Source organism: Methanosarcina sp., assembly GCF_028693135.1.
GTDB lineage: Archaea > Halobacteriota > Methanosarcinia > Methanosarcinales > Methanosarcinaceae > Methanosarcina.
The window spans coordinates 1-57,198 of sequence record NZ_JAQUVZ010000021.1 but is presented as its reverse complement, the minus strand read 5'-3'; the positions used below and the strand labels follow the sequence as shown (position 1 = coordinate 57,198).

Here is a 57,198-nt window from a genome sequence, read left to right as displayed (position 1 = left end):
AATCTCGTATCAATAGCCATTCCTCCATTTTCAACATTATCTACAATCCTCGAACTTTTCTCAAGGATTGTGAATTGGAAGGTTTTAAACCGCCGAAATTGGAAGATTCTTAACCGCCATTGACATAATGTGACACTGTCAAGCGAAATATAGTTTCTATACAAGTTTTATATTCGTATGATTATATAAATATAATTGTCTTATATTAGATATAGACAAAGTGATCTTTAATTGATTTTTGATTTAAATGCTTAAGTTCTAAAATAAAATTTTTTCAACAAACAAAGGGGGACAAAATATGGGTGGATGTGATTCGATAACGTATCACGGCGTTACACAAAATGTATTTAATTGTTTGAAAAAGAAACTTGAAAATGTAGGGGTAAAAGTACCTGCAGGAAACGAAGGTGACATTGAAGGATATGGAGTTAAAGGGCACTTCAAATGGGATGGAACGACAAATCTCACTATCACTGTTACAAGTAAACCATTGATTCTCCCCTGTGGGATGATAACAGATAAGCTTAATGACGCTATGCATAACTGTGGTGGAGCTAATTAATAACCAGTAATAGGGGAATAAGAAAAATTTTGCAACTGGCTATTCTACCGATATATGGTATAGCCTTTAAAATAAGGATTTAAATCTTAGAGCCTATCCGAAAAGTGTTGTAACCTGCTATAGGTTTTATACCTGGCAATATGTACAACGTAGCAGACACACGGGTATTCGCCAATTTTGAGTATTATTCCTCTGCGTAATCTGTTATGCTTGCTTTAACCATATATTAAGTGCCCTTATCGGCAGGTTCGGTTAATTTTTCAAAAAAGCAAATGGAACCCTCTATCAAACCTTTAGATAACCGTTCTCCCTGATGACAAGCAGAAATCCAAAATCTTTTTCTATCCATCCTTTTTATAGCATTGCTTTTTTCATATGTTTTTTTCCGTATTTTTTCATATACAAACTATAAGTACTATAGCCACTATGATGAAGGATATGGCTGAAACTACCACTATACAAATAACAAAACAAACACGTGACCAGCTACGTGCTATCGGATCTATGGGAGACGATTACAATAATGTCATCGAGAAGCTGATCATAGAGCATAACAAAAATCGGCTCGCAGAATATGGTCAAAAAATAGTAAATGAAAAGAAAGAAAAGTTTGTGAGCATAGATGAGCTTTGATGTCCTGGTGCTTCCGGAATTATTTGACAGGATTCCCTCAGAGCTAAAACAACACATTAAATCAGCAATTAAAGAACTTAACGATCCTTTTCCCGGAAGTGGAGGAAACAAAAAAGAAATTAAGGGTGCTGGAAAAGTTTCATACCGCCTCAGAGTAGGAAACGTTCGCATTTTCTACAACGTAGATAAAGACGAAAAGAAAGTTTATGTTTTCGATATTCTCACAACTGAACAGGCGCACAAGAAGTATGGAAGATTGTGAGCTGCGGCGGCTTTTATAAACAAGTTGAAATAAAAATCAAAGGGCATCCTCTATCAAATCTAATTAACCGCTCAAGGAGAATGTACCCTTCAGCCAGATGTTATGTGTCTTTTTATGTTTTTTCTCTTTTAGATATCAGGTTCAAGGCTATCACGAAGCTGGAAATGAATATTATAGCGAGTACTACCGTATTTGTGGGGCCGCTTATACCTGAAAAATTATTGACAAAAGGGCTGGTAATAGAATAAGCAGCATTGCTGGCAGAATACATGTTCCTTGCATGCAGCCCATAGTAAGCCGACTCCAGAAGTACTGCTATAAGTGAGATTAAAACTGCTATCAAAAAACTGCGGATTATAATGTCAAGTTTCATTTTCAATCATCTTTTATAACTGCATCCTGAGATATAAACAAATTTATTTCAGTCGAATATCCTGTGGATTTTTCGGTGGGTTTCTGTGGATGTTTCTGTGGGGACAAAAAACGGGCTTGAAATTATTGGATCTGAATATTAACCTGTACAGCGTCATTTATCGTATCTTGTCGTTCTTTCCACGCTCAACACAGGAGAGCAGTCTTACAAAAAAATCAAAGTTGCGCTGGCGCACTCCTCTGCAAGCAACGGGGTATGTTTGCGCCACCGCTCCAAATTTCGTTAAAGTAGACAATAACCCTAAAATATTTAGTTTGAGTAGAACTTAACAACCAAAAAATGGAATTAATAAATCATATTATCATTAACGTTTACCGGGGAAGTTTTCCATCCCCGCGGTAAGCTAGTGTCGTGGCAAATTAATTACTGGGCGTTAATATTTAGACAATACCTTATCCGTAGTCCCTTTCTTAATTCTGAGGACTCAGAACTAAATTTCCTAGACACTAGCGGGGCATTCAACTGATTAAAAAATATTCAAATTTGTCTTTATGTCCCATCTGTGTCGTTTATTTCTGTATTATTCTCTGCTTTTTGATCATCCTCGGAGATTATAGCATCCTCTAAACTATTTATGGATTTATTTTCATACACTGATTTCAAATATTCAATAAATGTAGACGTATTGTTTCCGGAGGAATTGTTCTCTCCTTTATTTCCCGTTGAATGGGTATAATATATGGAAAAATAAGATATAATCAGAACCAGAGCGACAGCGCAAAAAACGGTTTTGAAATTCCTGTTTCTTTTCCTTTTTTTCATCCATTTTTTTGAATCCAGGTATTCTGAACCCTGGATTTTATCCAGATTTTCAGCTTCTTCTTCGCTTAGCTTTGAAATAAAGTCATTGTTGCCTTTTTGATCAACCAGGTCTTCGATCAGAGTTTTGAGAAGGATTTTTCCCTCGGCTTTTGGCTTTGAAGGTGCTTCACTGGCAATAAATTTTACAAAATTAATCTTGTCTGAATATTCTAAGAGTTTTAGTGCTTGTTTAATTCCTTTCTCAAAAGAATTGTACCTGGAATCTCTTCTGGAATTCTGTGTCCAGTCGTTATCTAAATAATTTAAAGGTAAATTCTCCCGTGAAGTCTTCTTAAAGAGCAAATTGAACAAATCTTTGTTATGTTCTTTATATATGGTTAGTACAAGATTCACGATGAGGTCTTCAATATATAGATTTCTTGAGAGTAATATTTTGTAAAGATCTTTCCTGCATTCTGACGCTTCAATTTTGCTATAGATATTTATGAGAACTTTTCTAATATTGGGATCGTTTACATCAGTGGTTTTTTGGACCAATCCCTGAAATATTTCAACTTTCTCCAGATCATCAAAGTTGTCTAAAATAGAATTAGAAGAACTGCAATAATAGAATGGGTCACTTAAGATTTTTTTCACAATAAGGCTTACGGAATCTGACCTGGTTTTACTTCCTTTTGAAGAAGAAGTTTTACCTTTAAAGAGTTCTTCACCCAACTCTTTATAAAAATTCCATGATCCTGATTTAGAAAATTCTCGAAACGTTCCGTTTTCTCCGATCTCAAAATCCGGATTTGGTTTGATGAGACTAACAGAAACATCAGCTTCTGAAGGATATTGAGAAACATCAAAAACAAATGTAAATCTGTACCTTAATATGGTAATTAATTTAAGGATAAGGGAAAGTCCACTACTGAGTTCTGAAATCTTGACAGAGACTTTTTTGCGAGAACGAATCTTGCCTGCTGTGTATTCTAAAACTTCTTTTTCTATAGGGGCCCCTTTAATAGTTTTAAAGTCCCCTTCCTCCCAAAATCCAACTAGCTTATATTTCTTCACGTCGAGATTCTCTACCTCAAATTTAACCCTCTCATAGAACTGCTTTAATAACTGAATATCAGAATCAATCTCATCCTTTAACGGTAAATTTTTGTAGACCTGGATGAATACGACTCTTTCTTCTCTTCCATTCTCAGCCTTTACACTCAAACTGCATCCAAAAATGAGTTCATTCTCTTTTGATTCCAGGTAAAATGCACTTCTTTTTGTATCAAGCTGCGTTGCCAGTTCAGTATATTGTTCAAAAAGTGTATTACCTTTTAATAGATGGCCCGTTGAATTATAGATTCCATAATCTGAGTTCTGGCTTGCATTGGAGAGGTGGAAAAAAGCAAAGCTCTCTGGAGTTTTATCACGACGATTAGAAGCTGAATTTCCCAATTTCTCCAACCCTCCATGGATTTATTTTTGGATATTCCCGCTGAATTTCCGGATTCTCACTTTCTATAGTGAGAGGTTTCAGGGTTGCATCCACACTGACCGTGTACATGTAGATCGGCATTTGATATGCCATATTTACAATTTCCTTGAATGTGGTAATCTCGCAGAACAGATCATATATTTCATGCTCTATATCCCTGGCTTCTTTTGAATCCTCCATAATCTTGGAAAGATCCTTAAACATGTCAGTCTTGGTCACCACAATCGCATACGATTTCTCATTCCCGAATATATTGATGATATTTGAGTAGTGGCCGAAGAGTTGTGTCAAATTTGTTTTGCCGCCATTATGGTAGTCAACGATATGATCTCCATCTACCAGAAAAATGATTTTCCCTGCACTTTCAAATCTTTTATATACATGGGCAAAAGTGACTTTCTCTACAGCCTCTGCAAATTCATTTTTATGATTATCTCGCAGGTTTTTTATAAAATCTATATTTCCCATATTCTGTTCCAGTGTGGGAACGTCTATATTGAAACGTTCGTTGAGTTCTTCAATTATTGTCCCATATTGCGCGGGGTCAAAATTTTTTGTATGTTCTCCCCCGTAGTCGACAAATGTCATTCCTACAGGTTTAACTCCTTTTTTGCCTGATAACAAATATATTGCAAGATCTGTCCGGAGGTTGCTTCTTGGAAGTTCTCCCTTCTCCATATCTGCAAGCATATTTTCAATCTTTAAACTTTCTTTGTTTTTTTCCGACACGATAATTTCTTTTCTCTGGCCCCCCAGAACAGTTACAAACTGATTGTAGAATGCAAGCAGTAACAATGTTTTTCCGGACCGTGAAGGCCCATACACAAATACATCATAAGCCTTTATACCGCGAATGGTCTTCGTCAGAAGGAAAGAAAATGTAAATAAAGTTCCTAGCAAAATCATAAATTCAAAAATCTCGCTTGACCCACTTGACATGAAATCCGGTTCTTGAGAAGACCACATAATCTTAACCAGAGCCAGGATTAGATACAATGAGGTAAATACAACAAAAATCTTGATGAATCGACGTAAATACATCGCAAGCCTGTCAAAGCGATTATTATAATAGGAATAAAAGCTTAAGCATCCACCTTCCAGCATTCCAAGCACAAATCCGTCAAGACGTAATAACCCGCTTACGTAAAAGACGTACACAAACGGCAAGAACACTGCAAGTAAGAAAATTCCCCCGATTCTGGAGCGAAACTCGAGAATCATCCCAATTGCACTGGAAATAAAGGATGCAACGAAAAAGCTGAAAATGAGTTTTATGTACCATGCCGTATCTGATAGCCAGTAGGGCATACTCATATGTAAAAAAATAAGGGAAAGGAGAACCCCCAATAAAACCAGAATGATTTCAAAAATCGTATGAGTTCTACTTATTTTCAAGCTTCAGGGCCTCCTTTAATGACTTCGTTTTATAAAGGCTCTTGATCTCCTGGGGAATTTCCTCTATCCTTTCACTGTTTGCAATCTTTCCGGCTGCTTCCGAGCTTAAGAGGACATTTCGAGTTATGTACTCTCCATCCTGAAGTTTCAGGACATGATGCAGTATATTTTCCTTATTCCTTGCATAAATTTCCCAGTAACCTCCTCCGGCTACCAGGGGATAAATGTTGTCAAGAAAACTTGATGCGGCAAAAAAGGTCAGAGCAATCTCCCAGGGTTTTGTATGTCCATGGGGAGTTAGCAGGGAATCATTAGGTTTTTTCAAAGACAGGCTCTGATTGATATCTTTACTGATCATGCTTTTCATGAGCTCGGAACGTACATATCCGGAAGTGGATGATACAACTAAAGCAGCTTTCCCAAAAGTCCACCTTTCAGTCTCGCCTATTGAAATTTTTAAAGAATTTACTCCAAGTTTCCTGCTTTCAAACAGGTCCTGATATGTTGATTTTGCGAGGTTTATGAGTTTATCAAGTTCTAATTTCCCGTTTGTGTCCATGTCAAGATTGCCCATATCAGGAATGGCATTCGTATCAGACCTGCCTTCCACAAGAGACAGGATCTGGGGGTTGACACTTCCAAATTTAGTTTTGTATATGCCTTTTTTCGTCCGTTTTCCGGCTTCTATTTTTTTATTGATTATCTCAAAATGTTCATGGAAATATTCATAATGCAGATTGAAATTTTTTCGGCTTGAAAATGTTTCCGTGTTGGTGGCATCGACTTTAACAAGCATATCATACTGCAGTTGCTTTTCTTCTATTTCTCGATTTATATCTTTAATGTATTTATTTAACTCTTCCATACTATTGAAGTAATTAGCAGCTTCTAAATGGAGTTCTGTCAGATTTTCTCGCAAAAACTGCCTGATTTTTACCCTGTCATCGGATGCAAATATTTGATCCAGCCTCTCACTGTCTATATTATTTGTATTTAAATCTGCAAATATAGAATTACAGATCCTTTCTCGAAGTACTTCAACTTTTTTAATTAAATCAATGGTTAAAAAATTATCAGGTATGATTATATTAAAGGGTGTATCGATACGAATCGCCCAGTATTTCATATTTGATTTGATATAATCTTCTTCTTTCCCGGCATGCTCTTTATATTTTTTTATTAGTTGCTTTCTCTTCCCCAGTATAAGTGCACGCAAGCCGCCCTTTTCAACTTCTTTTACCTTATATTTATAAAAATAATAATTGGTAACGGAATCAATAAACCTGCTTAAGCTTTCAAGATCACATTCGTTCTCTTTTGAGATAGCCTCAATTTCCATTCTAATATCTTTAGTGCCAGCAGACAAAAACCAGCTATTTTTATCGTTCCCTCTAACTTTCCCGGTACTCAATTTCTCTATATATCGATCTAATATTTCTTTCAATTTTTGTTCATTATCCGGGAGGTATTTAATATTCCGGTTGAGTTTTGCATAGGACTCAAGGTCAAGATCAATATCATTTAATTTATCTTTGATCTTTTTGTCGACCTCGATGGGCAAAGAATTTAGCTCGGCCATTTTCTGCTCGGTCGGCTTCAGCTTCGTGTTCAGAGTTTGGATTTCCTGACTCTTGGCGTTCAGGGCTCCAAGAAGAGGAGGGATATCCTTTTTCCCTTTCAGGATATTAATCATTACAGACCTGCAATCTTCATTCTCAACCGCTGCAACCCGCTTGAATAAACTTGCATTTTTTTCTAGAGTCTCAAGGGCTTCTGGAATCAAACGGAATAATTTTTTATCGATTTCATCTTTGAGTTTCTCTTGCGCAACGCCTTGAGCAAAATTATTAACTCGTGAAATATAGGATGTCAGGTCGTTATAGGTTCCGATCTTTTCAAATTGAATCTCTGAAATGTTATATTTAATAAATTCCTCTATTTGTTCCACGCTGTGATAATTAAGCAGTTTTGCGATGTTGTTTGTCCACACTTTTTCAATATTTCTATACTCAGTTTTTATGAACTCAAAGACTTCCATCGTTGGAGTGGCTTCTCCACTGATGTTGAACTTAATAAGGAGACCTTCAATAATCTCGTTTACATTTTTCCTGACAGCATCGATTTCTTCCAGTTCATGAATAATCTGGCTGTACTGTTCCTTTAATTCCCTGAGCTCTTCTACGGGGTATTCGATCACATGCGAATCGGCAAATATAAAAGAAGAATAGGATTTTCTTGCGTCACTAAGGTTAAGGTCACTTCTCTCTATATGGAAGAAGTTAGTGAGAATCTGCGGGAAGACAGAATCAAATTCATCTACTTCTTCCAGTTCATACTGTCCGTTGGTATACTCCGTGGGACCCAGAGATGTAAATATTACATGATCGAAAAGTCTCTCATCGTGAGACACGTTTAAGTATTCAAGCTCGGTAAGGGAAATGGCAGCATTAAGCTGTTCTTTTTCTCCTTCTTTTGTCGTTGGAAGTACTACAAAGAGATAGATAGCATCATCTCGTTTTTCCTTGATATATCTTGCAAGGTCTATGAACATGCCTGAGCCAGTACCTCCCCCGATCCCGACAATGATGGCAGTGACTCCAGGATTCGAAAAGGTAGGGAACCCATTTGCCTGTCCTTCACTCAAAACTTTATACAGAATAGCTTTTGAAACAGCTCTTCTGCGATGCACACCACCCCCGAAATCATCCATGATGAAGTGATCAATACGTTTCAGGTCCTGGAAAGTAACTCCATCGTTTTCGGGATCATTCAACCACCATGTTTTGATCGAGCGGGATCTTTTTATGCTTGCTGAAACTTCAGAGCTGGTTAAATCGGATACATGTGTAATATTTGCAAGGTTTGGTAGATAGTAGGACTTAAATTCGATATTTCCCGCTCCCTCCAGATTATCTACTTTCTCCATAATTTTTGTTTCCCACCAATGATCTTCTGCAGATTCATTGGCGTCCGTATCCATCGTATAAATCTTAAGCCTATTTACATCATTGGAGTAGTAGTGGAGTAACCAATCGTAATCGCATATTTCACGAGCAAGTTTTTTTCCGCATCCTCCCAGACCCACAATTGTCAGGTTTGGAGGGTACTTAAAAGATTGACTCGAGTCATCTACCTTTTTCATTCGGTATCTTCTCCTAGATCGATATCATCCTTAGAATTAAATCTCACACCAATTAAAAAACCGACTATAAGGCCTATGATTGCACCTGGAATAAGCCACCAGTATGAAGGCCATTTATCATTTTCAGTCAAATAATCAGCAAGTGTTTTTGACTCCTTAACAAGCCCTTTATCATGCAGGTCCTGCAGATATTTCTTAAAAAAAGGATCTTCGATTTGATTTATCTGTTCTCTGAATGAATCAACTTCCGGGATTGAAATTTCAAAGGGACGTGTTTCCACGCTTTCAATCAGATTTCCTTTACTATTTGTAAGTGTTATTCTGTCATAAGCGTAGCCCGTACTTTGTTTATATGTTATAAGTGTTACTCCATCATACTGTTTTTTATTAGTGATTTGTGGGATTTGTCCATTAATAGTAACAATAATTGATGTTGTGCTTTCATTAACTGGAAAATCAAATTTGTTAGCATCACTTGTAAAGTTCAAATTTGTGAAATTATATAAAGGGGAATCATCAACTTTAACCAGATCAGTGTCAAAAGAGATATAATCTGCAGCTGGTGGGATATTATTTATTGTTAATGTGTAACTTATTACCTGTCCCTCTAAAACTTTGTCCTGTGTTTGACCATTGATCTCAATGTTTGTTGCTGATGCCGTACTTGCAAGAAGTAAAAGTAAGAACAGTGATAAAAATAAGTAGTTTACACCCTTGAATGATTTCATTTTTTTATTACACCACCGCTTTAACATTATTTAACGATACCCTCTTTGTAAAATAGTTTATACTACAGGATGATTTTTAATTAAACAGCCACTTTAATGCCATTTAACTATACCATTATTCATAACTATACCATTATTCATTTATTCATTTATAGTCGACGTAGAAAATATTTACACATATAAACAAGAACGATAACTGTAAGTTAAACATTGAGAAGTACAATTAATTTTTGAGTTGAATATAATTTCTCAGTCGGCCATAATTCAAGCGAAAAGATAAAACACTGAAAGCACGGAAAACACGGACTGAAGGAAACACGGGCACAGAGATTTCCGTACTCTCCGTGGTTATGGAGTCTGGATTGAGTTTTTCCATGCCCATCGGTATTTTTGATTTTAGAGTTTGAATCATAGTGTTTAACAGTGTATTTAATTTGTGTGTTGACTATAAATAGTTTACACTATTGAAGGACTTTTTACTACCCCACTGCTTTAACATTATTTAACTATACCAGCATTAATTTGTATTGGATTTCACCCGACATTCCGCAGATGTTCTCAAGAAAAGAACATTTCTCTTACTATCTTTTTTGGCATTAATCAAAAATCCGTAATTATCTTTATCTCAGAGGGTCCTCAAAAAATTCATCAAAATTTTTTATGTTTCTTACAGATACATTTTTTGCGTTTAATTAACAGGTGAGATTTTGCAGTCCTCATTTGCACCAGAAACTCGAGTTGAAGCCAGAGTTTCGCTTCAGTTGTGGTTTAAACAAAGTGTTGAACTGTTCACTTTAAATGAAAAAACAATAAATTGATCTCTCATGAAAATCCACGTTCTCCAGCACTCCGCCCTTAACACCCTAGGCACAATTGAAGAATATGCCCGAACTAAAAACTACCCCCTTGAGTCAACCCGCTTTTACAAAACCAAAAACCCGCCAGTTCTCGACTCATTTGACCTTCTAATCATCATGGGCGGCCCTATGGGAATCTACGACTACGCCGAAAACCCCTGGCTGAGAGCCGAAAAAGCCTTCATCAAACAGGCAATCGAATCAGAAAAGCCTGTGCTCGGGATCTGCCTCGGCGCTCAATTGCTTGCTGACGTCCTCGGCGCCCGCGTTTATGATAATGGGCACAGAGAAATGGGCTGGTATCCTGTAAAGGCGGTCCGGATGGAGGAAAATAAACCTGGATTTCTCAAAGGGCTGCCGGAAGAAATCACAGTTTTCAACTGGCATTCCCGGACCTTTGACCTTCCTGCTGGAGCTGGGCATCTTTTCCGGAGCGAGGGATGCAAAAATCAGGGTTTTATATTCAACGGCAGGGTTGTCGCGCTTCAATTTCACCCGGAAGTGCATGAAGAAAGGGTTGAATCCATGATCGGTCGTTTTGGGGGCGAATTCGGAAATGGACCGTTCATCCAGAGAAAGGAAGAGATGGTTGGACAGGAGAAGTATCTGGCCAGTACGAAAGAATTTATGTTCACGGTGCTGGACAGATTCGAAAAAATTACGCATTCTTAAAAGATGTCTTTAAAAGGATCTTTCATCCCTGAGACCAGAGTTGCAATATCTTTCAGGGCAAGGCTCTTCTTAAATCCTGTGGGGAGAGCAATGTATTTTGGGCTCCAGACCGGATTGAATTTCTCTTTATAAGCCCGCAGGCCTTTGTAGTTATAAATATAGTCCCCGTTGGCAAAGATTAAAGCCCCTACTTTGTGCCAGAGAGGGGCAAACTGCCTATTTTCAAGCCCTGAAAGGGGAGCCATTCCGAGGGAAAAATGTTTGAATCTGTTCTCTTTTCCCCAGAGTATGAGTTTGACAAAAAGGTAGTCCATTGCTGGAGCACTGGAGTTGTGGCGCATCAGGTCGATACTGAACTCTTCTGTGCCTGCTCCTGTCCATATGTTTGCAAAAGCCACGATTTCTTCTTCGTTCCTGACAATGGCAAGCGGAAAATTGCTGAGGTATTTTTCGTCAAAAAACCCGACTGAGAACCCCTTTTCTTTTCCGGTTTTCATTTCCAGCCAGGTATCTGAGACCTGTTTAAGTTCGGAGATGAGGGCAATTACCCCTTCTGGCTGGATAATTTCAAACCAGTACCCTTTTTTTTCTACATTTTTCACTGCATAGCGGAAATCTTTGCCTGTACTTCCTTCCAGCGTAAAGGACTCCAGAGGGACTTTTGCTTCTTCCCCTATTTTGATCAGGGTCAGGCCCAGGTCGAGATAAATGGGAATATATTTTTCGCTTACCTCGTAAAAGACGGCTCTGCCCTGGTGCAGCTTACTCATTTCATAAAAGTCCCAGATCAGCTCTTTTATCTGGCCGCTCTTCCCGACAGGGTCTCCCATAGCAATCCAGCTCTTTCCCGAAACTCCGTACATCAAAAAAGCCTTTTTCTCATCATCAAAAAGCAGGTATTTGTCTCCGGTAAGGGCAAGGTTCCCCCAGGTTTCCGGACTTTCTCCAAGAATCATTTTTGCAAGTTCAAGCTCTTCAGGTCCGGGAAGGTGGATATCCCTGGAAAAGGGGCTTAGCATTTTCATGACTCCAAGGACCAGCAGCAGGAAGAAGATTCCAACGACAGCTCTTAAAAAGCTCGATGCCTGGGAATTTACCCCGAACTGCCACCAGAGTTCATTTGAATACTCCACATTCCGGTATGAAAAAAATCCGAGCCAGATGAAGCTTACCAGCACCAGAATTATGGCAATTATATTTTCTCTGCTAAAGGACTGGTGCAAAAGCGAGGACTTCCTGTAAAAATGCTTCCTTGAGGGGAACAAAAGGACAGACAGGGCAAAAAGCACTGCAGCCACATGGTAATCAAAATCCTTCAGGAGGGCAACGACCCCGCCCAGTAAAAGGACTATGAGGGAGAGCACATAAGCCCCGTCAATCCTCTTCCAGAGCCCGTTTGCCAGAAGCAGGAGCAATACCCCGATTATGCTTCCAAACAGCCTGGAAGCTTCAATGAGAGGGAGAGGAACGATGTATGTGAGTTCACGCAGGTATTGAGGGTTTGAAGGCAGGGCTCCGGAAAAAAGGAGGGAAATTCCTCCCAGAAAGATCAGGATCGAAAAGACCTGGGGGGTTACCTCCGAGAAGCTGGAATAAGTAGCCTTTCCGGCTTTTTTCAGGAATTCTTTTCTTCCTTCAAATTCATGGAATATCAGAGCCAGGAACCCGAGCAGGAAAGGAAGGAAATAATAAACTGCTCTGAAGATCAAAAGAGAACTTAGTATCTCAACCGTGGCGAAATAAGGTCCCAGCATAAACAGCATCGTGGTCTCGAAAACGACAAGTCCCCCGGGAACCGTGCTTATCATCCCTATCAACTGTGCCAGCACAAAAAATACAAGCACATGAAGCAGGGTGAGCTGCGGGTTTGAGGGTAGGAGGAAGTAGATTATGCTTCCTGAAAGCAGGTAGTTCGTTGAGGATAAAGCAAGCTGCAGGAAAGCAATTTTTGGCTCGGGGACCCTGATTCGGGATCCCATTATCTCTATGTCCCGTTTTCGGAATGATAAAAAGAAATAGGCAGCAAGAAGCAGCAGTAAAAGAATCCCAATAATCTCCAGTGAAACCGGAGCCGCGACCGTAACCAGGACCTCAGGGGTGTAGTCCGGCAGCTTTACAGGATAAAAGGTAAAAAGCAGACCTGTAATAAAACAAAATCCGATCCAGAAAGTGGAGATGCAAAAAACTATAATTTCCCAGATCTCAAGGAAAGTCAACCCGTACATTGAATACAGCCTGTAGCGCAGGGAGCTGCCTGTCAGGAAATTAAAACCCGTGCTGTAACTGATGGACGTGCTAATAAAGGAAGATCTGACAACCTGTTTATAGGAAAGGGGATGGTTAATATGGCGGGTTGCAAGGTAATCATAGCCCGTTAGAACAGCATAGCTCAAAATAGTAAAAAATACGGCAATTCCTATATGGCTCAGGGGAACGCTGGCGATACTTTTCAGAATATAACTCGAACGCAGATGGTGCAACTGCTGGTCAAGAGTCCATAAAGCCAGGGCAAATATGATGCCTGGTAAGAGGTAACTGACTATTTTAAGGGCTTTTTCCCGTATACTGCCGTTTTGTTTCATCAGGATCGAGTATCTTTTTGCATTATGGGATCAGAGTTCAGTATTTAAGTTAAAGAGAGCTCATGATTAAAGTTTTTAATGTTGAACTATTCTTTTAAAGTTAATATATTTTTTGTCAGTGATCAGTCCGGGGTTTAATGTAATTGAGTCCTCAGAGTTTATTATTCAGGAATGAATGTGCCCACAATACTCAGGAAAACGAAAATTGTTCCTGTGATTAACAGAATTACCTGCCACCAGATGAGAGGTTTTTCGGGAAGTCCAGGGAATTTTTGTTCCCAATAGGCATTCGTGGTGTTTAGAATAGGGATGAACGCGTGGAAGGATAGGAAAGAAATCAACCAGATCGGGCTTTCAGACATACCACCAGTAAAGTTCATTCCTATCCAAAAAAATACAAGTAGTGTCACCGAGTAACTTACCTGATAACCTTCTTCTTTCAGCATACAAGAATATCTGTTGAATAAAGACCAGAGAAAAAAAGTTGAAAAAATAGTTCTCCAGAAAGGAGAAACTTCCAGGTTATCTTTTTCCTTAAAGAATTTCCAGCTTTTGTAGTTCCAGTACAGCTCATACAATCCAAAAGATGCTACAGAGAAAAGTGCAAATTTCCATACGGGAATCACCCTAGAATAGTTATCATCATCAGGCATCAGTACCCCTCATTTTATTTCCTGTACCGCATTTATGGCAAGCTTTAGCCCTTGAGAGATATGGCTCTTTAAAGAATATTATCCGGGGTATACAAAGTGGCCAGACTATATAAATTTTTGTCATGAGTTGTGAAACAGTTAACCTGTGAAACAGATAGGACCCACCCGCTTCATCGGATAAAACATGAAAAGTAAGTCTGCAACGGGGCGAAAAATAAGTCCGGATAAAAAGCTCAGTAAACTCCCGGTTTATGCATAATTTACAGGTTTACTTACGGGATGGTGGGGGGATTTCTGCCCCTTCGTCAAAACCGCAGGCACATAAAATGCCATTGAAGGGGTTGAATCACAAGGTTTCCACTTTTTCAGCGTGCCTGAAAGTAACAAACCCTTTACTCTCCTCACTCCCTGCCTTTACATTGTTTCTGGACACCGACACTACATGTTTTGTATCTGCTGGTTGTCTGGTCCCGACCTTTCCGTTGTTCCTGAGGAATTCAAATTCCTTTGAAAGCATAACCAGCACCACTACCATCATAATATATTCTGTGGCCGGCGCTGCAGACCAGACACCATCGAGCCACATGACTGGCTTCGTCCCGCCGGCCCACCGTATGGGTCAGTAGCTGGTGTGAGGTCACCTGGGAAGCCTCATCTCCTTTGACAACAGCAACTGTTGCTCCCGGGGTATTTGTTCGCTCATTTCCTCAAGGATGGATGCTTCAAGTTCCACGAAGTCAGAAGCCCGGAGTTCCTGTGCTTTTTCTTTCAGGACTTTTTCCGTCCTTTAAATTTCTCCACCTTCTATTCCCCCGGTTTCCAGAAAGACCTTCCCTAAACCCCCTTCAACCTCAATATCCAGAGTAGCATCCGAACTTCCGTAAGCCTCATTTACGTAGGCTTCTCCATCTTTTTTCAGGTCGCCTGTCCTGATTTCCCCGACACCTCCTTTAACTTTTATGCGCACTCCTGTCGTTTCCGGAAGCCGCAGGGTGAGGGACCCGACACCTCCTTTAATCCTGGCATCCAGGTCATGTTCCCAGTCTCCCCTGAGATCCACAACAGCATCTCCAACCCCCATTTCCAGGGATAAATTGGTCAGGGCCCGGCTACCGGAAAGGTTCATCTGAACATTCCCTGCCCCCATTTGAAGTTCCATTCCGGCCAGATTCAGGCTGCCAAGCTCAAGGTTTCCTTTACCAGCACCAAATTCTATACCCAACAGAAGCGGCACATCATTATTGAAGCGGAGCTTCCATTCATTCCGGAACTTGCCTCTGTTGATGCTTCCGGAGACGTCACTCTGGCGGACAACAAGCCTGCCGTTCTCATCGGCAACTTCATACTCGACCTCAGGTTTTAGGGGATCAGCGTTATAAGTAAAAGTTGAGGTCAGAAGCTGTTCTGAGCCTCCGGAAAGCTCCAAGTCCCCGGCTCCCATTCTTATCAGGGCATGGACCGATTTGGCGTTTCCTACATCTGTAGAATGGGACTCAGTACGCAGTTCTCCGGGCTCGGTGCAGCCGGAAATCAGGACCAGAACTGTCATAAAAGCAAATATACATAAAAATTTGAAAATTCTCATAAATCTCGACTATCCCTTTTTTAATTGATTACGTAACCTTGTCGTGCCCGCAAGTTACTGAAAATAGTGAGCACAATAATCTCTCTGCATTTTCCTCAAATGCAGGGGAATTACTCGTTTTTTCAGAATAGATCAATAACTCACGGACACTACCTACCCTCTTAAGATTAAGATTTGTGAGGAAATAAGTTGTAACTTCTTTTGAATGGGTTCCTGCAATCTCGAGCTATCTATAAACTGTTTCTTTACTATGTCCAGTAGCTCTTGCAACTCCACGAATACTTCCTTTTTCGGGAATCATTGCTAATGTCCTCAGAAATTCGTCATCAGGAGTATTGAGTCCGAAAAATACTGTACCTTTTGTTTTACTCAAGCAATGCTTACAGATTTTACATTTAAGAAGTGCATGGTTATTTTTACCGTATCTCTCTTTAAAAACTATATTCCCTTGATTTTTAACTCCAGAATCAGCACAATCTTTGTTCCAGCAAAAATATTGTGAAAAATCGATTTCAGAAGTGATTCCAATGCCTCCAAATAATAGATTCAATATTATATAAAATCAAGTCAATTATTTGGGGAGACGACCAAATAATCATCAAAGACAATATCGTTAACCAAATACTTGAAATTATATTTTTTTTATTCCTCAGTAAACTCCCGATTTATGCATAACTTACAGGTTTACTTTACGGGATGGTAAGGGGGATTTCTGCCCCTTTGTCAAGACCGCAGCACATAAAATGCCATTGAAGGGGTGAATCATGAGGTTTCTACTTTATCAGCGTGCCTGAAAGTAACAAACCCTTTACTCTCTTCACTCCCTGCTTTTACATTGTTTCTGGACACCGACACTACATGTTTTGTATCTACTGGTTGCTTGATGACTGTCTTTCCGTTGTTACTGAGGAATTTAAATTCCTTAGAAAGCATAACCAGCACCACTACCATCATAATATATTCCGTAGCCGGAGCTGCAGACCAGACACCATCGAGCCCGAAGAACCTGGGAAGGATGAACAGCAGGGGAAAGAGAAAAATGAAGATCTTTCCTAGATGGATAAAGAGGGCTGCTCTGACCCTGTTTATTGACTGATAATAGATGGCCGTGAGAAGCACTGTGCCTTCAACAAGCAAAGAGAACATAATAATGTTCATTCCTCTAAGCGTAACTACCAGAAGTTCGGAGTCTTCCCTGTTGAAAATATGTACTAAGTTCTCGGAAAAGAAGTAGATTAACAGAAATCCTAAAGCTCCGACAAGGATACACGAAAACATTGTCAGTTTCAGAGTCTTCGAAACTCTTTCATAGTAGCCAGCCCCGTAATTGAAACCGATAATTGGCTGTACACCAAGGGCTATTCCTTCAAAGAGCATGTAGAAGATTGAAAAGACAAACCCTATGATCCCGTAGGCTGAGACCGCAAGCTCTGAACCGTATATGAGCAGCATGTAATTATGCACAAAGAGCACAAGAGCCAGGGAAATCTGCATTACAAAGGACGGAAGGCCTGCTCTGAGGATCTGGAACAGGATTCCTATTTTGAATCTCATGGATTTAACCCGGAGTTTCAACTTTGCCTCGCTGCCGAAAAGGTAATACATGAGCATCAATGCAGACAGAGCAAAGGCAGTTACTGTTGCAATGGCAGCACCGGACATTCCCATTCCCATACGCATGACAAAGAGGTAGTCAAGCACAACGTTTACAACTATTCCGGCAACCATTATGTTCATACATAGCTTTGGTTTTCCGTCATTCCTTACGAGAGGTTCGAGGGCAATATTAAGGATCATGAAGACAGAACCCAGGAAGATTATCTGCAGATATTCGTGAGCAAGGCTAAGGGCAGTCCCACTGGCTCCAAGGAGATTTATTGAGGTTTTACAAAAAATCAGCCCGCCTATGGTAAAAATGGCTCCTGCAAGAAGGCATAAAGGAAAAGCATTGTTCACTATATCCAGTGCTCCCTTTGCATTGCCTTTTCCAAGTTCCAGAGCTGTAAGGCTGGACGAGCCTATCCCTATAATTATGCCAGCTCCAATTATAACCAGATAAGGGGGATATGTAAGGGTAATGCCTGCAAGTCCCTGGCTTCCAACCGCATTTCCTATGAAGAAGCCGTCGATTATTCCCTGGATTCCTGCAACGACAACCCCCACAACTGCCGGAAAAGCAAACTTCAAGAATAGATTCAAAATGTTCCCGGACCTCATCTCTTCGTCACTTACCATATCCGGGCCTCCGCAAGCTGCAAAGCCGCTATTTTGGGAGCATGCAGCCGGATTCCCGGTCCTTTCGGAGAAAGAAAAGCCCAGGCTTTTCTTACGAAAGACCTGTTCAAAGCAAGATAGGTGACATTATACTTTTTCAGGGCGTTGTATTCTTTTAAAAAATTTGTTGTGTGTTGGTTAACTTTTGTAAATGGTTGCTATAAAGACATTTTTTGTTCCAGATGAAGCTTTGGAAAATATGCAAATCGAAGGTGTAGCTGCTTTGTTGCAGAATTAATTTTTCTGCCTGCGCTGAACTGATAATTGCATATATTCTGAGGGTTGATTATTCGTAGGGTTGTTTTGCATTACATCTCTGCAACACAATTCAATTTTTTACAAAACTTCATCATTTATTAACCGCCAAAAGCGGATTAAATCGAAATAGATAATTCTGGATAAAGACTCCTAAATAGGAATTCCGGATAGGAAATCCTGAATAGAAAGTTCATGTAAAAATTTCTAATAGAAATCTTATGGAAATATAAATAAAGCAAATTAGCCAGTAATCTTATTTTTAGACAAGCGGGTCTGTATTTATGCGCTAATACCTATTTATGCCATATTTATACATTCATATTCTCTCCTATTTTACCAGGTTACTTATTATGAGACCAAAAACAAATTTCGGCCTCTATCTGAAAAACGATGTGCAAAAAAATATGAGAAACTAATGAGAAACTATATACTTCTCAGAAAGTTTAGAAATATTTTAAACTTGATACAGACAATATTTCATTATAAGGTTTTTAAGTATATTACATATATTTATTTTACATACATATAAGGGTTCTGTCAAAATATGACAATTCTCTAAAAGTGTGAGAGTGTGAGAGGTATATTTAGGAAGTTCAAACCAATAATGTGTTTGAATTCTCAGGATCCTGGGCAAGGTAAGAAACTGTCCTGAAGTTGGTTCAGGAAGGATCAAAAAATAGTTTTGATAGAACAGACTTTCAGCTTATCCTAAATAGAAAATTAGAACAGCAATATTTATACTGAGAGGCGGAGTTTAATCAAAAGTGATGAGTCTTAAAAACCTGTTAACCTTAGAAAACCTGTTTAATATGAAAAACTTGTTTCGTCTGAAAAGCTCGTTTAGTCCGAAAAACTCGTTTAGTATGAAAAACTCGTTTCTCCTGAAGAGCCTATTCCCAACGGTATTATTTCTTATATTTCTTGCAGGTTCCGGGTGTACAGGTGTTCAACAAGAAGACTCGACTCAACAATTAATGGCTTCAAACTTTTCCCTCGACTCCTCTCCTGTAAAGTATGTTTCTGTTAACGGAATCGAACTCGGATACAGGGAGTTCGGGTCAGGAGAGCCCCTTCTGTTGATTATGGGTTTTGGGGGAACCATGGGTGCATGGAACGAAACTTTTGTATGGGAGCTGGCTCAGGATTACAGGGTAATCGTATTCGATAACAGAGGAGTAGGGTACTCTTCAGATGACGAGGAAAATTATTCTCTTGAACTTTTTGCCAGTGATACAGCCGGCCTTCTCGAGGCTCTCGGGATTCCAAAAGCCAGTGTTTTCGGAACATCAATGGGTGCATCCATTGCTCAGGAACTGGCTCTCAATTATCCGGAAAAAGTTGATAAACTTGTCTTCTCGTCAGCAGTTTACAGCGTTGATGCCCCTGAAGCCGGTTATCTCAAAAGTATGCTTCAGTCCGTTGCAAACAATTCAGGAATCAGCCCCGCAATCCGGAAACAGGCAGATGCAAACCTGAAATGGAACGGCACCTACGAACGCCTGCCGGAAATAAGGAGTGAAACCCTGCTTCTGGTTGGTACGGAAGATGAGTACACTCCTCCGGGAATTACTCTTGCAATGGCAGAAAAGCTTCCTGAAGTACAGATTATTATATTCGAGGATGGAGAGCACTCCGGAGAACGCTATTTCCCGGAAAAATATGCAGAGGCGACCCTGGACTTCCTTAAGAAAGAAGGTCCTGAAAATAGTTGAAATCTGCTCCTGCTTCTGATAGGATTAAGGTTCAGGATTGCCGGATTCATTACCAAAGCCCCAGTTTCGTCATATGTTTCTGGCTTTAAGGATACTGACTTTAAGGTTAATAGCTTTAAGGATACTGGCTTTAAGGTTAATGGCTTTAAGGATACTGACTTTAAAGTTAATGGCTTTAAGGATACTGGCTTTAAGGATACTGGCTTTAAGTTTCTTCCTTTTCTTCCTTTTCGACTGTAAGCGGGACTATTTTTTTGGAAATGCTTGAACCATTTATGCATGTGTAGGAAATTTTTCTGTATTTCAAAGGTAATTCAAATGTAAAAGTCGAGCCTTTTCCAGTTTCGCTCTCAACCCAGACCTTGCCCCCGTGGAGTTCTACGAACTTCCGGACCAGAGCCAGCCCAAGCCCTGTGCCCTCATACTGACGGCTGATACTGGAATCGACCTGCATGAAGGGCTGGAAAAGGAGTTTCTGGTCTTTTTCTGAAATTCCTATCCCCGTATCCGAAATACTTACCCTGACAGAATCTCCTGCTTTTGCGGCCAAAACCTCTACTGATCCACCTTTTGGTGTAAATTTTATGGCATTGCTCATAAGGTTGTAGATGACCTGCTTAAAACGTATCCTGTCAGCATAGATTGAAAGCTCAGGCACCAGATCATATTTTATTGTGATGTCCTTTTTCAGGGCAAGATCTGAGGTTACAGCCCTGGTGTAGCTAAATGCTTCGGAAACTGAAAACATCTCCATATCCAGTTCCATCTTGCCGGCTTCAATTTTGGAAAGGTCAAGAATGTTATTTATGAGGGCGAGGAGATGTTTTCCACTGTTAGCTATGTTGTTGAGAAACTTTTTATTCTGTTCATTGAATTCCCCGCTCATTCCGCCGAGCATCACATCCGAAAATCCGATGATTGCTGAAAGAGGAGTACGCAGTTCATGGCTCATAGTCGTCAGGAACTCGCTCTTGGCACGGTTGGCACTTTCAGCAGCAAGCTTTGCCTGCAATAGTTCCTGTTCGGCTTTTTTGCGTTCGGATAGGTCGATGAAGCTCTCTATAAGGTATTCTTTCCCTCCTATTTTTACAGGGACCACACTTTTCAGGACAGATAAATGTTCACCTCTTCCATTTCTGAGCATTAATCTCTCAGACCTGTCGACAGTCTCCCCCAGGTCAGTTATCGGACACTTATTTTTCTCAGCAGGACAGACGAATTGATGACAGACATTTCCTACGAGTTCATCTTTCGGAAGCCCTATCATTTCTTCAGCTGCCGGATTTACTTCCACAATTTCGTGTGTGGAAACTTCTACCAGTAAAATCCCGCAAAGGGCATTGTCAATTATTTTATTCAACCTCTCCTGGCTTTCATGCTCCATTTTTTCGGCTCTTTTACGTGAAGTTATATCTCTAACAACAAACTGGACTTCTCTGTCCTCAAGGCTCAAGGAAGAGGAATTAACCTCCACATCAATAATAGCCCCGTTCTGTTTCTGAAATTTCATTTCAAAACGGGAAGTCCCATTTGCAAGAGTGGCTTTCAGGGCTTCCCGGACTGTCAGTAGATATTCTTTGGGCACCAGTGTCCCCAATGAGACGTCTACAAGGTTCCCGTTGCCCAGCCCGAGAGCAATGCGGCCTTTTTTATTAAGGTCCAGGACTTTTTCCTCATTAAGAATAGCGATTACATCATTTGACTCTTCAAACAGAGCCCTGTATCTTTTATCTTTCTCTCTGATGTTCTCTTCTGCCTGCTCCTGAAGCACCAGAGCATTTTCAAGTTCCATCCAGCGCCGCAGGGAGAAAATTCCGAAAGCAAAGGTAAGATAAATCAAAAGAGTAAGCATCCCACCAATTTCACGGTTACTGTATTCTTCAACAAATAAAATGATGGATTCAAAAATACCAAAGTAGGAGGCAAATGATGTGAAGAAAAGGCCCACGACTAAAATAATTAACAAATCATCCGATTTTTTCCCAAACGTATTTCTGAAAAAATCTGTCATTGTATTTTCCCCGTAGAATAAAAATAATACCCTTCTCTCTGTTTTTACTTGTGACAGGCATAAAGCCCCTTGCTTTAGCTTGCGGGATGAATGGCGTAAACTTCTCTCATTTTCGCTATCTTCTAACCTTGAAATACTTTCCAGTCCCATATTACGTACTGAATTCCTAAGCAATAACCAAGCCAAGGAAACCAGAAATATTTGTATTAAATAATTTTCACCTCTGGGACAGAGGGTAGAGCCTGTGGACTTGTGAACGGTAGTTCGAGGTATGAAGCAGGAAGCCTCACAGCTTTAGCGGGGGGTAGTTCACTTCATACGATGAGCTCTATTATGAGTGATTTGAATTTCTGAATGTCGATGGGCTTGGAAACATAACCACTAAACCCTGCTTTCAGAAACTTTTCCTCATCGCCGCGCATTGCATGGGCTGTAAGGGCAATAACCGGGATCTCACGTGTGACAGGATCTCCTTTCAATATTTTTAGTACTTCAGTTCCATCAATCCGGGGCAACTGTATATCTAATAATATAATGTTTAAGCTATTTTTTTTACTGAGTTCAATAGCCATGGCACCATCAACAGCTTCTATTGGGTCGTATCCAAATGAAACCAATAGGGTCCTGACAAGTTCCATAATTAAAGGATCATCTTCCACGACAAGTACGCTCTTCATGGGCAAATACATCTAAACCACTTTAATCCCCATTACTTTCTTAGCCTTGAATGCATGATCACATTGATTGGAAATAGCACTTCCTAAAATAAAGAACTTTACCAATAATACTAAGAGTTATTGGTATATCTATTTTATTTATTTAATTAAGTTTCAGTGTGAAACTGACATCATAAAATCGCAAAGTTGGGGGATAACATCAAAAAAGGCACCCACCAGAATAAACCTGATAAAACAGGCTAAGAGATCATAAAAACAGGCTAAGAGGAGCTGACCTACTCTGTTGACATTACGGACTTTACCATCCATTTTTTATGCGAGAAGCGCCTTTACGGTTTAAATAGGCTCGGAACTGATTTACATAAATCTTTTTCTCAACAGTTCCCGTCACTTTTCAGATATCAAAATTTTCCATTCACCCGAAATTACAGTTACCTGAAGAAAATACAGTTCCCTGAAGAAATTACAGTTACCTGAAGAAATTACAGTTACCTGAAGAAAATACATCTGATCTAACCTGAAGAAAATACCCCTGATCGAATATGTCTGACAAAAATATATCTTGCAATCCCCCGGAAATCCTTTCCCCGGTCGGCGACAACGAAGCTCTGCTTGGTGCAATCAAGGGAGGAGCAGATGCCGTTTATCTTGGAGTTGGCGAATTCAATGCCCGCCAGGGAGCCAAAAACTTCACCATTGATGACCTGGAAGCTGCTGTTGACCTGGCTCACTCACACGGAGTCCTTGTTTACCTTGCCCTGAACATCCCCATAAAACAAAAAGAACTGCAGCATGCCCTTGAGATAGTGGACCGCGCATACGCATCCGGAATCGATGCTATTATTCTACAGGACCTCGGGCTTCTCAGGCTTTTAAGGGAGATCTATCCGGACCTGGACCTTCACGCAAGCACGCAGATGACTATCCACAATAAAAATGGAGTGGATTTTGCAGCAGGGCTGGGTGCAAAAAGAGTGATCGTTTCCAGGGAACTTACCACAGCCGAGGTAAAGGATATTGTGGACCACTCTAAAGTGGGTATCGAGATCTTCGTCCATGGAGCCCTCTGCTATTCTTACTCAGGAAAATGCCTTTTCAGCAGTTTTTTGCACGACAGGAGCGCAAACAGGGGAGCCTGTGCTCAGCCCTGCCGGCGCAGATACAATTTTCTGGTAGACGGCCGGGAAATTGATGAAAGGCATATAGGGGGAAGTTACCCCATAAGCTGTGCCGAACTTTCCACGCTCACAGGGCTTGAGGATATCGTAAAAACCGGGGTTGTTAGCCTCAAAATCGAAGGCAGGATGAAAAAGCCCGAGTATGTGACTGCAAGTGCCGCTGCCTACAAAGCTGCAGTTGAAGGCATCTGCAGGGCCGGAGAAAATCCAACAAAGGAAGAGCTTGAAGCAAGGGAAGCAAAGCTTGCCAAACTTTTTTACAGAGGCTTTACGCGGGGCTTCATCCTCGGGGAAAAAGGCGTGTCTCATCCCAAATATAGCTCAAACTACGGAGCCTTCCTCGGAAAAGTCCTGGACCTTTCCCGTTCAAAAGGGAACACAAAACTTACAGTCCGGCTTGAAGAAGATATCCAGGTAAAAGACGGAATAAGCCTCTTCACGCGGGAAAGGATGCTCGGCTCTGCAGTAACAGGGATTATAACGATTACAGGCGAGCAAGTAAAAAGCGCAAAAAAAGACGAAAAAGTAGGGCTTGAGATCAGCTCAAAGACAGGCAGAGCTGTCCAGCGGGGGGACGAACTCTACCTCACAACAGATACGCAGCTCCTTGATACCCTTCAGAAAACAAAACTAGAAGCTCTCCCCGTAAGCCTGAAGGCAAGAGCCAGAAAAGGGGAGCATTTTAAGGTTGAGATCAGGGCAGAAAGCGGAAAAAGCGCAGAAAGCGGAAAAAGCGCAGAAAGTGGAAACAGCCCAGAAAGTGGAAACAGCCCAGAAAGCGAAGAAAGCAGCAGAACAGAAGAAGCTGCATATGCAGAATTTGTAGACGACTATATCGTCCAGGAAGCCGAAAGAGCCCCAACCACTGAAGAGCAGATAAGAAAGGCGATGGAAAGTCTTGGAGACACTCCTTTCGAAGCCGCCTCCATTGAGATCGAAGCTGACGAGAACATCTTTATCCCGGTCTGTGTGCTGAAGAATGCAAGGCGAAAGGCTGCAGAGCTCCTGCTGAAAAAAACCCTGACGGAAAATAAAAAAGAGCAAAAACACCCTGACCTTGCAAATTTCAACCACCTGTGCACCCACCTGTGCGCTGTAGAAAACGGTGCCGAAAATGAGAATGAAGTTAGCGAAAATGAAGGCAGCAAGAATGAAGTTAGCAAGAATGAAGTTAGCAAGAATGAAGTTAGCAAGAATGAAGGCAGCATAAGCAGGACCAGGGCAAGAGATACAGCTTCAAAGAAACTCCTCCTGAGCGTTGAAGTGCAGGGAATTTCTTATCTCTTACAGGCAGCCGAATCTGGAGCAGATATCGCCTATGTTCCGGTATCATTGTTCGAGGAGCTGATGTCTCCCAAAAACGCGGAGAAGCTTGAGGACCTGAAAACAGAAAGAATTGAACTTGTATTCAGGATTCCAAGGATAACCCATGACAGTGAACTGGCCGAATTAAAACCCCTGCTGGAACAAATAAGGGATGCCGGCTTCAGTGTGGCATGTTCTAGCCTGGGAACCGCACAGCTTGCAAAAGAGCTTTCCATACCTTTTGTCGCCCAGAAGGACTTCAATATATTCAATGCTTTTACTGCGAGCACTTTCTACCAGGCAGGAGCGTACAGGGCAACCCTTTCAAGCGAACTGAACCTGAGCGAAATAAAACATGTCTGTGAAGCTCTTCAGGCATGTGGGGATTCAGGCCAGACCGAAATTCTGGTTTATGGGCGAGAAGTGATGTTGATTACGGAAAATGACCTCTTAAAACCCCTTGTTGACCGGAAAATCGTAAGAGAAGAAAGTGAAGTGCTTCTTGTTGACCAGAGTGGCTCCGAATTTCCCGTCCAGCGCCTTGGCACCCGGACCCTTATCTATAATTCAAAGGTGCTTGACATGCTGAAATACGTTCCGAAAATGAAAGGGTACGGCGTGGACGTGCTCAGGCTTGACCTTTCGTTCAACACTACTGCCGAGATAGAAGAGATCTTAGAGGCATATAAAGAGGCAATTGCAGGAAAAGAGGCAAAGCTGAAACCTATAAGAGGGATTGAATATACGACAGGGCATTACTTTAAGGGCGTTTGAGCGCCCGAGTTGCGCCACCCGAGTTGCGCCTCGGGAGTACGCGGTCCTTTTCGCTGCGCTCAAGAGGACTTATTTATGGGTTATAGTAGTGAGGCTTCGCTCGCTCAAGAACAGGGAAAGGAGAGAAATCCTAATAGAAAAAGCCTATAAGAATTGCGGAAAAACCTTCTTTACTAAGAACTCGAAAAAAGAAACCTGTTTGCTAGTTGCAGGACAACTATCTCAACGAAAAAGAAAAAAAGTTCTGAATAAACAATAATCAGGAAAACCCTTTTCAAACGTAGGAGAAAACGTTATTTAATCCAAATATTAGTCCGATGCAAATCAACACCTGTTTATCCGAAGGCTCGAATATTACAACAAAGCTTTTATGTTTCAATGTCAGATTCATAGTAACACCTTTTTTCTTTAAAGTGTTTGGAGGAGTCCGGGATACTCCCTCAAACACTTTAACATGTGACATCTTTTCAAGTATTTAAAAGTTAGTCTGAAAAATGAGGATAAAAAGAACATATTTCTTGATTTAAAGGATTAAAATACCTCCGTTAAAAAAACACAAAATTTTTGAACCTGTATAAATGTAACGATGGTGTGTTTAACATAATCCAGCAAACATACTTTAAAAAGAATCAAATTGAAGATAATGTCACAACTTCAGTAATTTTAACAGTCTGCTTTAAACCTACTTTTCTAAACTAATTCATTCCGGGGACTATAGGAATACGGGAGTTTCCGCCGATTAAGCCATTCTAAAATGAAAAATTACCTCGGATAGATTCCCTAAGACAAATTCCAATCAATTTTTCTGAATTTCTGAGTATAGGTACAAAACATGCATAGTACGAAAATATAAAATGAGAAGTAACACGTTCATCTAATGGATGAATTCTTTTTTGCACCATTATATTAAAACGATTAGAAATTAAAAACGAGAAATTTATTGGATTTTGTTGACTCAATGAATAAAACCGATGTCGGATAAATGCAGCTATGTGTTTTAGTAAATATCTATTCCATAGACTTTAGACATAATTCTAAAATCGTTATCATTTGACTTAATATTGTAAATTCATACATTTTACCTTCGATTACTCACTATCAAATGCAAAAAAATTATCTGATACACATAGTCTCTTTTTTATACTGTTCTTGATATCGAAAAACAGTCGTAGTTTTGAATTTTATAAAAATCGTTAATATTGAACTTACTAAAAGTGTCAAAGTGAAATAATTTCAGGATAAAACAAAAAGAAAAATGCATTTGATTGAAAAATGAAGGGATTTCCATCTAACTTGAAGAGGATACCTTTTTTGCCAGGGTATAACTTCCAGTATTTGATGAAACAGGGTAAAATAGAAAATTATTTGTAATACCTGACAAATATGTATAAGAGAATGCTTATATACTTATAATTAAGAGGTAAATTAATGCAAGGTCATATAAAAAGCATGGCTGAAGTTCTCAAAGCCCTTGGTGATGAGAAAAGACTAAAAATAGTAAAAATATTTGCTTCTAATAATAATGAAACCTTTTGTGTTTCTGATGTGGCTAAACAACTTGGCATTTCTCAACCTGCCGTGTCCCAGCATATAAAGGTTTTAAAGAATATTGGAATACTTGAAGAAAATCGAAGAGGTTTTAGAGTCTTCTATAAAATTAATTCCGATGTGTTAGCTGAATATAGAAAGGACATAGATGAACTATTTAAGACAGCCTTTGAGAGATGCCAATATAATTTCTCCTGTGACAAATGTCCTTATAATAATAATAATAATAAGCATCAGTAAGCTGATATTGTGTCTTGATTATAAGTATTCGAATGTTAGTGAATATATATAGCGTCGTGACTATAAGTAGTTGCTTATAGACTTATAGAGAATGGGAAATACAATTATATGAACTGATTCGCAAATATCGCAGGCGCGCGGGTGGCTCAGCATTCCTATCGCGCTTTTAAGATAAACAAAAAGGAGATTTACAAGATGTTGTTTTCAATCGTCATTCATCAGATGATCCTTTTCTTCAGTATTCTTCTAGTCGGAAATGTGGCGGCTAGGCAGGGTGTTATCCAGGAAAATTATCTACCGGATCTTGCCAAACTGGTTTCAAAGATCCTTCTGCCTGTGCTGATCTTTTATATGACCTATGCCGGAACGACAAGGCAGATGATCTGGGAGAATGCCACAATGATCGGTCTTGCAGCTCTGTTTTATGTGATCATTTCAGCCGTTACCTGGATTATAGCAAAAGGGCTTTGCCCGACCGGCGACAAAGCAAAGGTTTTTCAGTTTGCGTTCATTTTCGGAAACACCGGATTTGTCGGTGTACCGCTGCTTATAGCTCTATTTCCGAAGGACGGCATTTTGTATCTAGCGTTGTTCAGTATTGTCGATCAACTCCTGTTCTGGACTTATGGGGTGTATCTTGCAACTGCATCCGATAAAAAAGCGAAAATAACATTAAAGAGCTTTGTGAACCCCAACATCGTTGCGATCGCTTTGGCACTCATCTTCATTATGATCGGTGTCAAGCTGCCGACGGTCGTCGATGACACACTTCAGACGATTAAAAACGCGGTTGGCGCTATGGCCATGATCTATCTGGGCGCCTTGATCTTCTACTCCGACTGGAAGACCGCATTCAAAACAAAAGATCTGTATTTCGGCATTGTTGTTAAAATGATTATTTTGCCGATCCTTTTGGGCAAGCTCCTGTTGATGACGGATCTGCCGAATAACATGATCTGGTCAATGATCATCCTGATGTCCCTGCCGACGATGACGGTCGTACCAATGATCGCAAAGCTATACGGACACGAAGGTGCCTACGCCGCTGGGATAACGGCTGCAACGCTGGCTGTAAGTATAGTGACGATTCCCTTGGTGGTGTTTTTCACAACGTGACTTACGGAAAAGTAGATCCTTCTATGCTTGCTACATTTGCCTTAAATTTGGTGATGAAATGAACAGTGCGCAATTAAATGAGAATAATACTTCTGAGGATCTCCATAAGCAAAATCATAAACATGGGTTTTTCTCTCATTTTCACGGGCACAGCCATACTCATGGAAAGATGGATCCCCCTACACTTGCTACGAGTAAAGGGCTCCGGGTTCTTAAATGGTCATTTATAGGAATGATGATAACAGCGATTCTGCAATTTATCATTGTTTTTATGTCTGGAAGTGTTGCCCTTCTTGCGGACACAATTCATAATTTCGGGGACGCTGCAACTGCAATCCCCCTTGCAATAGCTTTTATCTTGACAAGAAGGAAGCCAAGCAAAAGCTTTTCCTACGGATATGGCAGAATGGAAGATATTGCAGGTGTGATTATCGTTCTCCTGATCTTGTTCAGTGCAATTGTAGCAGGATATGAATCTATTAACAGGCTTTTTAATCCCCAGCCAATAAAGCATTTATATGCTGTAGCTGCTGCCGGAATTATTGGCTGCATTGGAAATGAAATAGTGGCACAGGTGAGGATAAAAGTTGGAAATGAAATTGGCAGTGCAGCCCTAATTGCTGATGGTTACCATGCTAGAGTTGATGGCTTGACCAGTCTTGCAGTACTTATAGGAGCAATAGGAGTATGGTTAGGTATCCAATAATTGATCCCCTTATTGGTCTGCTGATTACAATAACTATTCTGAAAATAGTTATTGATACAAGTAAAGTTCGCTGGATAGGTCATAGGCTTCATGCAGAGATCAACGTTGCTGTTTCATCTTCTCTTTCAGTTGAAGAGGGACACGAAATTGCCAATGCAATAAGAGAAAAGCTTCTGAAGAATTTGCCACATATTTCAGGCACTACTATTCACGTAGATCCCAGCACAGCTCCAGGCGAATGCTTCCACTTTGTGCCAGTTTTACAAAAGGCAGTTACTAATAAAAGAACCTGATTTGCATAAGAAATGAAGGTTTATGAGAAAGTATTGAGGTGCAGAGAATTATTTTTTCTTTGCACCAATTATGTAAGTGTATTTGGAAAATGTTATAAAAAATACAATAAGTTATATGTGCTCTATGGATTCTATGAGATCTACAAGCTTCATATACCATGCTGCTGCAGTGTTTACTCTAAATTTTAGCTATAATCTTGTTCATAAAACCGATAACAGAAGAACTATTTTAATGTATATTCTTTTTTCCTTAACTTCCTTAAGTTGTGCGATTCATTTTTTACTGCTTTTCAAGCCTTTTTTCTTCATTCTATTATTGTCCACTTCTTGCTTCTTTTTGTGCAGGGTCGCCAAACAGGCTGGTGGAGGCTTTCCATACTATATCGATTCAAAAAAGGTTCCAGAGGTCAAGGGAAGTTTCACCCTCAACCCAGAGCCTTTCTGATTTTTCCCATTTTGGTAAGGGTCGAGCATACGAGCTGTGAAACCTCCTCATCCATACAGTTTCCTGCGGTCCCTGCTTGCAGGAGTTCAGGCTGCATCATCTCAAGCAGGATGCGGTATGAAGGCTCGGGCCGGACTTTAAGGCTGAAGGTGTCGCGTAAGACATCGAGATCTCTCTGGATTTCCTTCAGGCAGGCTCCGGAGAGGAAGCGGGAGGCTACATTGAGGTCCAGGTATCCGGATGCGAAACTCAGGTCGCTCGCAAGGGAAGGGAAATATTTTGTAAGCAGCCTTTCACAGACCTCATCGCCAAGTTTTTCCCGGGCTTCTTTGAGAGCAGTACCTGTACCTATGAATTCGGGAGGCAGGCCTATGGAGTAGAGAGCACCGGTAAACTTGATCGCTCGCGGGAGATGCAGGGCTTCTGCAGGCATGCTGGCTTTTAGCTCTTTTCCGATGTCGCTGCGGCAGAGCTGGACAATTCCGGAAATGTCAGGAGCGTTCCTTGAATAGCCGCCTTTTCCTTTGTGCATCAGGCGGTCCCGCTGCTGGGGGAGAAGACCTGCAAGCCTGTCTATAGCGGGCGCCAGTTCCCTGAGGACCCGGGCGTATCTTGCCCCGAATATCCCTATGAGGTTTACAAGCTCTTCTTTTTCTTCAGGAGAAAAGAGGTTCGGAGCTTCCGGAAGCCTTGCCTCCGCAAGACGGACCAGGGCCTGAGCATCCCCCTTTTCATGGCTGTACCTGAGAGCCGACTGCAGGGTAACAGTCCCGACTCCCCGGTATTCCTTAAAAAAGTTTTCCGCGTTTTTCAGGTCCAGGTGCCCTCTGAAAGGTAGCGTTCCAGCTCCGAATATGATGCCTGTTTCTATATCGAGTTCTGAATCCAGTTCGGAAAGCCCGCTTATGGCGTATTTGCATGAGAGGGTGCTTGCCACATGCCCGAAAGACAGGGCAGAGTCGGATTTGCCTAAAAATACCCTGAATTTCTCCGGAGCTGTCCCGAACCGCTCTTTCCAGGCAAGGAGCGTACTTTCTGCAAGTTCTTTTGCGTGCAGCAGGGCAGGAGCATCCTCTATAAGGGGAATTATCCTCGGGACTTCCATTGAAAACCCGAATTCTTTTTTTGCAAGCTCGCTTACGTCTGCCATATGCTGCTGGGCTTCAATGATTTCCCTGACCGTGCCTGTCATCGGATGCACGAATTCATTGATTGCCTGGACATCCGAATATTCAAGGGCACCGTGGTTGGCTTCGGCGATGGACATCATTACCATAAGCTGCCTGAAGCGGTTTTCCTGAACTGCACTTGGAGCCCGCGGAGTGATAAAAAAATCTTTTCCGGGCACAAGGTCTGTTTCTTCTATGAATTTTGATACGATCTGGACATTCTGATGATAGGGAGTTGCCTTTCCCTCATAATCCGGCATATATTCGTCACAGCCGAATACCACCGCAGCTTCAACTGCTTCCCCGGGCTCTTCCTGCGTGGAGATGTACCTGGATGCAGAATCCGGGTGCTGGGTACACATTACTTTTGGAAACGTAGTTTTTCTGCTCATGAAACTGAACCCTCACTGCTCAATAGGGTAAATTTTAGATTTTTGCATATTTTTGTCGGTTGCCAGATTAATTGTCATATTGGACTTATTGGACTTAGTGGCCATATTGTTAACCACAAAATAAAATCAAAATGATATCGGAAAAGAACGTTTACTCATAAATAAATGTTTTCGTTGACAATAAGTTGACATTGAGGTATCGAATTTGAAACTGGTTGTCATATATGCATTGACTTCACATAAGAATTAGTACATAAAAGATACTGGTATGTAATAGATACTTTTCTGAACATGTGCTTCATGAACCAAAGAAAATCACCGGAAAGGAAGTATAGTTAGGCAGAAAGTATCGGAAAGGTTAGGCAGAAAGTATCAAAAAGAAGTATCAGAAAGAAGGTATCGGAAAGATACTGCAAAACAACATTTGAGGTAGAAAAATGTACTGTGACCAGTGCCCTGAAGTCTTAAGCGGAAAAGGCTGTACAAAAAACGGACCCTGCAAAAAGCAGAGAGAGGAGCTCTCAAGAACCGAAAACCAGAGCAAAGAATGTGGATTAAGTTTTTCGACCCGGTTAAAAAGCATGATGGGCATTTTCAAGAAAAAACATTAAAAAGGAATTGTAAGGGAAATAAGTCAAGTAAATAAGTCTTCAGCAGCCGTTCTGCTGACAAACCTTTTCTTTTCAGTCTCTTTTTCTCTTCAATCTTTTTTTCTCTTCAGTCTCTTTTTCTCTTCAGGCTTTTTTTCTCTCCGGATTTTTTCTCTTCAATCTTTTTTCTCTTCAATCTTTTTTTTCTCTCCGGATTTTTTTCCTTCAGGTTCTTTTCAAACCTTTCTCAGGCTTTTTTTAAGTTTTTCCCCTTTTACCGGTGCTTTTCCGCTTTCCATTCTTGATACGCTTTTTCTATGGTATCGGCTTCGATACTGATACCCACTTCGAAACTGTTTGCTATATATGATTTGATATCACATAAAAACTGGTATCATAATGATAGCGGTATTTATAATATACCGTAGTTGAGAGCGGCAAAATATATCGAAAAACCGCAGAAAATATTGGAAAGGAAGGGAAAATAGGAAATTAACTGTATCAGCAGATTTGAGGTGAAAAAAAATATGTTCTGTAATCAATGTGAAGAAGCACTTTCCGGAAAAGGCTGTACGAAAAACGGGGTATGCGGAAAGAAGGGAGAAGTTGCAGACTCTCAGGACAGATTACTCTATGTCCTCAAAAGTATTGCATATTATAACCAGAAAGCAAGGGCTGCAGGCCTTAATGAAGAAACAACCGACAGGTTTGTGCTTGACAGCTTCTTTTCCACTCTTACAAACACCAATTTTGACGGGAAACAGATCGAATCCTTCATTCAGAAAGGATTTGAGATCCGGGACTCTATTAAGGCAAAACTGCCCACTGAGCAGGCCTCCTCAGAAAAAGCCCTGCCTGCCGTGGCTACAGTAACTCCTGAAAACATAGAAAGTCTGGATGTTGCTGTCCATTCAACGCAGAACGAAGACGTCAGGTCTCTTCGTGAACTTTTGATCTATGGGATGAAGGGGCTGGCTGCTTATGCCCACCATGCCTATATCCTCGGGTATAAAGACGAAGTAATCTTCGATTTCATAGAAAAGGGACTGGTTTCTACAACAGACGACAGTGTGGAAGTAGAAGCTCTCATAGGTCTTGTTCTGGAATGCGGGCAGAAAGGCGTCTCAACCCTCGCCCTGCTTGATAAAGCAAATACCGAAACTTACGGGAATCCCGAGCCTACTGCAGTTAATATCGGTGTAAGAGGCAGTCCTGGTATCCTTATCAGCGGGCATGACCTGTGGGACCTGGAACAGCTCCTTGAGCAGACAAAGGGTACAGGAATCGATGTCTACACTCATGGAGAGATGCTGCCTGCAAATTCATATCCTGCCTTTAAGAAGTACGGTAATTTCGCAGGCAACTACGGAAACGCCTGGTGGAAGCAGAATGAGGAGTTTGAAAAGTTCAACGGCCCGATCCTCATGACGACCAACTGTATCGTTTCCCCCAGGGATTCATACAGGAACCGGATCTACACTACAGGGGTTGTGGGCTTTGAAGGACTCCCCCACATAGATGAAAAAGAAGACGGCAAAAAGGACTTCTCCGCCCTCATCGAACAGGCAAAAATGAGCAAATCCCCTGAACAACTGGAAAGCGGGACAATTGTCGGAGGTTTTGCTCACGAAGCAACCCTCGCTGTTGCGGATAAAATCATAGACGCAGTAAAAACCGGGAAGATCAGCAGGTTCATGGTCATGGCAGGCTGTGACGGCAGGCACAAAGAAAGAGCCTACTACACTGATTTTGCAAAAGCCCTTCCAAAAGACACTGTCATCCTGACCGCAGGCTGTGCCAAATACAGGTACAACAAACTCGACCTTGGCGACATTGGAGGAATCCCGAGAGTTATCGATGCCGGACAGTGCAATGACTGTTATTCGCTTGTGGTAATAGCTCAGAAGCTTGCAGAAGCCTTCGGGCTTGAGGACATAAACGACCTGCCGATTTCCTACAACATAGCCTGGTACGAACAAAAAGCCGTGCTTGTCCTACTTGCCCTCCTGAGCCTGGGAGTAAAAAACATCACCCTCGGCCCGACGCTTCCGGCCTGTGTCTCTCCGAACGTCCTTAAAGTGCTGGTAGATAATTTCAACATCAGGCCTAACACAACCGTTGAAGAAGACCTGAAAGTGCTTCTGGGGTAAGCTTCCGGGTTAAAAGTGATTTATAACTTGGGGACATATACCACATGAGAATTAATTCAAAAATTAAACAGTTTAAAAATTAATTTGAAAAGTAAGATGTTTTTTAATTACATCTTACTTATTTTTTGAATATAGATGGAAGCAGTTGACTCCTACAGAATGGCCCTGCAAAAAAAGCATAATAAATTAGTACTTACGCACTTGAGAGATAAAATCAAGTACATCAGACGTTGAAGCTAGATCCATATTTTGCACATTTGATGGTTTAATGTTATTGATTTTCAGTTCAACCGCGTAAGTCCTATAAATAAAAGAGAAATAAAAACCGAAATTTCGTCATTTTCTCTTTAAGACTTCCGCACCTGGAGAGTAAAATCAGGCACATGCGGACTCATCAATATTATTCTGATTTATACAGTTAAGTCTGTTCAGCTTACGGTTTTCAGTTCAACTGCGTAAGTATTAATCTTTTTTCTCCTTTTTTGTTTGAAAGCCGCTCTCCTTCGTCGAGCGTGACAAGAACGACGCGATGAAGCGAATAAGGTTGTACGGATCAGAAATATTGTAATAGAGTCCTCCTGAGCAAAGCTCACTACTAAAAACCAAAAAGTAGTCCTCTTGAGCGCAGCGAAAAGGACCGCGTACTGTTGCACTTACAGTGCAACTCCCAGAAAATCTCCGATTTCCTGAGATCCCAAAGCGCAATTCGGGCAACGAAAAGGATCTTGATATTTTCGAAAATACAAGAGAATATTATCTATTAGAACATTATCTGCTAATTACTTGTTATAAATTTATCTGCTGACGAAGATTTAATTGAGTTACGTTTTAGGGCGAGATTGCATTAAAGTGAGGAGAAATCATTCAAATAATTCTCCAACCCCTGACCAATTGTAAGAGTTCGTGGATATTTACCTGAGAAATATCTTTTACCAGGATTAAGAGCTTGAAATAAATACCCCCGTCTAGCGGAAAACTCCCTGGATTTCATCTATCGTTATGAGTTAATCTGACCAGGATTATGTGCGTGAACCTGGTGGCGACTTCCATCATCGAGTACACACATAAAGGGCATAAAGGGCATTACACCTCTTCAGGTTCAGGCATGAAAGGACGCGATAATATGATCAAAAAAAAGGAAGACACAGGCAAAGAGGAAAAGCTGCATTCTGCAGAAGAAACCGCCGTTAATGAACAGCCTTCCCCGGATGCAGACTCGAATCAAATCCCAAAAGAAGATTTTCCCATCGTGGGCATCGGCGCATCGGCTGGTGGGCTGGCTGCATTCGAAGCCTTCTTTTCAGCTATGCCCAACGACACCAATCCCGGTATGGCGTTTGTCCTGGTGCAGCACCTGGACCCGAACCACAAGAGTCTCCTCACCGACCTGATCGGACGCTATACACGGATGCCGGTTTACGAGATTAAGGACGGGATGGTTGTCCAGCCTGACTGCGTCTACGTCATCCCGCCTAACCACGACATGATTTTTCAGGATGGTAAATTGCAGTTGCTGGAACCGTCTGAGCCTCGCGGCCATCGCCTACCGATTGATATATTCTTCCGTTCCCTGGCTCAGAGCAAGCAAGAGCTGGCAATTGGCATCGTACTCTCGGGTACCGGCAGCGACGGCGCACTGGGAGTGCGGGCTATCAAGGCAGAGGGCGGCATGGTGATGACACAGACTCCAGAATCCAGCGAGTACGACGGCATGCCGCGCAGCGCCATTGCCACAAACCTGGTAGACTACACCCTGACGCCGGTTGAGATGCCTGACCAGCTCGTTACCTATGTCACCCAGGCTTTTGGAAAAAGACCTTACCCGATCCCCAGGACCGAAGGCACGATGAAAAAGATATTCAGTCTGCTGCGCACCCAGACCGGTCACGACTTTTCTCATTACAAGCAGAACACCATCAACCGCCGCATCGAGCGGCGCATGGCCGTCCAGAATATCCAGAGTATGGACGAGTATGTGCGTTATTTAGAACAAAAACCTGCCGAAGTGGAGGCACTCTTTTCCGACCTTTTAATCGGCGTCACAAGTTTCTTCCGCAACCCCACAGCATTCGAGACACTCCAGAAAAAACTAATCCCGGATCTCTTCACCAACAAGCGCACTGACTCAGCGATACGGATCTGGGTGGCCGGCTGCTCCACAGGTGAGGAGGCTTATTCCATAGGCATCCTGCTCCAGGAGCAGATGGAAATGTTGAAGAAAAATTTCAAGGTACAAATCTTCGCGACCGATATTGACAGCCGGGCTATCGGAGAGGCTCGCAGCGGCGTCTATCCAGAAAGCGTCTCCATCGATATCTCCCCGGAAAGGCTGGAGCGCTTCTTTACCCAGGATTCAGGCGGCAACTACCGCATCCGGAAAAGTATCCGTGACATGGTAGTCTTTTCCGAGCAGGACATTATCAAAGACCCGCCATTCTCTAAACTTGACCTGCTCAGTTGTCGCAACGTGCTAATCTATATGGACAGGGAACTGCAGAAGAAGCTCATCCCTCTCTTCAACTATGCATTGAACCCGGGAGGATTTCTTTTCCTTGGCCCCTCCGAGACTCTGGGCGAGTTCGATAACCTTTTTGACACACTGGACCGCAAGTCGAAGATCTATCTCAAAAAGGATGCTAACAGTGGACGCCCTCCCATAGGGATATTTAGCTCACCTGGACTGGAACGCAGGGAGAGGGAAGCAAAAAGACTAGTCGACAAGGCTCTTATAGAAAGCAAACCTCAAATGCGCGAACTGACCGAACAGACTATACTGCAAAATTACGCCCCGGTCAGTGTGCTCGTCAACCAGCAAGGCGACATCCTCTATCTTCATGGTCGGACCGGCATGTACCTGGAACCGGCTCCGGGTGAGGCTGGTATGAATATCCTTAAGATGGCTCGCGAAGGATTGCGGCAGGAGTTGGCTACGGGCCTGTACAAAGTCGCAGTCAATAAAGAACCGGTATTTCACCCCGGGCTGCGGGTCAAAACCAACGGTGACTTCACTACAGTCAATCTAACGTTACGACCTGTGGCATCAGACCCTGACGCCGCCGCCGGGCCAGACCTGTTTCTGGTCACTTTTGAGAAACCGCCGGAGGGGGAGCAGAGCAAAACCGAAAAGGCAACCGCCATAGGTGCCGGTGAAGGAGCCTTTGAGAGCGCAAGGGGAGATGACACGCGCATCCTAGAGCTGAAGCGGGAACTGCAGGTTAAGGAAGAACATCTCAAAGCTTCCAATGAAGAACTGGAAACCTCCAATGAAGAACTCAAATCCTCCAACGAAGAGATGCAGTCAATTAACGAGGAATTGCAATCTACCAACGAAGAGCTGGAGACTTCCAAGGAAGAACTGCAGTCAGTCAACGAGGAATTGGCTACGGTCAATACCGAACTTCAGAACAAGGTGACTGATCTGTCGCAGGCAATTAACGACATGAACAACCTTTTGAGCGGCACGGGTATAGGTACTATTTTTGTGGACCATCAACTGCGGATCCTGCGCTTTACTCCTGTAGTTACACAGATTATCAATCTGATCCCGACTGATGTGGGACGGCCTGTTGGGCATATCGTCTCGAACCTGTTGGGTTACGACCGTCTTGTAATAGATATAAAGGAGGTGCTGGACAGCCTTATACCCAAGGATATTGAAGTCCAGACCCAGGATGGCCTGTGGTACCTGCTGCGCATCCGGCCCTATCGCACCCTTGAAAACGTTATCAAGGGGGCGGTGATCACCTTTACTGATATTACCGAGATGAAACGGGCAAGGGATATCCTGAAAGAATCCGAGGTCATGCGTCGCCTTGCCGTGGTAGTACAGGACGCGAGCGATGCTATAACGTTGCAGGATATGGAGGGCCACATCCTGGCCTGGAATCCGAGGGCTGAGAAGATGTACGGCTGGAGTGAAGCCGAGGCACTGAAGATGAACATTAGCAGCCTGATCCCGGCGAGCCGGAAAGAAAAAGAGCTGGTCACACTGAAGAAGCTTAGCCACTCTGAAGTTATGGAACCTTACCGCACCCAGCGGCTTACCAGAGATGGCCGGATAATGGATGTGTGGCTGACCGCCACCTCACTGGTGAATAAAGACAATGAGATATATGCCATTGCGACTACGGAGAGGGAGATCAAATCAGAAAACAGGGAGAAGGAAAAAAAGGAATAAAAAACCTATAAGAGCCATAACTGATCTCAGTATTATACTGGTTCCTGTATGGCCTCCTGATTAATCAGGATCCGGTTTACATCTGCAGTTATGACAAAGACAATACTCCTTTCGTTGCGCCTTCTTGCGTAATTTTTAAGCTTGCGCCTTGAAACCCCTGATAAACGGATATATTACTTTTTTTTTGAATATAATACTTTAAATGAGTCTTCTACTCATTTAACACATTATTTAGGGTTAATATATGAAACAAAAGTTTAAAAAAAATTATTTTGTTATATAAATCCTTTTAGACCCTTTTTTCCATAAATAAACTTGTTTTTCAGGTAAGAAAATTCCTTAACCGACGCCAATGGGGAATACTTATGAGATACTATACATGGGGGAATTATTGATCAAATTTGAAAAAACAAACACATTACCCATGTTCTGGAAAAATGTAGAGAGGTTTTTATGCTTGAGATTTTCAGTAACTTCTTTTCAAACCTCGAAGTTTAAGGTGCTTTATAAGTATTAAAATACGTTATTTAGGGATAAAAATAATATTAAAAACTTATAAACTCTTATATTATTAATTAAACCATTTAAAACTCTTATTTTGTTAATTAAATCGTTTTAATCTACTTTCCTATTATAAGTATGTTTATATTTAAGCTAACTAATTTTAGAATCGTCAAGCTGCGGCTAGTCGGTAAGACAGCTAGTCGGCAAGATAATTAAAATAAAAGATAATTTAAGCAACCGGCAGATAGCCGGAAAGACAATATAAATGACAAAACCGATGCTTTCACATTCTGGAGGATTTATCGGTATTGATTTTATTAAATTAGGGGTTAAATAAAGTTAGGGAGTTACTCGAATGTCGAAAATGAAAAAGATACTCGGTATTTTGTTAGCGGTTTGTTTTTTACTGTCAGTAACCGCTGCATCAGCAAGCGCATGTGACACCAATAATTGCAAGGAAAAGAAAGTAGTATATAAGTTTAAAGATGTAAAGAAATATAAAGAAGAAGTTAAGCATAAAGAAGTGTATAAGCATAAAGAAGTAAAGAAAATCTGGAAGAAAGGTTGCTATGAGAAGAAACCAGTAAAGTGTTTCCAGAAGATGAAAGTTGGAATGATGTACATGCAGGTTGTTGTCTATAAATATATCATGATATGGATGCCTGGCTGCTGGAAAATCTGCTAAAACACACATAATTAAAACTTAATGGGATAGGAATTACGCATATAAAGAGCAAACTGAATACTGCGTAAGTCCTACTCATTCTGACTTTTTCTCCAACTAATATTGGCATATTTTTCAATGATTCCTATTTTTGAGATACTTTTTCATTGGTCCTCGGTTAAGGAACTTTCTTGCCTGGAGGCTATCGATTTTATATCAAAAGTCTGCTTCAAATTTTGTCCAATTCATCTAAAGTTGACAACCTATCGACAACCTGCTCTATCCCTTGCTCTATCAAAATATTGAACCCCTTTTGCAGGTTATTAAACCTCTTTTGTAGGCATTAAACCTCTTTTGTGGGGATGGATGCAATTTATCATGATTCTTCACTTAGTCTAATTTTTGATGTTTTTGATTGATTTTGGATTGATTGCAGTCAATGTGACCTACTCCTGGCTACTCGGAACTTCCGGGTTCATACCTCGGAGCAAACCCCGCAAGTCCCCCGGCCCTTCCTTATGATCCGTAAGTGGGATTAATGGTAAATGTTGATCCCAAATATATTCTCTCTTTATAGGGCGAGGATGAGCTAATCCCCGACAATTTCAGCGGGACACAGGGATACACCCAGCAACTCCTTCGTTTTTAGTAATTGCTCCTTCTGCAGATTATGTATCAATCGTGATTTAATGCTTCAAAAAATATTCTAAGATTGGGATTACTCCTGGTAACTATAGAGGCCTCTATTTCAAGATGAAATAAGCAGGAGTCTCGTCACTTCAGTGGCGGGGAGTTAACTGATTCTACAATTGTAGTCAGTTGACTGATGGAATTATCTCCGTTTCTCATCTATTAGAACCACAATATTTTCACGTCCGTTCTTGAACTTCTTAATCAGTCCTCTCTTTTCCAGTTCAGAAAGCATAAGGCTAACTTTTACTTCGGAATACTCCAACCTGCTGCGCAGATCTTTCTGGGTAATCTGACCTTTATGGCTTCGAATTACGTCCATGATTCTCCGCAGATCTGTAGAAATAGGGAGTTTTTTCAAAGCAGCAGCTTCAGTTTCGGAATAATCTGCAGGCTCTGTTATTGGTTCTGCTATTGGTTCTGTTGTGGAGACAGTTTCTTCAAGGTTTCCAAATCCCGGTCTCACTCCCGAACCAATGCTTTTACCGAGGACTTTTTCCAGAAGCCCGGGTATATTGAACTTTTCTTCCTGAAACTTATTTTTGTCTATATTTTTATACTTTCGGGAAAGTTTAAGTGTATAGCCTCCGCCGAGCAGAAGAGAAAGCGTAAGGGCTATTAGCAAGTAACTTATAGCTGAAGAGCCAATCCTGGTTTGTTCGGAGGGATTCACATTATTGGGATTATTTATTTTAGCTGAGATCGTTTCTGTTGCCGGATATTTGGAAACGGGATAAAGCAGGAGATCGAACACGTAATTTCCTTCCCCTTCTATCGTGAAAGTTGCTTCTTTTGAATAGGTGAGAGTGTTGTTCTGGTAATACCTGGCTGTAATAGTATAGTCTCCGGGCACCAGTTCAAAGGAATACTTGCCGTTTTTTGCTACTATGGATTGGGGGGGATTGGAATTTATATCAATCAAAGTATCGTTCAGGGGTTCAAAGGTATCCCATACATATGTTACCCCGTGGACGGTTGCAGTGGTGTTGCTGTCTGCTAAGAAAGGTACATCTAAAGCGAGTGAAGCAGATGCCCCTAAAGTGAGTGAAGCAGATGCCCCTAAAGTGAATAACGCAGCAGTGCAAATAATGCAGAACCTTAGATTCATTTCTACCAGTAACTCCAGTATTGCAAGTTGAGTTTGTGGGGATCAGCTGCTAAAAATTGTGAGCATAAAATATCTCTACATTTTCCCGAACATAGGAGATATGTTCGTTTTTTCAAATAGGATCAATTACTTTCCCCCATGATCCAATTTGGATTTTTTATTAACAAGCACGTTTCAAAATTGCTCCGGATAAAATCAAATAGTATATAATTTTGAAGCAGGCTCATTGAGATCGTTTTTCATGCCTATCGACTCTTTCATAAACTCTCAGCAGGAAACCCGTTAAATCTTTAGATGTAGCGGGTAGTTGACTTTAGTTTATAGTCTCTCCAAATCCCCATTTGATATGTACTGTTTATTTTGGTTTATCAAAATCCATTCCAGTATTAAGTATTGATGGTTATGCAATCTCTTTTATAATCACAACCCCCTGTGATTATTCAAACCATGTACTCCAACTGACCCGGCATCAAATTATAAACCCGCTTCATCACTCATGCAAGTTAATTGCCATTTCTACTTTAACGAATAAAATCAAATTGACAACGGATACCGATCACAATTGAATAAGTATAATGTGATATTGCAGATAAATATTTCGTTTATTATTTAGTACTATTTAAAATAATGTGGGGATACTGAATTAAAACGTATAGAATTAAAATATAGATCATGTATTAAAAAAATCTAACTTTTTGTATAAATACACATAAAAACTTGCAAAATCCTGATTGTAAAAAAAGATGTGATAAAAGAAATGTAATAAAAGGATTAAAATACGAAAACAAATGCCCGATTCTGAAGGTATCGAAAAGAATTCGCAAACAAGATCACTAAAAATAGGGATCTATATGGAAAATCGTCTATTTTAGTGATCCCAGTGTAATCTTAGGGGTTAAAATCTTCTAATTTTAATTTTCAGGGCTTTTTACCACAGGCTGGAAGACCCTTTCCTCGACAGTTCCAGCTTTGCCGGAAATGGCAGAGAGGAGGAATTTACTTCTTTAAGCATGAGTATCTACTTTTACTGTAGCCATTGAGATATCCGCCTTTGTAGCCTTTGTTATAGTTTTCTTTGTAGTATTCGTTCCAGCTGTATTTGTTGAAAGGAGTAGGAAGTTTCTGGAGAATTTCTTTGATTCCGTATTTCTCGCAGTCTTTTTGGCCTTGTATTTTGCCGTCTTTGTAGCCGTCTTTGTAGCCTTCCTTGTGGCCTTCTTTGTAGCCTTCCTTGTGGCCTTCTTTGTGGCCTTCTTTGTGACCTTCTTTGTTCTTGCCATACTTACTACTGTCAGCTGCACTTACTGATGACGCAGCTGTCACTGACAATACAAAACAAAGTACCAGCAAAATAGCAAGAGTCTTTTTTATTCTATCAAATTTCTTATTTCCCATAAATTATACCCCTAATTTTGTTCAATTGAATGAAAATAAGTTATATTTAGATTTAGAGGATAGTTGACTTCCACTAGACCCTTTGTCCCTGGAAAAACCGGTTCCAATTGTTTTGCCGGCTATCCATCGTTTGGTAGTTATAATATTAACCAGTTTAAATATAAATATTCTTATTTAAAAAGAAGTAAATAAGATTTGATTAAAAAAAGAAGTATTTCCAAACTTTTAATTTAAAATATAACCCCAAATATTGCATTTAATGCTTAACAGGCCCTTTAAAAATCTTATCTCCTGGTATTATACACAATAATGGCTTTTCGCTGGTTTGTGTGGATTGAAAATAATTTTCCGGTTGAAAAGTGACCACACAAAATAGATAAACGTCAATCTTGGGAGCTATACACGGATGCCGGTTTACCAGAAAAAGGACCGGAGGGCTGTCAAGCCTGACTGCGTCTACATCATCACGCCTAACCAGAACATGATTTTTCAGGTTGTGGTACACTGCAGTTGCGGGTTATCAAAACGGAGGGCGGCAATAAGAATGCTGCATTATATGTAGAGCCGAATGTAAGCGATTTAGCGGATCCCAAAAACTATTTTTATTATTAGTCATCAGATTTATTCAGGATTGCTTTCATGATAAGATGCTTGATAGATCAGTGAACTACCCCCACCTGCCTGCTGATGAAGGGGAGGAAGGGGACTTCTCGCTGTGCCTCTGCGCTCCCAAAGTTAAACAACATGTTATTTAGAGGCGATACAGATTTTGTCGTTGTCTTCCATCCTGATAGAATCGGAAAAGTTGACTGACACGGTGACTCCTTTTCCCATTTGTACGATCTTCATTTTTTTATTAATCTACTTCAATCCCACTATTTTTTACATATGCCTTTGCCTTTGAGTTGATTTACTCCGTACCTTTTCGGAGGTGCCGGGTTCTACATAAATAATTTAAAAAGATAATATTTGTTTCGTCGAAAACATTATGAATATATTAATTTTTCGATATGGAATCAAGATTCATATATTAACCATAAATACCCACTCAAAAGTCAAAAAATTTCATTTATATGGCTGGCACATTTATATCTGTCAAATAAATTATGTTTCAACTTTTATAAAAATACACTGTGGCATACTATCGGCGTTAATTGACCTACTCGAGGCCTTAATGAAAATAAGCCAGGATAATCTGGAAGAAGAAATACGGAATTCATTCCACTAAATACAACTGTATTTTGCCTTACTCTCCCTATTATATACCTCTTTACAAATATTGATTAATGCCAATATATTTATATACTACATGCAATCAATTCCTAATTAATTGCAAGAAGTTTCATTGTAAATTTTTTCTATTTCTAGGGAGGAATTTGAATAAACATATTACGAATTATAATGCTAACTACTCTCATAATCACACTAAGCTCCTGTGTAGGGGCTGCAACTGATATTCATGCTAATTCTACAACTTCAATACAGACTGCAGTGAACAGTGCAAACTCAGGCGATGTAATTATCGTCGCACCCGGAACTTATACGGAAAACATTGTTATAACCAAAAATGACCTGGTAATCAGGTCCGAATCCGGGAACCCTGCGAATACGATAATTGCTGCGAACGACATAAACGCATCTGTAATCACTATAAAGGATACAAAAAACGTAACAATTAAAGGGTTCAATATTACCGGAGCAGGAACTCATTATTCAGGAATCTATGTGCTCAGAAGTCTCAACTGTATCATTGAGAACAACATCTTATACAACAATAACCTTGGCGTATATCTTAAGACTTCAGATAATACTGTGGTCCGCAATAACACAGCCAGCAAGAGTCTCCTTATAGGTGAGGGTATAGGACTTAATATTGAACAATCCAATTACACCAATGTTTTGAGCAATACGGTTTCAAACCAGAGGAATGGGATTTCTATTCTTGGTTCCCAGGAAAACACCCTCTCAGAAAACACTGTAAACCAGAGTGCTGTTAACGGTATTATTCTGGATGGCACAATCAGTACTACTCTCAAAAACAACAATGTAAATTCAAACGTGAACTTTGGGATCTATCTGTCAGATTCAGGCAGCAATAGCCTGATAAGTAACAAAGTGTTCAACAGTTCCAACGGTATCAACCTGGTATTTTCCTCCGGGAATACAATTCAGGAGAACACAATATCGGATGAAACTATAGATTTGAACACTCACTCTATTTTCCTGAATAATTCTAACAATAATAACCTGCAAAGCAATACCGTTTCAGACAGTGACTACGGAATAGCTATGCGGTATTCCAACAACAACAACCTGGTCAACAATACCGCAAACAATAATAACAGAGGCATTTACTTAACCTTGACATCCAGCATGAACACGCTTTCCGAAAATAAGGCAAATTCAAATTTAATGAACGGCATAATTCTGAGTAACTGCAACAACAACAACCTGGTCGGCAATACAGCAACGTTGAACACTTTTAGTGGTATTAACCTCGCGAATGCTAACAACAATAACCTGACCAATAACACCGTGTCCTTAAACCGCAGAGGTATCTCCATAACCACATCATCAAGTGGAAACGTGCTTTCAGGTAATAAGGTAAATTCTAACAGCGGTACTGGTATTCTTCTGGATAATTCTGGAGATAACAACCTGACCGGAAACACAGCAGGCTCAAACACAGGTGACGGTATTTATCTTCTGAGTTCAGATAATAACAAACTGGACAGTAATACAGTACCCTCGAATAATGTAGGCATTTACATGGTGACATCCAATGGAACCACTATTTCAAAGAATACGGTTTCGAACAGCGCTGAGTATGGAATGCTGCTCTCGCTTTCCGACAGTAACACCATCTCCAGAAATAGTGTTTCTAACAGCAACCGTGGTATCTATCTCAACTCCTCCAAAAACAACAATGTTTCAAGCAACAATGTAGCTTTGAGCAGTAATTACGGCCTATATTTGTGTGCCCAGAGCACCAGTAATCTTATTTTCGACAACTACCTGAATAATACAATAAATGTGAATAGTAAAAACACTGGATGTGTCTGGAACAAAACAAAAACTTCAGGTACAAGCATTGTGGGAGGCCCAAATATTGGAGGTAATTACTGGGCAAATCCCCTGGGAATAGGCTTCTCCCAAATTACACCTGATGCAAACGAGGATGGAATTGCTGATTTGTCATATGCTGGAACGAACTTTATCGACTATCTCCCTCTTGTAGCTGTCTATGTACCAGAGCCTGTGTTTCCTGTAGCAGACTTCAGCACAAACGTCACCAGCGGGAATGCTCCTCTTGCAGTCCTCTTTACTGACAACTCTCAAAACGCAACATCGAGAAACTGGAACTTTGGAGACGGAGCTAATTCAACTGAGCAAAATCCAAAGCATACTTATCTCTCAGCAGGAAACTATACCGTTAACCTTACAGTAAGCAACCTGAACGGCACGGATTCAAAAACTGATGTTATAACTGTGCTGGAAGAAGTAATTGATGTACTGCCTGTAGCAGACTTCGACGCCAACGTTACCAGCGGGAATGCTCCTCTTGCAGTCCTCTTTACTGACAACTCTCAAAACGCAACATCGAGAAACTGGAACTTTGGGGACGGAGATAGTTCAATTGAGCAGAATCCAAAGCATACTTATCTCTCAGCAGGAAACTATACCGTTAACCTTACAGTAAGCAACCTGAACGGCACGGATTCAAAAACTGCTGTTATAACTGTGCTGGAAGAAGAGGAAGAAGAAATTGATGTATTGCCTGTAGCAAACTTCAGCACAAACGTCACCAGTGGCTATGCTCCCCTTTCAGTCCTCTTTACTGACCTTTCAGAAAACGCAACCTCGAGGAGCTGGGATGTTAACAATGACGGCATCGAAGACTCAAACGAGGCAAGTTTTGTTTATACATACACTTCTACAGGGACTTACACAGCTAAACTGACTGCGAATAATGCAAAAGGCCCGGCTACAAAAACTATTCTGATATATGTAGACAGAAAGAGCAGCGGCGGAAGCAGCGGCGGCGGTGGCGGCTCTCCTGAATCTTCCAGAAATATTGAGGTAAAGGAACTTTCACAGGTTTTCATTTCAAACGGAAAAGCTGTAAAGTTTGATTTCACGAAAGCAGCAACCTGTGTTGTTTATGTGGGCTTTGATGCTAAGAAAACCGTGGGAAAAACCATAACCACTGCTGAACAATTAAAAAATAAGTCCTCACTGGTTTCCGAACTGCCTTCGGGTGAGGTCTATAAGTCCTTTAACCTGTGGGTTGGAAACGGTGGGTATGCAACTGAAAAGAACATCGAAAACCCGGTTATCTGCTTCAAGGTTGAAAAGACCTGGATACAGGATCAAAATATAGACCAGTCTTCCATTGTCCTGAACAGATACAACGATGAGAAATGGGAACAGCTTCCAGTCAGCCTGGTAAACGAAGACGACAAATACCTGTATTTCACAGCCAAAACCCCGGGATTCTCTCCATTTGCAATAACAGGAAAGGCAAATGCCTCTGAAGGAACTGCAACTGAAATACAGCCTGTAGATGAATCTGATAACTCTGAAGAAAACACGGAGGATACCGGATCAGAAACGAATCAGGAACCTGAACAGGAAACAAGTAAAACCCCGGGCTTTGAAATTGTTTACGGTGTGGCAGGTTTGCTTGCAGTATTCCTGTATAAAAGGAAATAAAACAGCCGATGAAAGCAAAAAATAGTACATTTGAGTGCAAAATAAAATGATGGAGGTTTGAGACCTTCATCCTATTTTTTTATTTTTCTTTTTTATTTTTCCCTTTACTCTTTTTCATAAGATCTTAAGCTTTTGAATTTTAACCTTAAGCTTTTGAATTTTAAAGTCCTTTCCTGAAGTGAACTACCCCATGCTAAAGCTGTGAGGCTTCCTGCTTCATACCTCTAACTACCGTTCACAGGTCCACAGGCTCTACCCTCTGTCCCAGAGGTGAAAAATTATTTAATACAAATATTTCTGGTTTCCTTGGCTTGGTTATCGCTTAGGAATTCAGTACGTAATATGGGACTGGAAAGTATTTCAAGGTTAGAGATAGCGAAAATGAGAGAAGTTTACGCCATTCATCCCGCAAGCTAAAGCAAGGGACTTTCTGCCTGTCACAAGTAAAGAAATCGTTAGTTCACTGGATACCATAAGATATAGATTCCTCTATTTAATATAAAAAAATTCATTCATAACGCCTATTATTCAAACTTACTTATAAAAAAAATAATCTAAATACTGGATATAAAAATTCATTAGTTAACTGTAGATGACGCTTTTGTTTTGAGGATGAATAATATATTCTTACATTTTGGAGGACAGTTGATTTTTGAGGGGTTTGGAGATGTGCAACTTCAACAGAGTGAATGTGAATATATTTTTATCGGCAGTTATTGACCCATATTATGCATATAAATATAAGTGCATGGCACTTCATAAAACAAACAGAATTAATTTTAACAAATGTGACTTTTAGTTTTATTCGCCTACCAGTCTTTGAGTAGTTTAATAAATTCCCACCAATATTTTAATCAATATATTTATATTGTTAAACGTTTAATTTCTATTTTATTATTCAAAGTATAGAAATTATTTTATTAATATGTTGGGGACTATTAAATGCACAGATTAACCACCTTACTGTTGGGTGTGATGATATTATTTGCATTTTCGGGTATAGGGTCAGGGTCCGCTAATGAGATTTTTGTCGAGCCAGGAGACTCGATACAGACTGCAGTAAGCGGTGCAAGCCCGGGAGATGTAATAATTGTAAAACCCGGAACCTATATTGAAAATATCAGAATCACTACAACACCGGATCTGGTAATCAGGTCCGAAACAGGAAAACCTGAAGACACAATAATTACAGCTAAAAGTTCAAGTACAAATGTATTTTACACTGAAGTAAATAATACAACAATTAGTGGATTTAAAATTACGGGAGTAGATTCAACCAGTGCAGCAGGAGTCTATCTGGTTAGATGCAGTAATTGCATAATCACTAATAACGATCTTTCAGACAACTACGTTGGGGTATATTTGAGGTACTCGGACTACAACAGGCTCCTCAATAATACCGTCTTCGGAAAAAATAGAGGATTTTATTTGCAGGACTCCAACTACAATACATTATCTGGGAACAGGGCAAATTCGAGTGATAAATATGGAATACACCTCTTACGCTCTCAGAGAAATACACTTTCAAACAATACTGCAAATTTAAACAATTACGGTATTGTACTGGAGAGCTTAAGCAGTTATAACAACCTTACCGGCAACACTGTTAATTCGAACAGTGCCTACGGCATATATCTGACGAACTCCGATAATTGCTTGCTTACCGGCAATACAGCAACCAACGACAGTAGAGGCATTTACCTTATAACATCACACAAGAACACAATTTCAGATAATACGGTCTCGGAAAATAATAACTACGGGATTTTGATCTCTCTTTCTAACTACAATATTATCTCTGGAAATACAGCTAATAAAACCTTCAGGGGTATTCATCTTGACTCCTCTGATGGGAACACAGTCTCAGGCAATACTGTTGCCTCAAATAATGTTTCCGGCTTATTCATGTGTGCTGGAAGTGACAGTAACCGAGTTTTCAACAACTATCTCAATAATACCTATAATGCAGATATTTACAACAAAAAAAATACCTGGAACACAACGAAAACTACAGGTACAAACATTGTAAGAGGAATCTATATTGGCGGTAATTTCTGGGCAAATCCTGCGGGGACGGGTTTTTCCCAGACAGCACAGGATGCAAATGGAGGCGGCATTTCAGATACTGAATATGCTGGAACGAACTTTACCGACTATCTGCCCCTTTTACCCAAATCCACCCCGCAGCAGTCTATACTTCCTGTTGCAAACTTCAACAGTAATGTTACCAGCGGGAATGCTCCTCTTACCGTCCAGTTTACAGACACCTCTCAATACGCAACCGGATGGAACTGGGACTTCGAAAGTGACGGGAAAATAGATTCAAGCATTCAGAATCCGGTCAGTGTGTATACAGCCCCTGGAACCTATACAGTTGGCCTGACTGCGATCAATCCAAATGGTACGAATTCGAAGTCTGCAACAATAACCGTTTATGCCCCATATCAACCAATTCCTCCAGTTTCAGATTTTTCTGCTAACATTACCAGCGGCTATGCCCCTCTTTCCGTCCAGTTCACAGACTTCTCACAAAACGCAGATTCATGGAGCTGGGACTTTGATAATGACGGAACCCCTGACTCAGGTCTTCAAAACCCTGTTCATGTGTACGAAGTTCCAAACAGCTATACTGTCAACATGAGCGTGAGCAACGAGAACGGCACGAATTCAAAAACTGCTACAATTGTCGTTAGGGAAGCGGAAAGCGTGAATAAAAGGCTTCCTGTAGTAGACTTCAGTGCCAATGTTACAAGCGGCTATGCTCCCCTTTCCGTCCTGTTCACTGACCTTTCACAAAACGCAACCGGAATAGGTTGGGACTTTGACAATGACGGACTGGCTGACGTGAGTTCTGGAACCGTAATCTACGTGTACACCTCTCCAGGAATATATACAGTTACCCTAACTGCGGCTAACGAAAACGGTACTACTTCAAAAACTGCGATCATAAATGTAGAGAAAAAGAGCAGCGGCGGAAGCAGCAGTGGGAGTAGCAGTGGTGGTGGTGGGGGCTCTCCTGAACCTGCAAAAAACGTTGAGGTTAAAGAACTCTCACAGGTCTTCATTACAAACGGAAAAGCTGTAAAGTTTGACTTCGTGAAGAACGCAACCTGTGTTGTTTATGTGGATTTCGATGCTAAGAAAACCGTAGGCAAAACCACAACGATTGTTGAGGAGTTAAAAAATAAGTCCTCACTGGTTTCCGAACTGCCTTCCGGGGAGGTCTATAAATCCTTTAACATATGGGTCGGAAACGGTGTATATGCAACTGAAAAGAACATCGAAAACCCTGCCCTCTGTTTCAAGGTTGAAAAGGCCTGGATACAGGACAAAAAGATAGACCAGGCTTCGATTACCCTGGACAGATACAGTAGCAAAACATGGGAACAGCTACCAGTCAGCCTGGTAAGTGAAGATGAAAAATATCTGTATTTCACAGCTGATCTCCCCGGTTTCTCTTCCTTTGCAATAACAGGGGAAGTCGACGCGCTTCCTGAAGAAGGTATAACCGAAATAGCTGAGCAAGAAACTGGTTCCATTGAAGATGAAGGTATGGAAAGTACAGGGTTTAAAGTTGGAGAAGGAACTGAACAGGAAGAAAAAGTGAGGGCTCCGGGATTTGAAATGATTTACGGAGTCTTCTGCTTGCTTGCCATATTCCTGTATCAAGAAACCAGAAAATAACCAGAAAATAACCAGAAAATAACCAGAAAATAGCCAGAAAATAACCAGAAAATAGCCAGAAAATAACCAGAAAATAACCAGAAAATAAGCAGCAAGCGAAAAACGAAGCGTCATAAAGAGAAAACCTCATCTGAGAGAAGCATCATAAAGTGAAATCCTCATAAGGAGGGACCCCGATAAAGCCCTGGGAAGCCTTTGAAAAATACGCAGAAGAATACGATGCCTGGTATGACAGATATAAACCTGCATATGAATCCGAGCTTCTCGCCCTCAAATTATTCCTCCCCGAAAACCTGGAAAAATTGAAGGTTCTGGAAATCGGAGCTGGGACCGGGAGGTTTTCATCTCCTCTTGGAATCGGGTTCGGGCTTGAACCTTCAACGGCTATGGCAAAAATCGCAAAAAAAAAGGGCGTTCAAATGGTGCTCGGAGTTGCCGAGTCCCTGCCCTTCAAAAAACGGGGTTTTGACCTTATTTTGATTGTTGCTGCACTTTCTCTTTTCAAGGAGCCTTTACAGGCACTCCGTGAGGCTGCAGGAGTCCTTAAGCCAGGCGGGCAAATTGTAATCGGTATGCTTGACAGAAACAGCCTTCATGGAGATTTTTATGAATCAGGGAAAAAGGAAGGCAGGTTTTCTTCAGAGGCGAAATTTCTCTCAACTACAGAAGTGTCAGGCTGGCTTATAGAGCTCGGATTCGAAAAAATTAAGATCTGCCAGACCCTTTTCAAGCAGCCTGAGAAAATAGAGCTTATAGAACTTCCACAAAAAGGGTCCGGAACAGGGAGTTTTGCTGTGATCTCAGCCTGGAGACCAGGTTCTTCACGATAAATTAAGGAATGATTCAGTATAGTATCAAGGATTTTTGTTGCCAAGAATGATTATTTGGGAAATGGAACTATAGAGCAATTCCCAAAATGAAAATTTGAAGTTATATTTTTATCATCCCTAAGTTTCCAGTGTAACGAATACTTACGTTTTCATTCGTATAACATTATGCCAGTCTTAAAAGAGTTTTATCTAAACAATAATAAATCTATTGTTTTCTAAATATACATTTCAATTGTGTATAAATAAATAATATATATTTAAGAATTCTAAATAAATCCATTCATCTTCGCCTAAGAGCCTATCCGAAAAGTCAGTAATGCATGTTGAAAAGTTACAATATGTCTATAATGTCAGAGTATCCGTCCCGGTTTTTCATATTGCATTGTAAAAGTTACAGTAGGTAACCACTTTTCGGACAGGCTCTAAGTAAGGAATCATGATAAATTGCTCTATTTCGATAACATTTCTCAAAAACAGATATTGATGCGAAATTGGAACAGGAAATCGATTTTAGTATTGATGCTTGAAGCTTTGGAATGATTTTTGTTCTAAAATCGATAGCATACATACAAGAAAATTCCTTCACCGATGGCCAATGTAAATAAATCACAAATTATTACTTACTTATAATATAAATTCTCAAGTCAGACGAATTAAGGTATAAGTACTGCATGTGAAACTCCTTTTCAGAATCAAGAGGCATTCTACAATTCACGTTCACCAAAATGATGTATCCCTATTCGGGAATGCGAAAAACAAACTGAAGTACCTACATTAGGGGCTATTGAGATTGGAAATTCAGACGTTAGAAATGCTTCTTTCCTAAATATGGGGGAAGTTAAGAATAATAATTAGAATAACTATATATTTTTAGGAGGTTCCATGGCAAGCATACTGGTAGTAGAAGATAATCCTATGAATCTGGAATTGGTGACATGTCTTCTGGAATCAAATGGAATTGAAGTCACACAAGCTGTAGATGGGTTAGAAGCACTGGACATGATCAAGAACTCTCTCTTTGACCTCGTATTACTGGACATCCAGTTGCCCGGAATGGGGGGGCTGGAAGTCTTAAAATATATCAAGGAGAATCCAGCATCGCAGCAAATAGGGGTTGTGGCTTTAACTGCACAAGCGTTGGTAGGCGACGAACAGCGTTTCATTGATGCAGGCTGCATCGGGTATATTTCCAAACCTATAGATGTGTTTCAGTTCATGGATCAGCTGAATGCTTTTTTTGGCAATGGGAAGGCGTAATCCATGAAGATACGCGATAAGACACTGGTAATTCTCGGAATAACCTTCATTTTTCTATTTGTATTCCTGATGGTGGCTAGCGAGCAGATAATAGGAAACAGCTTTGAACACCTGGAAAAGGACGAAGTATCCAGGAATGTGGGAAGGGCAACAGCTGCAATGGATGCTAAGTTAGCGGTATTGAATATGACTACCTATGATTACGCTTTATGGGACAAGACTGCTCTTTTTGTCCAGGGGCAAGATGAAGGTTACGTCGACGAGACCCTTTCCCCTGAGATAATATCCAATCTTGATGCCAGTATGGTATTATTTTATGACTCCACAGACAAACTCTACTATGCTGTGGCAGTAGACTCGGGTACTACTGAACGCACAAACATCTCGACCACGGTGCTTGATTACATCGCTGCAAATGAACGTATTTTCTCTCACACTGCACCCGACAGCCAGGTATCTGGAATCATCAATTCTCCTGAAGGGCCATTACTGATTGCTTCTCATCCTATCACGCAGAGTTCTGGAGAGGGACCCATAGCAGGCACCCTCATCTTCGCAAAGTTTATAGATGCTGAATTGATAAAAAAGCTTTCCGGAACAACTAGTCTCTCCCTGAGTGCAGAAGTCTTCAATCAAGAGCGTGCAGCATCATATGCCAGTGCAGCAGCATCGACTCCAAAAGATGATAATAGCCTTAATATAAATTATGTGAGTGAGGCTTCGGTTATAGGAACAACTGTACTGAACGATATAAATGGAGAGCCTGTATTGTTCCTGGACGTTGAGATGCCGAGGGATATCTATCAACATGGTCGGTCTGCCATAAAATACATGCTTGTTGCAATTCTAGGCATGGGAGTGGTATTTGAACTTGTCCTTTCTTTTTCACTTGAAAAATCGGTTTTATCTCGCATATCCTTGCTGAACACTAACCTGACCGAGATCACTAAAAAAGGATCACTTTCATCCCGCATAAACATGGAAGGTAAGGACGAAATTTACGATCTTGCAGGGAACATAAACTACATGCTCAAAACCCTGGACGAAAATAAGAAAGCCCTTGAGTCCCATGTCCTTGAGACCCTCAAAATAATTGAATCCAGCCTTGATTCCATGGATGCAGGCATAATGATTGTTGGTATGGATAGGTGCATCATGAACAATAAATTCATTGCAATGTGGGACATAAGCGCAGATTTGATCTCACAGAACAGTGAGGCAAAAGTTATCGAGCATGTAATTGCACAGGCAGGTGATGGCAGAGGAGGCACTGCAGAGATTAAGAACCTACAAAACGCCTCAGATAGAGATCGAGTAACAGTGTACCTTAAAAATGAGGTTATCTATGACTGGTGCACCGGACCATTACACCGCAATGGAAAGGTGATTGGTACTGTTTACTGTACAAATGATGTTACGGATAGCGTGAAACTTCAAAGGGTTGAAGAGGAAAACAGGCAGAGGCTGGAGACCGTACTTTCAAGCATCATTAGCGGTGTTGTTCTCATAGATGCTGAAACATCCACAATCGCTGATGTAAACCCCATTGCTGAGGAAATGATCGGCCTCCCCCAGGAGAAAATCATTGGTAAGTCCTGCCATCATTTCATCTGTCCTGCAGATGAAGGAAAATGCCCTATCCTTGATTCAGGATTTAAAGTTGATCGCTCTGAACGTGTGTTGCTCAATAAGGATGGAAACAGGGTTCCCATCCTGAAATCCGTGGTGCCTATAACAATTTCAGGTAAAAAATACTTAGTAGAGAGTTTTGTGGACCTGACCAAAATAAAGCAAGCAGAGGACAGCTTGATCCAGGCCAGGATTACAGCAGAGACTGCAAATCGTGCCAAAAGCGAATTCCTTGCAACTATGAGTCATGAACTGCGGACGCCATTGAATTCCGTCATAGGTTTCTCTGACCTGATGATTGCAGGCAATGTTGGAGAGCTGTCTCAGCAGCAGAAAAAGTTCCTGGGCAACATATCCACGAGTGGGAAACATCTGCTTTCTCTCATAAACAACATACTCGACATATCCAAGATCGAAGCGGGTAAGATGGAGTTGAATTATGAGACCTTTGCTGTTAAAGAAACGTTTACTGAAGTAAAACAGCTGACATCACCCCTTATTGAGAAAAAAGGGCTTAAAATGGAGTTCTGCATAGACGAGAAACTTGTAAATATAAATGCTGATAAAATAAGGTTCAAACAGATTCTTTTCAATCTTGCAAGCAATGCCATTAAGTTCACACCCGCGGGTGGAAAGATGACCATCTCCTCAAACATGTGCGGAGAAATGGCACAGTTCACCGTCAGAGATACGGGTATAGGGATAGCTGAAGAGAACAGGCACAAGCTATTCAAGCCATTCACACAGCTCGATTCTGCTACAAACCGCATGTACGAAGGGACAGGGCTTGGGCTTTCCCTCGTTAAAAGTTTTGTAGAGCTGCATAAGGGGAAGATATGGTTTGAAAGTGAAGTTGGGAAAGGCACAGCTTTTACTTTTGAGATCCCTTTAATAGCCGGCTTAAATAAGGAAGGCACTGCAGAAGTGATAACGGAGGATATTGAAAATGTCCCAACAGAGGATATTGAAAATGTCCCTGAACCCATTATCCATATCCCGCAAATAATCGAACCACTGAATAGCAGCAGGGATGAGCCACTGATACTTGTGGTGGAAGACGACGATGCTTCAAGGGAGTTGCTGGAGGTCACCCTGACGCAGGAAGGTTACCGTGTGGTATCTGTTCCCAATGGAAAAGAGGCCCTTGAACTTGCCAATAAGATGAAACCATTTGCAATTACTCTGGACATTATGATGCCTGGAATGAACGGCTGGGACGTCCTGAAGCATTTGAAACTGAAGGAACAAACCCATGATATTCCAGTAATAATCACTTCCATGCTGGATGAAAGGGAGCTGGGTGTCATATGGGGAGCTGTGGAACACTTCATCAAACCTATTCAAAAGGATACATTACTTTCTACACTGGAGAATATCAAAGAAAAGGTGGCAAAATCGTCTCTCAATGTGCTGGTGGTGGATGACGAAAAAAGTGCAGTGGAACTGGTAGCTGCGATGTTAGATGAAAAGGAGTTCTGTGTGTTAAAGGCCTATGGAGGAAAAGAGGCCATAGATATTGCATTCAAAGAACAACCGGAAGTTATTATTCTAGACCTCATGATGCCTGATATCAGTGGTTTTGATGTCATAAAAGCGCTTAAGAACAGGCCGGATACCATCGATATTCCCATAATTATTTGTACTGCAAAGGAGCTGGACCCGTATGACATAAAAGAATTGGATAAGAAAGCTTCCAGCATCATGCACAAAGGTATGTTCACCAGGGAAAACCTTCTCGCATGCATTAAACAGCTTCAAAAAATGAAGATGAAAGAGATGTGAGACGTACCAGGAATCTGAATCGGACAACTGCAATGTGTAAAAACCCTCGATACCGTAAACATCGACTCCAGCAAGCCGGCTTCCCAGGTCTATTATCCAGGGAATGGCAATCCCGAAAAGTTTACCCCAACCATAGGCTTCTGCCATACTCCCTTCAGCCTTCCGAAGGCGCTGGCGGATGGAA

At 40.9% G+C, this 57,198-nt stretch carries 33 protein-coding genes and 1 pseudogene; 18 read left to right on the top strand and 16 right to left on the bottom strand.

The window, feature by feature from the left end; translation table 11 throughout:
• Positions 1–298 precede the first annotated feature (298 nt).
• From PHF18_RS10905 to PHF18_RS10895, 3 genes are all read left to right on the top strand, one after another.
• Positions 299–562: a hypothetical protein gene (locus tag PHF18_RS10905; RefSeq protein WP_300102491.1), complete on the top strand. Its 264-nt coding sequence runs from the start codon at positions 299–301 to the stop codon at positions 560–562.
• 438 nt (positions 563–1,000) lie between these two features.
• The gene (locus tag PHF18_RS10900; protein WP_300102487.1) at positions 1,001–1,195 is read left to right on the top strand and encodes a hypothetical protein; all 195 of its coding nucleotides are present in this window, start codon (positions 1,001–1,003) and stop codon (positions 1,193–1,195) included.
• Positions 1,185–1,457 (top strand): type II toxin-antitoxin system RelE/ParE family toxin, encoded by a 273-nt coding sequence (locus PHF18_RS10895; RefSeq protein ID WP_300102485.1) that lies wholly within the window; start codon positions 1,185–1,187, stop codon positions 1,455–1,457. Before PHF18_RS10900 ends, PHF18_RS10895 begins: the two co-directional genes overlap by 11 nt.
• A 112-nt stretch (positions 1,458–1,569) precedes the next feature.
• Here PHF18_RS10895 and PHF18_RS10890 read toward each other — a convergent pair whose 3' ends face one another.
• The 5 genes from PHF18_RS10890 to PHF18_RS10870 form a co-directional block, all read right to left on the bottom strand.
• Complete coding sequence (locus tag PHF18_RS10890; RefSeq protein WP_300102482.1) at positions 1,570–1,830, bottom strand: hypothetical protein; 261 nt, start codon at positions 1,828–1,830, stop codon at positions 1,570–1,572.
• Positions 1,831–2,379: 549 nt separating this feature from the next.
• Complete coding sequence (locus tag PHF18_RS10885; protein ID WP_300102480.1) at positions 2,380–4,098, bottom strand: hypothetical protein; 1,719 nt, start codon at positions 4,096–4,098, stop codon at positions 2,380–2,382.
• A complete protein-coding gene (locus PHF18_RS10880; protein WP_300102477.1) occupies positions 4,070–5,524 on the bottom strand; it encodes a hypothetical protein in 1,455 nt (484 codons plus the stop codon). Before PHF18_RS10880 ends, PHF18_RS10885 begins: the two co-directional genes overlap by 29 nt.
• Positions 5,511–8,666: a tubulin-like doman-containing protein gene (locus PHF18_RS10875; protein WP_300102474.1), complete on the bottom strand. Its 3,156-nt coding sequence runs from the start codon at positions 8,664–8,666 to the stop codon at positions 5,511–5,513. The genes PHF18_RS10880 and PHF18_RS10875 overlap by 14 nt, the downstream gene beginning before the upstream one ends.
• The gene (locus PHF18_RS10870) at positions 8,663–9,394 is read right to left on the bottom strand and encodes a hypothetical protein (protein ID WP_300102471.1); all 732 of its coding nucleotides are present in this window, start codon (positions 9,392–9,394) and stop codon (positions 8,663–8,665) included. The genes PHF18_RS10875 and PHF18_RS10870 overlap by 4 nt, the downstream gene beginning before the upstream one ends.
• An 824-nt stretch (positions 9,395–10,218) precedes the next feature.
• On the opposite strand from PHF18_RS10870, the gene PHF18_RS10865 reads away from it, so the two are divergent.
• Entirely contained in the window at positions 10,219–10,923 is a 705-nt protein-coding gene (locus PHF18_RS10865) for a type 1 glutamine amidotransferase (protein ID WP_300102467.1), read from the top strand.
• Here the strand turns inward: PHF18_RS10865 and mprF are convergent.
• The 6 genes from mprF to PHF18_RS10835 form a co-directional block, all read right to left on the bottom strand.
• Entirely contained in the window at positions 10,920–13,505 is a 2,586-nt protein-coding gene (mprF, locus tag PHF18_RS10860) for a bifunctional lysylphosphatidylglycerol flippase/synthetase MprF (protein WP_300102464.1), read from the bottom strand. The genes PHF18_RS10865 and mprF overlap by 4 nt on opposite strands.
• A gap of 161 nt (positions 13,506–13,666) precedes the next feature.
• Positions 13,667–14,158: a hypothetical protein gene (locus PHF18_RS10855; RefSeq protein WP_300102461.1), complete on the bottom strand. Its 492-nt coding sequence runs from the start codon at positions 14,156–14,158 to the stop codon at positions 13,667–13,669.
• 346 nt (positions 14,159–14,504) lie between these two features.
• A complete protein-coding gene (locus PHF18_RS10850; RefSeq protein WP_300102458.1) occupies positions 14,505–14,744 on the bottom strand; it encodes a hypothetical protein in 240 nt (79 codons plus the stop codon).
• Positions 14,745–14,945: 201 nt separating this feature from the next.
• Entirely contained in the window at positions 14,946–15,707 is a 762-nt protein-coding gene (locus PHF18_RS10845; protein ID WP_300102455.1) for a toast rack family protein, read from the bottom strand.
• 262 nt (positions 15,708–15,969) lie between these two features.
• A complete protein-coding gene (locus PHF18_RS10840) occupies positions 15,970–16,293 on the bottom strand; it encodes a hypothetical protein (protein WP_300102453.1) in 324 nt (107 codons plus the stop codon).
• A 212-nt stretch (positions 16,294–16,505) separates the two neighbouring features.
• The gene (locus tag PHF18_RS10835) at positions 16,506–17,978 is read right to left on the bottom strand and encodes an MATE family efflux transporter (RefSeq protein WP_300102450.1); all 1,473 of its coding nucleotides are present in this window, start codon (positions 17,976–17,978) and stop codon (positions 16,506–16,508) included.
• Between the two features lie 1,160 nt (positions 17,979–19,138).
• Here PHF18_RS10835 and PHF18_RS10830 point away from each other — a divergent pair.
• Complete coding sequence (locus PHF18_RS10830) at positions 19,139–19,987, top strand: alpha/beta hydrolase (RefSeq protein ID WP_300102448.1); 849 nt, start codon at positions 19,139–19,141, stop codon at positions 19,985–19,987.
• A gap of 205 nt (positions 19,988–20,192) precedes the next feature.
• Here PHF18_RS10830 and PHF18_RS10825 read toward each other — a convergent pair whose 3' ends face one another.
• Together PHF18_RS10825 and PHF18_RS10820 are read right to left on the bottom strand one after the other, a co-directional pair.
• The gene (locus tag PHF18_RS10825) at positions 20,193–21,998 is read right to left on the bottom strand and encodes a PAS domain-containing sensor histidine kinase (protein WP_300102445.1); all 1,806 of its coding nucleotides are present in this window, start codon (positions 21,996–21,998) and stop codon (positions 20,193–20,195) included.
• Positions 21,999–22,312: 314 nt separating this feature from the next.
• A complete protein-coding gene (locus PHF18_RS10820) occupies positions 22,313–22,675 on the bottom strand; it encodes a response regulator (RefSeq protein WP_300102442.1) in 363 nt (120 codons plus the stop codon).
• Positions 22,676–23,217: 542 nt separating this feature from the next.
• Here PHF18_RS10820 and PHF18_RS10815 point away from each other — a divergent pair.
• From PHF18_RS10815 to PHF18_RS10800, 4 genes and pseudogenes are all read left to right on the top strand, one after another.
• Complete coding sequence (locus PHF18_RS10815) at positions 23,218–25,932, top strand: U32 family peptidase (RefSeq protein WP_300102440.1); 2,715 nt, start codon at positions 23,218–23,220, stop codon at positions 25,930–25,932.
• A gap of 1,449 nt (positions 25,933–27,381) precedes the next feature.
• Positions 27,382–27,720: a helix-turn-helix transcriptional regulator gene (locus PHF18_RS10810; RefSeq protein WP_300102437.1), complete on the top strand. Its 339-nt coding sequence runs from the start codon at positions 27,382–27,384 to the stop codon at positions 27,718–27,720.
• Between the two features lie 141 nt (positions 27,721–27,861).
• On the top strand, positions 27,862–28,836 hold the full coding sequence (locus tag PHF18_RS10805) for an AEC family transporter (protein WP_300102434.1): 975 nt from the start codon (positions 27,862–27,864) through the stop codon (positions 28,834–28,836).
• 58 nt (positions 28,837–28,894) lie between these two features.
• Positions 28,895–29,835 (top strand): annotated as a pseudogene (locus PHF18_RS10800) (cation diffusion facilitator family transporter).
• A gap of 425 nt (positions 29,836–30,260) precedes the next feature.
• On the opposite strand, the gene ppcA reads toward PHF18_RS10800, so the two are convergent.
• The gene (ppcA, locus tag PHF18_RS10795) at positions 30,261–31,841 is read right to left on the bottom strand and encodes a phosphoenolpyruvate carboxylase (RefSeq protein WP_300102431.1); all 1,581 of its coding nucleotides are present in this window, start codon (positions 31,839–31,841) and stop codon (positions 30,261–30,263) included.
• 437 nt (positions 31,842–32,278) lie between these two features.
• Here ppcA and PHF18_RS10790 point away from each other — a divergent pair, with 437 nt between their 5' ends.
• From PHF18_RS10790 to PHF18_RS10775, 4 genes are all read left to right on the top strand, one after another.
• Positions 32,279–32,452, top strand: a complete 174-nt coding sequence (locus tag PHF18_RS10790; RefSeq protein WP_300102428.1) for a hypothetical protein — start codon at positions 32,279–32,281, stop codon at positions 32,450–32,452.
• A 506-nt stretch (positions 32,453–32,958) separates the two neighbouring features.
• Positions 32,959–34,581 carry a hydroxylamine reductase gene (hcp, locus tag PHF18_RS10785; RefSeq protein WP_300102426.1) on the top strand — a complete coding sequence of 541 codons (1,623 nt, stop codon included), beginning with the start codon at positions 32,959–32,961 and terminating at the stop codon, positions 34,579–34,581.
• Positions 34,582–35,686: 1,105 nt separating this feature from the next.
• Entirely contained in the window at positions 35,687–38,758 is a 3,072-nt protein-coding gene (locus PHF18_RS10780) for a chemotaxis protein CheB (protein WP_300102423.1), read from the top strand.
• An 859-nt stretch (positions 38,759–39,617) separates the two neighbouring features.
• Complete coding sequence (locus PHF18_RS10775) at positions 39,618–39,947, top strand: hypothetical protein (protein WP_300102420.1); 330 nt, start codon at positions 39,618–39,620, stop codon at positions 39,945–39,947.
• A gap of 811 nt (positions 39,948–40,758) precedes the next feature.
• On the opposite strand, the gene PHF18_RS10770 is transcribed toward PHF18_RS10775, so the two are convergent.
• Together PHF18_RS10770 and PHF18_RS10765 are read right to left on the bottom strand one after the other, a co-directional pair.
• Complete coding sequence (locus tag PHF18_RS10770) at positions 40,759–41,724, bottom strand: MarR family transcriptional regulator (protein WP_300102417.1); 966 nt, start codon at positions 41,722–41,724, stop codon at positions 40,759–40,761.
• Positions 41,725–42,720: 996 nt separating this feature from the next.
• The gene (locus PHF18_RS10765; RefSeq protein ID WP_300102414.1) at positions 42,721–43,119 is read right to left on the bottom strand and encodes a hypothetical protein; all 399 of its coding nucleotides are present in this window, start codon (positions 43,117–43,119) and stop codon (positions 42,721–42,723) included.
• 1,401 nt (positions 43,120–44,520) lie between these two features.
• On the opposite strand from PHF18_RS10765, the gene PHF18_RS10760 reads away from it, so the two are divergent.
• The 5 genes from PHF18_RS10760 to PHF18_RS10740 all read left to right on the top strand — a co-directional run bounded on the left by PHF18_RS10760 (position 44,521) and on the right by PHF18_RS10740 (position 57,014).
• Positions 44,521–47,832 (top strand): NosD domain-containing protein, encoded by a 3,312-nt coding sequence (locus PHF18_RS10760; protein ID WP_300102411.1) that lies wholly within the window; start codon positions 44,521–44,523, stop codon positions 47,830–47,832.
• Positions 47,833–48,774: 942 nt separating this feature from the next.
• On the top strand, positions 48,775–51,516 hold the full coding sequence (locus PHF18_RS10755) for a NosD domain-containing protein (protein ID WP_300102408.1): 2,742 nt from the start codon (positions 48,775–48,777) through the stop codon (positions 51,514–51,516).
• A gap of 176 nt (positions 51,517–51,692) precedes the next feature.
• The gene (locus PHF18_RS10750; protein ID WP_300102494.1) at positions 51,693–52,346 is read left to right on the top strand and encodes a class I SAM-dependent methyltransferase; all 654 of its coding nucleotides are present in this window, start codon (positions 51,693–51,695) and stop codon (positions 52,344–52,346) included.
• A gap of 882 nt (positions 52,347–53,228) precedes the next feature.
• Positions 53,229–53,603 (top strand): response regulator, encoded by a 375-nt coding sequence (locus tag PHF18_RS10745; RefSeq protein WP_300102405.1) that lies wholly within the window; start codon positions 53,229–53,231, stop codon positions 53,601–53,603.
• A 3-nt stretch (positions 53,604–53,606) separates the two neighbouring features.
• Positions 53,607–57,014: a response regulator gene (locus PHF18_RS10740; RefSeq protein ID WP_300102402.1), complete on the top strand. Its 3,408-nt coding sequence runs from the start codon at positions 53,607–53,609 to the stop codon at positions 57,012–57,014.
• Positions 57,015–57,198: the final 184 nt, after the last annotated feature.

Coding starts and splice junctions, on each gene's coding strand:
- hcp (WP_300102426.1), top strand. CDS start 32,959: ATGTTCTGTAATCAATGTGAAGAAGCACTTTCCGGAAAAGGCTGTACG.
- PHF18_RS10790 (WP_300102428.1), top strand. CDS start 32,279: ATGTACTGTGACCAGTGCCCTGAAGTCTTAAGCGGAAAAGGCTGTACA.
- PHF18_RS10870 (WP_300102471.1), bottom strand. CDS start 9,394: ATGAAATCATTCAAGGGTGTAAACTACTTATTTTTATCACTGTTCTTA.
- PHF18_RS10830 (WP_300102448.1), top strand. CDS start 19,139: ATGAAAAACTCGTTTCTCCTGAAGAGCCTATTCCCAACGGTATTATTT.
- PHF18_RS10815 (WP_300102440.1), top strand. CDS start 23,218: ATGTCTGACAAAAATATATCTTGCAATCCCCCGGAAATCCTTTCCCCG.
- PHF18_RS10895 (WP_300102485.1), top strand. CDS start 1,185: ATGAGCTTTGATGTCCTGGTGCTTCCGGAATTATTTGACAGGATTCCC.
- PHF18_RS10765 (WP_300102414.1), bottom strand. CDS start 43,119: ATGGGAAATAAGAAATTTGATAGAATAAAAAAGACTCTTGCTATTTTG.
- PHF18_RS10740 (WP_300102402.1), top strand. CDS start 53,607: ATGAAGATACGCGATAAGACACTGGTAATTCTCGGAATAACCTTCATT.
- PHF18_RS10820 (WP_300102442.1), bottom strand. CDS start 22,675: ATGAAGAGCGTACTTGTCGTGGAAGATGATCCTTTAATTATGGAACTT.
- PHF18_RS10875 (WP_300102474.1), bottom strand. CDS start 8,666: ATGAAAAAGGTAGATGACTCGAGTCAATCTTTTAAGTACCCTCCAAAC.
- PHF18_RS10845 (WP_300102455.1), bottom strand. CDS start 15,707: ATGACAGTTCTGGTCCTGATTTCCGGCTGCACCGAGCCCGGAGAACTG.
- ppcA (WP_300102431.1), bottom strand. CDS start 31,841: ATGAGCAGAAAAACTACGTTTCCAAAAGTAATGTGTACCCAGCACCCG.
- PHF18_RS10905 (WP_300102491.1), top strand. CDS start 299: ATGGGTGGATGTGATTCGATAACGTATCACGGCGTTACACAAAATGTA.
- PHF18_RS10745 (WP_300102405.1), top strand. CDS start 53,229: ATGGCAAGCATACTGGTAGTAGAAGATAATCCTATGAATCTGGAATTG.
- PHF18_RS10890 (WP_300102482.1), bottom strand. CDS start 1,830: ATGAAACTTGACATTATAATCCGCAGTTTTTTGATAGCAGTTTTAATC.
- PHF18_RS10755 (WP_300102408.1), top strand. CDS start 48,775: ATGCACAGATTAACCACCTTACTGTTGGGTGTGATGATATTATTTGCA.
- PHF18_RS10865 (WP_300102467.1), top strand. CDS start 10,219: ATGAAAATCCACGTTCTCCAGCACTCCGCCCTTAACACCCTAGGCACA.
- PHF18_RS10770 (WP_300102417.1), bottom strand. CDS start 41,724: ATGAATCTAAGGTTCTGCATTATTTGCACTGCTGCGTTATTCACTTTA.
- PHF18_RS10810 (WP_300102437.1), top strand. CDS start 27,382: ATGGCTGAAGTTCTCAAAGCCCTTGGTGATGAGAAAAGACTAAAAATA.
- PHF18_RS10775 (WP_300102420.1), top strand. CDS start 39,618: ATGTCGAAAATGAAAAAGATACTCGGTATTTTGTTAGCGGTTTGTTTT.
- PHF18_RS10900 (WP_300102487.1), top strand. CDS start 1,001: ATGGCTGAAACTACCACTATACAAATAACAAAACAAACACGTGACCAG.
- PHF18_RS10780 (WP_300102423.1), top strand. CDS start 35,687: ATGAAAGGACGCGATAATATGATCAAAAAAAAGGAAGACACAGGCAAA.
- mprF (WP_300102464.1), bottom strand. CDS start 13,505: ATGAAACAAAACGGCAGTATACGGGAAAAAGCCCTTAAAATAGTCAGT.
- PHF18_RS10855 (WP_300102461.1), bottom strand. CDS start 14,158: ATGCCTGATGATGATAACTATTCTAGGGTGATTCCCGTATGGAAATTT.
- PHF18_RS10835 (WP_300102450.1), bottom strand. CDS start 17,978: ATGGTAAGTGACGAAGAGATGAGGTCCGGGAACATTTTGAATCTATTC.
- PHF18_RS10825 (WP_300102445.1), bottom strand. CDS start 21,998: ATGACAGATTTTTTCAGAAATACGTTTGGGAAAAAATCGGATGATTTG.
- PHF18_RS10760 (WP_300102411.1), top strand. CDS start 44,521: ATGCTAACTACTCTCATAATCACACTAAGCTCCTGTGTAGGGGCTGCA.
- PHF18_RS10850 (WP_300102458.1), bottom strand. CDS start 14,744: ATGTGGCTCGATGGTGTCTGGTCTGCAGCGCCGGCCACAGAATATATT.